57 protein-coding genes are annotated in these 55,963 nt (G+C 61.7%); 26 read left to right on the top strand and 31 right to left on the bottom strand.

Annotated elements, in window-relative coordinates; all coding sequences use genetic code 11:
• Positions 1-135: 135 nt before the first annotated feature.
• The 6 genes from AOA60_RS32240 (at position 136) to AOA60_RS11420 (ending at position 5,601) form a co-directional block, all read left to right on the top strand.
• The gene (locus AOA60_RS32240; protein ID WP_143522423.1) at positions 136-462 is read left to right on the top strand and encodes a hypothetical protein; all 327 of its coding nucleotides are present in this window, start codon (positions 136-138) and stop codon (positions 460-462) included.
• 126 nt (positions 463-588) lie between these two features.
• Entirely contained in the window at positions 589-1,047 is a 459-nt protein-coding gene (locus tag AOA60_RS11440; protein ID WP_099584532.1) for a (2Fe-2S)-binding protein, read from the top strand.
• Positions 1,047-3,272, top strand: a complete 2,226-nt coding sequence (locus AOA60_RS11435) for a molybdopterin cofactor-binding domain-containing protein (RefSeq protein WP_099584531.1) — start codon at positions 1,047-1,049, stop codon at positions 3,270-3,272. The genes AOA60_RS11440 and AOA60_RS11435 overlap by 1 nt, the downstream gene beginning before the upstream one ends.
• Positions 3,273-3,288: 16 nt before the next feature.
• Entirely contained in the window at positions 3,289-4,629 is a 1,341-nt protein-coding gene (locus tag AOA60_RS11430; protein ID WP_099584530.1) for a cytochrome c, read from the top strand.
• A gap of 336 nt (positions 4,630-4,965) precedes the next feature.
• A complete protein-coding gene (locus AOA60_RS11425; RefSeq protein ID WP_099584529.1) occupies positions 4,966-5,250 on the top strand; it encodes a BrnT family toxin in 285 nt (94 codons plus the stop codon).
• Positions 5,251-5,253: 3 nt separating this feature from the next.
• Complete coding sequence (locus tag AOA60_RS11420) at positions 5,254-5,601, top strand: BrnA antitoxin family protein (protein WP_099584528.1); 348 nt, start codon at positions 5,254-5,256, stop codon at positions 5,599-5,601.
• A gap of 40 nt (positions 5,602-5,641) precedes the next feature.
• On the opposite strand, the gene AOA60_RS11415 is transcribed toward AOA60_RS11420, so the two are convergent.
• From AOA60_RS11415 to AOA60_RS11340, 16 genes are all read right to left on the bottom strand, one after another.
• On the bottom strand, positions 5,642-6,265 hold the full coding sequence (locus AOA60_RS11415; protein WP_099584527.1) for a hypothetical protein: 624 nt from the start codon (positions 6,263-6,265) through the stop codon (positions 5,642-5,644).
• Entirely contained in the window at positions 6,265-6,963 is a 699-nt protein-coding gene (locus tag AOA60_RS11410) for a hypothetical protein (protein ID WP_099584526.1), read from the bottom strand. Before AOA60_RS11410 ends, AOA60_RS11415 begins: the two co-directional genes overlap by 1 nt.
• Positions 6,963-7,724, bottom strand: a complete 762-nt coding sequence (pstB, locus tag AOA60_RS11405; protein ID WP_217284518.1) for a phosphate ABC transporter ATP-binding protein PstB — start codon at positions 7,722-7,724, stop codon at positions 6,963-6,965. Before pstB ends, AOA60_RS11410 begins: the two co-directional genes overlap by 1 nt.
• Positions 7,725-7,800: 76 nt before the next feature.
• Positions 7,801-8,712 carry a phosphate ABC transporter permease PstA gene (pstA, locus tag AOA60_RS11400; protein ID WP_099584524.1) on the bottom strand — a complete coding sequence of 304 codons (912 nt, stop codon included), beginning with the start codon at positions 8,710-8,712 and terminating at the stop codon, positions 7,801-7,803.
• Complete coding sequence (gene pstC / locus AOA60_RS11395; RefSeq protein ID WP_099584523.1) at positions 8,712-9,677, bottom strand: phosphate ABC transporter permease subunit PstC; 966 nt, start codon at positions 9,675-9,677, stop codon at positions 8,712-8,714. Before pstC ends, pstA begins: the two co-directional genes overlap by 1 nt.
• A 74-nt stretch (positions 9,678-9,751) precedes the next feature.
• The gene (gene pstS, locus AOA60_RS11390) at positions 9,752-10,780 is read right to left on the bottom strand and encodes a phosphate ABC transporter substrate-binding protein PstS (RefSeq protein WP_099584522.1); all 1,029 of its coding nucleotides are present in this window, start codon (positions 10,778-10,780) and stop codon (positions 9,752-9,754) included.
• A 124-nt stretch (positions 10,781-10,904) separates the two neighbouring features.
• Entirely contained in the window at positions 10,905-11,237 is a 333-nt protein-coding gene (locus tag AOA60_RS33885) for a hypothetical protein (protein ID WP_099584521.1), read from the bottom strand.
• A gap of 236 nt (positions 11,238-11,473) precedes the next feature.
• Positions 11,474-13,261 carry a glycosyl hydrolase family 28 protein gene (locus AOA60_RS11380; RefSeq protein ID WP_099584597.1) on the bottom strand — a complete coding sequence of 596 codons (1,788 nt, stop codon included), beginning with the start codon at positions 13,259-13,261 and terminating at the stop codon, positions 11,474-11,476.
• Positions 13,262-13,501: 240 nt separating this feature from the next.
• Entirely contained in the window at positions 13,502-14,413 is a 912-nt protein-coding gene (kdgD, locus tag AOA60_RS11375) for a 5-dehydro-4-deoxyglucarate dehydratase (protein WP_099584520.1), read from the bottom strand.
• Between the two features lie 190 nt (positions 14,414-14,603).
• The gene (locus AOA60_RS11370) at positions 14,604-15,380 is read right to left on the bottom strand and encodes an ABC transporter ATP-binding protein (RefSeq protein ID WP_099584519.1); all 777 of its coding nucleotides are present in this window, start codon (positions 15,378-15,380) and stop codon (positions 14,604-14,606) included.
• Between the two features lie 11 nt (positions 15,381-15,391).
• Entirely contained in the window at positions 15,392-16,231 is an 840-nt protein-coding gene (locus tag AOA60_RS11365) for an ABC transporter ATP-binding protein (protein WP_099584518.1), read from the bottom strand.
• 15 nt (positions 16,232-16,246) lie between these two features.
• The gene (locus AOA60_RS11360) at positions 16,247-17,164 is read right to left on the bottom strand and encodes an ABC transporter permease (RefSeq protein ID WP_160385064.1); all 918 of its coding nucleotides are present in this window, start codon (positions 17,162-17,164) and stop codon (positions 16,247-16,249) included.
• 32 nt (positions 17,165-17,196) lie between these two features.
• Complete coding sequence (locus tag AOA60_RS11355) at positions 17,197-18,807, bottom strand: ABC transporter substrate-binding protein (RefSeq protein WP_099584517.1); 1,611 nt, start codon at positions 18,805-18,807, stop codon at positions 17,197-17,199.
• Positions 18,808-18,846: 39 nt separating this feature from the next.
• Positions 18,847-19,884, bottom strand: coding sequence for an ABC transporter permease (locus tag AOA60_RS11350; RefSeq protein WP_099584516.1), 1,038 nt, complete (start codon positions 19,882-19,884; stop codon positions 18,847-18,849).
• Between the two features lie 21 nt (positions 19,885-19,905).
• Positions 19,906-21,516 (bottom strand): ABC transporter substrate-binding protein, encoded by a 1,611-nt coding sequence (locus AOA60_RS11345; RefSeq protein ID WP_099584515.1) that lies wholly within the window; start codon positions 21,514-21,516, stop codon positions 19,906-19,908.
• A 72-nt stretch (positions 21,517-21,588) separates the two neighbouring features.
• Positions 21,589-22,743 (bottom strand): mandelate racemase family protein, encoded by a 1,155-nt coding sequence (locus tag AOA60_RS11340; protein ID WP_099584514.1) that lies wholly within the window; start codon positions 22,741-22,743, stop codon positions 21,589-21,591.
• 360 nt (positions 22,744-23,103) lie between these two features.
• Between AOA60_RS11340 and AOA60_RS11335 the strand changes: the two genes are divergently transcribed.
• Positions 23,104-23,829, top strand: a complete 726-nt coding sequence (locus tag AOA60_RS11335) for an oligogalacturonate-specific porin KdgM family protein (protein WP_099584513.1) — start codon at positions 23,104-23,106, stop codon at positions 23,827-23,829.
• A gap of 86 nt (positions 23,830-23,915) precedes the next feature.
• Entirely contained in the window at positions 23,916-24,749 is an 834-nt protein-coding gene (locus tag AOA60_RS11330) for an NAD(P)-dependent oxidoreductase (protein WP_099584512.1), read from the top strand.
• On the opposite strand, the gene AOA60_RS11325 is transcribed toward AOA60_RS11330, so the two are convergent.
• From AOA60_RS11325 to AOA60_RS11315, 3 genes are read right to left on the bottom strand one after another with little or no spacing between them, the layout of a single operon-like run.
• Positions 24,689-25,468 (bottom strand): FadR/GntR family transcriptional regulator, encoded by a 780-nt coding sequence (locus tag AOA60_RS11325; RefSeq protein WP_099584511.1) that lies wholly within the window; start codon positions 25,466-25,468, stop codon positions 24,689-24,691. The two genes, AOA60_RS11330 and AOA60_RS11325, sit on opposite strands and share 61 nt — an antisense overlap.
• Before the next feature lie 36 nt (positions 25,469-25,504).
• Positions 25,505-26,506 (bottom strand): NADP-dependent oxidoreductase, encoded by a 1,002-nt coding sequence (locus AOA60_RS11320; protein WP_099584510.1) that lies wholly within the window; start codon positions 26,504-26,506, stop codon positions 25,505-25,507.
• A gap of 45 nt (positions 26,507-26,551) precedes the next feature.
• A complete protein-coding gene (locus tag AOA60_RS11315; protein WP_099584509.1) occupies positions 26,552-27,337 on the bottom strand; it encodes an SDR family oxidoreductase in 786 nt (261 codons plus the stop codon).
• A gap of 145 nt (positions 27,338-27,482) precedes the next feature.
• On the opposite strand from AOA60_RS11315, the gene AOA60_RS11310 reads away from it, so the two are divergent.
• The gene (locus AOA60_RS11310) at positions 27,483-28,049 is read left to right on the top strand and encodes a TetR/AcrR family transcriptional regulator (RefSeq protein ID WP_099584595.1); all 567 of its coding nucleotides are present in this window, start codon (positions 27,483-27,485) and stop codon (positions 28,047-28,049) included.
• Here AOA60_RS11310 and hpaR (AOA60_RS11305) read toward each other — a convergent pair.
• Together hpaR (AOA60_RS11305) and hpaA are read right to left on the bottom strand one after the other, a co-directional pair.
• Positions 28,039-28,461, bottom strand: coding sequence for a homoprotocatechuate degradation operon regulator HpaR (gene hpaR / locus AOA60_RS11305; RefSeq protein WP_099584508.1), 423 nt, complete (start codon positions 28,459-28,461; stop codon positions 28,039-28,041). The two genes, AOA60_RS11310 and hpaR (AOA60_RS11305), sit on opposite strands and share 11 nt — an antisense overlap.
• Positions 28,462-28,633: 172 nt before the next feature.
• Positions 28,634-29,539 carry a 4-hydroxyphenylacetate catabolism regulatory protein HpaA gene (gene hpaA / locus AOA60_RS11300; RefSeq protein WP_099584507.1) on the bottom strand — a complete coding sequence of 302 codons (906 nt, stop codon included), beginning with the start codon at positions 29,537-29,539 and terminating at the stop codon, positions 28,634-28,636.
• A 178-nt stretch (positions 29,540-29,717) separates the two neighbouring features.
• Between hpaA and AOA60_RS11295 the strand changes: the two genes are divergently transcribed.
• The 8 genes from AOA60_RS11295 to hpaI all read left to right on the top strand — a co-directional run bounded on the left by AOA60_RS11295 (position 29,718) and on the right by hpaI (position 36,989).
• Positions 29,718-30,377, top strand: coding sequence for a fumarylacetoacetate hydrolase family protein (locus tag AOA60_RS11295; protein WP_099584506.1), 660 nt, complete (start codon positions 29,718-29,720; stop codon positions 30,375-30,377).
• Between the two features lie 12 nt (positions 30,378-30,389).
• On the top strand, positions 30,390-31,160 hold the full coding sequence (locus AOA60_RS11290) for a fumarylacetoacetate hydrolase family protein (RefSeq protein ID WP_099584505.1): 771 nt from the start codon (positions 30,390-30,392) through the stop codon (positions 31,158-31,160).
• A 5-nt stretch (positions 31,161-31,165) separates the two neighbouring features.
• Positions 31,166-32,626: a 5-carboxymethyl-2-hydroxymuconate semialdehyde dehydrogenase gene (hpaE, locus tag AOA60_RS11285; protein ID WP_099584504.1), complete on the top strand. Its 1,461-nt coding sequence runs from the start codon at positions 31,166-31,168 to the stop codon at positions 32,624-32,626.
• Between the two features lie 76 nt (positions 32,627-32,702).
• Positions 32,703-33,560, top strand: coding sequence for a 3,4-dihydroxyphenylacetate 2,3-dioxygenase (gene hpaD, locus AOA60_RS11280; RefSeq protein ID WP_099584503.1), 858 nt, complete (start codon positions 32,703-32,705; stop codon positions 33,558-33,560).
• Between the two features lie 45 nt (positions 33,561-33,605).
• Complete coding sequence (locus tag AOA60_RS11275; protein WP_099584502.1) at positions 33,606-33,998, top strand: 5-carboxymethyl-2-hydroxymuconate Delta-isomerase; 393 nt, start codon at positions 33,606-33,608, stop codon at positions 33,996-33,998.
• A 52-nt stretch (positions 33,999-34,050) separates the two neighbouring features.
• The gene (locus AOA60_RS11270) at positions 34,051-35,355 is read left to right on the top strand and encodes an MFS transporter (protein WP_099584501.1); all 1,305 of its coding nucleotides are present in this window, start codon (positions 34,051-34,053) and stop codon (positions 35,353-35,355) included.
• A 12-nt stretch (positions 35,356-35,367) separates the two neighbouring features.
• Positions 35,368-36,171, top strand: a complete 804-nt coding sequence (gene hpaH / locus AOA60_RS11265; protein ID WP_099584500.1) for a 2-oxo-hept-4-ene-1,7-dioate hydratase — start codon at positions 35,368-35,370, stop codon at positions 36,169-36,171.
• Between the two features lie 14 nt (positions 36,172-36,185).
• Positions 36,186-36,989 carry a 4-hydroxy-2-oxoheptanedioate aldolase gene (gene hpaI, locus AOA60_RS11260; RefSeq protein ID WP_099584499.1) on the top strand — a complete coding sequence of 268 codons (804 nt, stop codon included), beginning with the start codon at positions 36,186-36,188 and terminating at the stop codon, positions 36,987-36,989.
• A gap of 87 nt (positions 36,990-37,076) precedes the next feature.
• On the opposite strand, the gene hpaR (AOA60_RS11255) is transcribed toward hpaI, so the two are convergent.
• Positions 37,077-37,499 carry a homoprotocatechuate degradation operon regulator HpaR gene (hpaR, locus tag AOA60_RS11255; protein WP_099584498.1) on the bottom strand — a complete coding sequence of 141 codons (423 nt, stop codon included), beginning with the start codon at positions 37,497-37,499 and terminating at the stop codon, positions 37,077-37,079.
• A 238-nt stretch (positions 37,500-37,737) separates the two neighbouring features.
• On the opposite strand from hpaR (AOA60_RS11255), the gene AOA60_RS11250 reads away from it, so the two are divergent.
• The 6 genes from AOA60_RS11250 (at position 37,738) to AOA60_RS11225 (ending at position 42,611) form a co-directional block, all read left to right on the top strand.
• Entirely contained in the window at positions 37,738-39,036 is a 1,299-nt protein-coding gene (locus AOA60_RS11250; RefSeq protein ID WP_099584497.1) for an FAD-binding oxidoreductase, read from the top strand.
• Between the two features lie 31 nt (positions 39,037-39,067).
• Entirely contained in the window at positions 39,068-39,433 is a 366-nt protein-coding gene (locus tag AOA60_RS11245; RefSeq protein ID WP_099584496.1) for a cupin domain-containing protein, read from the top strand.
• A 56-nt stretch (positions 39,434-39,489) separates the two neighbouring features.
• Positions 39,490-40,149 (top strand): LuxR C-terminal-related transcriptional regulator, encoded by a 660-nt coding sequence (locus tag AOA60_RS11240; RefSeq protein ID WP_099584495.1) that lies wholly within the window; start codon positions 39,490-39,492, stop codon positions 40,147-40,149.
• An 84-nt stretch (positions 40,150-40,233) separates the two neighbouring features.
• The gene (locus tag AOA60_RS11235) at positions 40,234-41,055 is read left to right on the top strand and encodes a molybdenum cofactor biosynthesis F family protein (RefSeq protein WP_099584494.1); all 822 of its coding nucleotides are present in this window, start codon (positions 40,234-40,236) and stop codon (positions 41,053-41,055) included.
• A complete protein-coding gene (locus tag AOA60_RS11230; protein WP_099584493.1) occupies positions 41,048-41,848 on the top strand; it encodes an SDR family NAD(P)-dependent oxidoreductase in 801 nt (266 codons plus the stop codon). Before AOA60_RS11235 ends, AOA60_RS11230 begins: the two co-directional genes overlap by 8 nt.
• The gene (locus tag AOA60_RS11225; RefSeq protein WP_099584492.1) at positions 41,841-42,611 is read left to right on the top strand and encodes an SDR family oxidoreductase; all 771 of its coding nucleotides are present in this window, start codon (positions 41,841-41,843) and stop codon (positions 42,609-42,611) included. The genes AOA60_RS11230 and AOA60_RS11225 overlap by 8 nt, the downstream gene beginning before the upstream one ends.
• 50 nt (positions 42,612-42,661) lie before the next feature.
• On the opposite strand, the gene AOA60_RS11220 is transcribed toward AOA60_RS11225, so the two are convergent.
• The 7 genes from AOA60_RS11220 to AOA60_RS11190 all read right to left on the bottom strand — a co-directional run bounded on the left by AOA60_RS11220 (position 42,662) and on the right by AOA60_RS11190 (position 49,922).
• Positions 42,662-43,279 (bottom strand): TetR/AcrR family transcriptional regulator, encoded by a 618-nt coding sequence (locus AOA60_RS11220; protein ID WP_099584491.1) that lies wholly within the window; start codon positions 43,277-43,279, stop codon positions 42,662-42,664.
• A gap of 15 nt (positions 43,280-43,294) precedes the next feature.
• Positions 43,295-44,257, bottom strand: a complete 963-nt coding sequence (gene feaR / locus AOA60_RS11215) for a transcriptional regulator FeaR (protein WP_099584490.1) — start codon at positions 44,255-44,257, stop codon at positions 43,295-43,297.
• 118 nt (positions 44,258-44,375) lie between these two features.
• Positions 44,376-44,960 carry a DUF3156 family protein gene (locus AOA60_RS11210; RefSeq protein WP_099584489.1) on the bottom strand — a complete coding sequence of 195 codons (585 nt, stop codon included), beginning with the start codon at positions 44,958-44,960 and terminating at the stop codon, positions 44,376-44,378.
• A complete protein-coding gene (locus AOA60_RS11205; RefSeq protein WP_099584488.1) occupies positions 44,941-46,440 on the bottom strand; it encodes an APC family permease in 1,500 nt (499 codons plus the stop codon). The genes AOA60_RS11210 and AOA60_RS11205 overlap by 20 nt, the downstream gene beginning before the upstream one ends.
• A gap of 241 nt (positions 46,441-46,681) precedes the next feature.
• A complete protein-coding gene (locus tag AOA60_RS34160) occupies positions 46,682-47,584 on the bottom strand; it encodes a methyl-accepting chemotaxis protein (RefSeq protein ID WP_099584487.1) in 903 nt (300 codons plus the stop codon).
• A 179-nt stretch (positions 47,585-47,763) separates the two neighbouring features.
• Positions 47,764-48,696 carry a p-hydroxyphenylacetate 3-hydroxylase reductase component gene (locus AOA60_RS11195; RefSeq protein WP_099584486.1) on the bottom strand — a complete coding sequence of 311 codons (933 nt, stop codon included), beginning with the start codon at positions 48,694-48,696 and terminating at the stop codon, positions 47,764-47,766.
• 56 nt (positions 48,697-48,752) lie between these two features.
• Positions 48,753-49,922 (bottom strand): p-hydroxyphenylacetate 3-hydroxylase oxygenase component, encoded by a 1,170-nt coding sequence (locus AOA60_RS11190; protein ID WP_099584485.1) that lies wholly within the window; start codon positions 49,920-49,922, stop codon positions 48,753-48,755.
• Positions 49,923-50,158: 236 nt separating this feature from the next.
• On the opposite strand from AOA60_RS11190, the gene AOA60_RS11185 reads away from it, so the two are divergent.
• From AOA60_RS11185 to AOA60_RS11175, 3 genes are all read left to right on the top strand, one after another.
• Complete coding sequence (locus AOA60_RS11185; RefSeq protein ID WP_099584484.1) at positions 50,159-51,646, top strand: aldehyde dehydrogenase family protein; 1,488 nt, start codon at positions 50,159-50,161, stop codon at positions 51,644-51,646.
• 238 nt (positions 51,647-51,884) lie between these two features.
• Entirely contained in the window at positions 51,885-52,748 is an 864-nt protein-coding gene (locus AOA60_RS11180; RefSeq protein WP_099584594.1) for a sensor domain-containing diguanylate cyclase, read from the top strand.
• A 238-nt stretch (positions 52,749-52,986) separates the two neighbouring features.
• Complete coding sequence (locus tag AOA60_RS11175; protein ID WP_099584483.1) at positions 52,987-54,129, top strand: polysaccharide lyase family 1 protein; 1,143 nt, start codon at positions 52,987-52,989, stop codon at positions 54,127-54,129.
• Between the two features lie 62 nt (positions 54,130-54,191).
• Here the strand turns inward: AOA60_RS11175 and gspF are convergent, their stop codons facing one another.
• Together gspF and AOA60_RS11165 are read right to left on the bottom strand one after the other, a co-directional pair.
• Positions 54,192-55,397, bottom strand: coding sequence for a type II secretion system inner membrane protein GspF (gene gspF, locus AOA60_RS11170; protein WP_099584482.1), 1,206 nt, complete (start codon positions 55,395-55,397; stop codon positions 54,192-54,194).
• Positions 55,397-55,963, bottom strand: a 567-nt coding sequence (locus AOA60_RS11165; protein ID WP_178075351.1) for an ATPase, T2SS/T4P/T4SS family, incomplete at its 5' end; no start/stop codon positions are given. The genes gspF and AOA60_RS11165, both read right to left, overlap by 1 nt.

The raw sequence follows: 55,963 nt of genomic DNA, 5'->3' as shown, positions 1-55,963 counted from the left end.
TTGCTCTGGATCTGGATCTGGCTCTTGCTCTGGCTTTGGCTCTTGCTCTGGCTCTGGCTCTGGCTCTGGCTCTGGCTCTGGCTCTGGCTTTGGCTTTGGCTTTGGCTCTTGCTCTGGCTCTTGTGGTGAGCGGGCTTGCCCCGCGCTGGGCTGCGCAGCAGCCCCATCAAGAACACCGCATTTCTTCCGGTAAATCTCGGTGGCAGGTTTTGGGGCTGCTGCGCAGCCCAGCGCGGGGCAAGCCCGCTCACCACAGAAAGCCCGCTCACCACAGAAAGCCTGTTGACCATAGAAAGCCTGTTGACCACAGACAATCGGTTCACCACAGAAAGCCTGTCGACCACAGACAATCGGTTCACCACAGAAAGCCTGTCGACCACAGACAATCGGTTCACCACAGAAAAGCCGGCCTCCATCCCCCTCAGCCACCCAATCCTGTTGAATCCTTGCCTGATCCTCTGAACATCACAGCTATGGCATAGATCCGCCCCGCGCAGTGGTCTAGAGTTCGACGATGGGCGACTTGCAGTCGCACCACTCCTATAAGAAATCAGCACCACCAACCGATGATCAGCAGGTGAGCCAGCCATGGAATTACGTATCAACCAAAAGGCCTATCAGGTCGATGCCGAAGCCGACACGCCCCTGCTGTGGGTGATCCGCGACAATCTGGGCATGACCGGCACCAAATACGGCTGCGGCCTGGCCCAGTGCGGCGCCTGTTCGGTGCTGGTGGACGGCAATGTGGTGCGTTCGTGCGTCACCCCGGTGGCCGGGGTCGTTGGTCGCGAAATCACTACCATCGAGGCCATCGAAGCCGATGACGTGGGCAAGCGCGTGGTCAGCGCCTGGGTCGAGCACCAGGTCGCGCAATGCGGTTATTGCCAGTCCGGGCAAGTGATGGCCGCCACCGCGCTGCTCAAGCACACGCCCGCACCCACCAAGGAGCAGATCGACGCGGCGATGGTCAACCTGTGCCGGTGCGGCACCTACAACGCCATCCATGCCGCCATGGATCACTTGGCCACCGGGAAGGAGACTGCCTGATGAATACGCCAGCATTCATCCCGGGTGAGCCTGTCAACCTGTCGCGTCGGCGCTTCCTGGCGAGTACCGCCGTGGGTGCGTTGGTCATCGGTTTCGGCCTGCCACTCGGCTCGGGCCGGGTGCAGGCGGCCACCGGCGCCGCAGCCGAACGCGGTACGCAGGTGCCGGCATTCCTGGAGATCCGCCCGGACGGCACTGTGCGTTTGCTCAGCCCCTTTATGGAAGGCGGTCAAGGCACCCACACCGCCATGGCGCAGATTGTCGGCGAAGAACTCGACGCCGACCCGGCCACCTTCATCGTCGAAGCCGCGCCACCCGGCGAAGCCTATGTGGTGATGGACAACGGCATGCGCATCACCGGCGGCAGCATGTCGGTGCGCATGAGCTACCCGACCATGCGCCGCCTCGGTGCCCTCGCCCGCGCCATGTTGCTGCAGGCCGGTGCCGAGCAACTCGGTGTGCCCGTGAGTGAGCTGACCACCCAACCCGGCCGCGTGATTCACGCTGCATCCGGCCGTTCCCTGGGCTACGGCGAGTTGGCCAGCCGCGCCCTGGACATGCCAGTGCCTGACGCCGCAAGCATCACCCTGCGCGACCCGAGCCAATTCCGCTGGATCGGTAAACCGGTCAAGCGTGTAGACGCCTACGACAAATCCACCGGCAAAGCGCTGTACAGCATCGACCTGAAAGTCGACGACATGCTCCACGCCGCCGTGCAGCACGCGCCGCGCCTGGGCATGACCGTGGGCAGCCTGCGCAACCAGGCGCAGGTCGAAGCCATGCCCGGCGTGCACTCGGTGCATCAACTGCCCGGCGCCGTGGCGGTCGTCGCCGAACGCTGGTGGCATGCCAAGCGTGCGGTGGAAGCCATCCAGGTCGACTGGCTGGAACCGACTGCCGACTCCAAAGTCCGCGCCATGCCCGCTGACTTTTCCAGCGATGGTTTTCGCGACTTCCTCGCGGCCCAGCAAGGCCCGGCCCGTGACGAGGAAAACGAAGGCGATGTGGCCGGCGCACTGAAAAACGCCAAGACCCAGGTCGAGGCCACCTACCACAACCAGTACGTCAACCACGCCCAGTTGGAGCCGCCTTCAGCACTGGCGCGTTTCAACCCCGACGGCACCCTGGACATCTGGCTGCCTAACCAGGCGCCGGACATGTTCCGTGCCGACATCGCCAAGCGCACCGGCCTGGCGCCCGAGCAGATCAACCTGCATTCGCCGCTGCTGGGCGGTTTTTTCGGTCGGCACTTCCTGTATGACTCGGCCAGCCCTTACCCGCAGGCCATTGCCCTGGCCAAGGCGGTGGGCCGTCCGGTCAAGCTGATCTGGAGCCGTGAAGAAGAATTCCTGCGCGATGTGCTGCGCCCGGTTGCGGTGGTCAAGTTCCGCGCCGCGCTGGATGCCGACGGCCTGCCCGTCGCCATCGAAGCAGTCAGCGCCACCGAAGGCCCCAGCGAAGCCATCGCCGGCAAACAGGGCGAAAAACTCGACCCCACCGCCCTCGAAGGTTTGTCGGGCAAGAGCTACGCCATCCCCAACAAACGCATCGCGCAGATTTACGTCAAAGGCCCGGCCATGCTCGGCTACTGGCGCTCGGTGGGTAACTCGCTGAATGACTTCTTCTACGAAGCGTTCCTCGATGAACTGGCGGACCAGGGCAAGCGCGACCCCTATGAGTTGCGCCTGCATCTGCTGCGTGACAACCCCCGGCTGACCACCTTGCTCAAGGCCGTGGGCGAGTTGTCCGGCGGCTGGAAACGCGGCCCCTACACCGCCGAAGACGGCACACGACGGGCGCGTGGCGTGGCCATGGCCTCGCCGTTCGGCTCCCACGCTGCGGTGATTGCCGAGGTGTCGATTGAACACGGCCAGGTAAAAGTGCACCACATCTGGGAAGCCATCGACCCTGGCAGCATCGTCAACCCGGCGATTGTCCAGGCGCAGGTCAACGGCGCGGTGGCCCTGGGCCTGTCGCAAACCTTACTGGAGGAGGCGGTGTACGTGGACGGCAAGCCACGGGCGCGCAATTACGACCTTTACCCGATCCTGCCGCCGTCCCGCATGGCGCAGGTGCATGTAAAGATCATCGAGAGTGGTGAAAAGATGGGCGGCATCGGTGAGCCTCCGCTCCCCGCTGTGGCGCCGGCCGTGGTCAACGCGGTGGCGCAATTGACCGGCCAGCGCGTGCGCAGCCTGCCATTAAGCCGACACACCTTCAGCTAACCGAGCGAGACCGCCCATGAACAACCGTCGATTCGCAAGAACCGTAGGCTGGCTCGCGCTGCCCTGCGTCGTCGCCGCCGGCCTGCTGGCCTGGTATGTCAGCCGCCAACCCGCTACACCGTTCGAAACGCCACAGGCAGCCAGTGCCGACCCGGCCCTGGTCAGTCGTGGCGAGTACGTCGCCCGCCTCAGCGACTGCGTGGCCTGCCACAGCCTGGCCGGCAAGGCACCGTTCGCCGGTGGCCTGGAAATGGCCACGCCGTTGGGAGCGATTCACGCCACCAACATCACCCCGGACCGCACCCACGGGATCGGCACTTACAGCCTGGCCGATTTTGATCGCGCAGTGCGTCACGGCGTGGCACCGGGCGGCCGCCGGCTCTATCCGGCCATGCCCTATCCGTCGTATGCCAAGCTCAGCGACGACGATATCCAGGCGCTGTACGCGTTTTTCATGAAAGGCGTGCAACCGGCCAACCAGCCGAATATCCCCAGCGATATTCCCTGGCCGCTGAACATGCGCTGGCCCATCGCCCTGTGGAACGGCGTATTTGCACCGACCGCCACCTACGCCGCCAACCCCAACCAGGATGCGCTGTGGAATCGCGGCGCCTATATCGTCCAAGGCCCAGGCCACTGCGGCAGTTGCCACACACCGCGTGGCCTGGCGTTCAACGAAAAGGCTTTGGATGAATCCGGCAAGCCGTTCCTCGCCGGCGCCCTGCTCGATGGCTGGTACGCACCCAGCCTGCGCCAGGACCCCAACAGCGGTTTGGGTCGCTGGAGCGAGCCGCAGATCGTGCAGTTCCTCAAGACCGGCCGCAACCAGCACGCGGTGGTCTATGGCTCGATGACCGAAGCGTTCAACAACTCCACGCAGTTCATGGCCGACGACGACCTGGCCGCCATCGCCCGCTACCTCAAGTCGCTGCCCGGCGACCCGCAGCGCGACGGCACGCCTTGGCAGTACGTAACCGCCGCCGTGCGCCAGGACGTCCCCGGCGCCCACACCTACGCCACCCGCTGCGCCTCGTGCCATGGCGCAGACGGCAAAGGCCAGCCCGAGTGGATGCCACCTCTCGCGGGCGCCACTTCGGCCTTGGTCAAGGAGACGGCGTCAGCGATCAATATCACCCTCAATGGCGCACAACGCGTGGTCGCCGCTGGCGTGCCGGATGCCTATCGCATGCCGGCGTTTCGCGAGCAATTGTCCGACCAGGAAATCGCCGAGGTGCTGACGTATGTGCGCGGCACGTGGGGCAACCAGGGCGGCGCGGTGGACGCCAAGGCGGTGGGCAAACTACGCGGGCATACAGACCCGGCAAGCAGCAGCCCGATTATTTTGCATATGCGTTGAAGGTCGCTCTTGCGACCCTTTCCACGGCGTGGTCATTAACCTGAGCATGCCGCGGAATAAAGGGCAATGTGCACAAACTTGGCATTGACCCGGCCCCGTGCACGCTGACCTATCTGACTACTCGCCGGTTCAAGTTCGCCTCTTCTGACAATCAAAACAGAATCCTTCTACGTAACGGATTGGCCATTACGCCCGCAAATATGTTGGCAATTTCAGCAAGATCGAGACCCAACTGACCGAGCGGAACATGGCAAATTCACACTACCGCTATTTATAGCTGGCCATCTTCCTGACTGACGGTTTCTTCAACTGCTTTTTAATACATATAAAGTATGCATAACGAAGAGATTCAGGATTCAATACGATGAGGCAAAAAACATCGCAAATCAGCAAAAGCACAAGGGCATAACCCTGGCCGACGCAGAACCGGTGTTCAACGATGAGATGGCCCTGACCATACAAGACCCCGATCACGATGAAGAGCGCTGGGTGACCATGGGCAGCGACGCGAGGGGACGAATTCTGGTAGTGACGTACACTTATCGCGATCCAAATTTCGTACGCGTTATCAGCGCCAGGCTCGCATCAAGAAATGAACGGCGTCGTTATCTGGAGGCTTGAACAATGAAAGACGAATACGATTTCACCCACGGCAAACGTGGTGCTGTCGCCAGCAACAAGGGCAAGACCCGCATCACCATCATGCTTGACGACGCGGTAATCGAAGCCGCCCGTGAACGCGCCGAAAGCGCCGGTACGGGCTATCAGACCGTGATCAACAATCTGTTGCGTCAGGCGTTGATTTCGCAACAAGCACACAATCTGGCTCCCGCCCCCAAGAAGCGGGCTAAAACCCTGCACGTTATCAACAATGGCATCAGCCTCTCTGAGGTTGAAGCGCTTGAACAGCAGCTCATCGCTGTCGCTGGCGAGCTGAATCGAGTGCTGGGAACATCCAGATCGGTCGATTAACCAAGGCTTATACCGAGGTCGACCAGGGCATACCTGGCGGTCAAAGCGCCTCAGGCAGAAAAAGCCCGCGTGCGCTCTGCGGGGTTGGTGTGTGCCGGTGCGGTTGCTGACGGGCAAGCTGTGCCTGAAGCTGTGCGACGGCATCCAATACCCGCTGCGCCCACTGCTCATCCTGGGGGTCTACCACGACTACGCGAAAACCGTGGTCCTGGCCTTCACTGTGCACGCCTTCGGAGTCATCCACGTGCAGGTCGATGTCGAAGGCCGGTGGGAATTTCGACGGTGCGTTCGACAGCCCGTGCGCCGTCAGCGCCTGGTTGTGCAGCACGCTGTTGACCACGCCGTCGACGCGAATGCCGTACAGCATCAGCCAGCGCCGGATATAGGACGGCGTACGCCCGGACGAGGTGTAGACCCAGACGCTGCAACCCTGGCGGCGCAGTTCGCGGGTCAGGGAGCGTGTGCCGATGCGCAGCGGCTCACCCAGCCAGCGGTGCACGCAGGCTGGCAGCCGGCTCGGCTCGACGTCGCAGTGGTGGAGCTGGCAGGCCAGGGTGTCGTCTATGTCGAATGAAATACGGATGCGCGGGCGCTTGAGCAACTGCGTCGGGAGGAGGCGCTGCATGGCCTGCCCTGCCCTGGCGAACAGGCGAGAACCGCTCATCAATGGCCCCCTTGATAGGCGGGCACGGGCGTGTCCTGGAGAAAAAACCTCATTGGATCCGGTGCCTGTTCTTCCAGGAAGGCGGCGTATTTTTTCTTGATCTTGGGCAATTCGTACAACGCCTTGACTCCATGTTTGGCTGAGTTGCGGATGACCGACGAAGGGTTGAAGTAACCCTCGGCGTTCTCCAGCGACAGCACGAACGGCGGCAAACCCGCACGCATCAGCAGATAGCTGACGATCAGCGAGCCGCTGCGGTGGTTGCCTTCAATAAACAACTGCGGCTTGCTGAGGATGCGCACATACACCCCGGCTGCGCGCTTCCACACCGATTCACTGCGATACGCGCAGTACCAGTTGTACAAGTCCTTGATGCCGCCCTCGACGTTGTTGAAGAAGTGTTCTTCGGTCGCCGCCAGGTGCTGGGCGTATTCCAGGCGACGGCTCGGGTCGCTGCCACAGAGTACGGTGGCGTTGATCTCCAGCATCAGGTTCAGTTGCTGAAGGTCAAACAGGTCGACGCCCCGCGCCACATAATCGTCAATCAGCGCATAGCCTTCAAGCACGTTGTGCAGCACTTCGTCCGTCAGTGGGTCGCGTGGCTCGGTGAAGTCCTGGCTGAGCGCGGCAAAGCGCTGCTGCACCTCACGCAGTGCGCGTTCAATCGCAGGCAGATCAAGGCGTCGCGTTGCAGGCATCAGCTGAACTTACCCGTGATGTAGTCCCCGGTCATTTGCTCGCGCGGGTTCTCGAAAATCTGCGCCGTTGGGCCCATCTCAACCAGATAGCCGGTGCGCGTGCCCTGAGAAATATCCACCGAGAAAAACGCCGTGGTGTCGGCCACACGGATGGCCTGCTGCATGTTGTGGGTCACCAGGGCGATGGTGTAGTCCTTTTTCAGCTCGACCATCAACTCTTCGACCCGGCGCGTGGCAATCGGATCAAGCGCCGAGCACGGTTCGTCGAGCAACAGCACTTCCGGCTCGGTGGCGATGGCGCGGGCAATGCACAAGCGCTGCTGCTGGCCACCGGACAGCGACAGGCCGCTGACCTTGAGCTTGTCCTTGACCTCATCCCACAGCGCGGCGCCTTGCAGGGCATGCTTGACGCGGTCGCCCAGGTCGCCTTTGTAGCGGTTCAGGCGCAGGCCAAAGGCCACGTTATCGAAGATGCTCATGGAGAACGGGTTTGGCTGCTGGAACACCATGCCGATATAGCGGCGCACCACCACCGGGTCCACGCCCTTGCCGTAGACGTCCTGCCCGAGGAAGTGCACATGGCCCTCGAAGCGGAAGCCTTTGACCAGGTCGTTCATGCGGTTGAGGCTGCGCAGCACGGTACTTTTACCGCAGCCGGACGGCCCGATGAAGCCGGTGATCTTGTTCTTTTCGATCGGCACATGGCTGTCACGCACGGCCATGAAGTTGCCGTAGAAGATCTTGTCCAGCTTGCAGTCCATGACCACAGGCGCCTGGGTGACAAACGGAGCGGCTATTTGCGCAGTTGATACGTTCAAGATTCAGGTGCTCCCGTTTTCAATACTTTGGCTTGCCGAAAATACGGCTCACGATGTTCACGACCAGCACGATCATTACCAGTACCAGCGACGCCGCCCAGGCGAGTTCAAGCTGGTTGTCGAAGGGCATGCCGGAGAAGTTGTAGATCAGCACGGCCAGCGAAGCTGTCGGGTTCATCACCGCCAGGCTGCCGTCGTGGTAGATCCAGTAGTTGCTGAACAGCGCGGTAAACAACAGCGGCGCGGTTTCGCCTGCGGCGCGGGCCACGGCGAGCATCACGCCGGTGAGGATGGCCGGCAGGCCGGTGGGCAAGACGATTTTCCAGATCACCTGGGAGCGGGTGCAGCCCATGCCGTAGGCGGCGTCCTTCATGATCTTGGGCACCATGCGCATCGACTCTTCAGCGGTCAGCACCACGATGGGCAGCATCAGCACCGCCAGCGCCACGCCACCGGCCGGAGCCGAGTAGGTGCCGGTGGTCATCACCACCAAAGCGTAGGCAAACACACCGGCCAGGATCGAAGGCAGGCCGGTGAGCATCTTCGCGGCGAAGCGCGCGGCGTTCGCCAGTTTGCTCTCCGGGCCCAGTTCGGCGAGGAAGATCGCCGCCATGATGCCAACCGGCACCGCAATGGCTGCGGCGATGCCAACCATCACGAAGGTACCGGCCATGGCGTTGCCGAAACCGCCGCCGGTCTCGAAACCGGTGGGCGGCAGTTCGGTGAATACTTCAAGGCTCAGGCGCGCCCCGCCGCGCATGATCAGCATGTAGAGCACGGAAATCAGCGGCACGCTGGCCAGCAGCGCGCCGGTCCACACCAGGGTCGTCAACACCAGGCTGCGCAGAGCACGGCCTTCGAACCGGCGTTGCAGGCTGGGCAGCGCACCGGCGGGAGACGTCAGGTCGGTTGCAGCAGAAAGATCAGTCATCACTTATTACCCCGTTGGGCGTACATCATGATCATGGAGCCGAAGATGTTGACGATCAGCGTGATCAACATCAGCACCAGTGCGGCGTACATCAGCACCTCGATCTCGTTCGGCCCGGCTTCGGGGAAGTTCAGCGCCAGCAACGCCGCCAGGGTGTTGGCCGGCGCGAACAGCGAAAGCGAGATGTTGTTGGCGTTGCCCACCAGCATGGCCAGCGCCATGGTTTCACCGAGGGCGCGGCCCAGGCCCAACACCAGGGAACCGAAGATGCCGGTAGCGGCGGACGGCACCATCACTTTGAGAATCGCTTCCCAGTGGGTGGTGCCCATGCCGTAGGCGGCCTGCTTGGTTTTCATGGGGACGGCGGTGAGGGCGTCCTGGGACACGGCCGCGATGGTCGGCAGAATCATGATCGCCAGCACCAGCGCGGCTGGGAGCAGCCCCGGCCCGCTCAACGAGGTGCCGAAAAAAGGGATCCAGCCCAGTTCGCTGTTCAACCATGCGGTCAGCGGCCGAATCGCCGGGATGACCACGTAAATGCCCCACAGGCCGTAAACGACGCTGGGGATGGCCGCGAGCAGTTCGACGATGGTACGAAACACCGCCGCCAGCTTCGCCGGCAAGAAATCCTGAGTGAGAAAAATCGCCATGCTGACGCCAAAAACACCGGCGATCAGCAACGCGATAAAGGCACTGTAGAGCGTGCCCCAGATGGCCGGCAGAATGCCGTACTTGCCTTGATTGACATCCCAGACGCTGCCGAACAGCACGTCAAAGCCGTGCTTCTCCATGCCTGGGAGGGCCTTGCGCCCCACTTCAAACACCAGCGCAAACACCAGCGCCAGCACCAGCACCACGCCTATCCGCGCAAGCGCACGGAAGGTGCGATCAACCAGGAAATCCTTCGTCGAAGGTGGCTGGCAGGCAGAGTCCGGGTTACCCGGTACGACAAACGGTGTGTTCATTGGCTGATTCCGGAACAAGGGGGTAACTCTCCCGGCGGGGCTCACAGCGCCCGCCAAGAGAGGCCACACGAGCGTTACTGAATGTTGGCGGACGCTTTGCGAACCTGATCAACCACCGATTGCGGCAGCGGGATATAGCCCATCGAGTCGGCGATTTTCTGCCCTTCGGTCAGGCTGTATTCGACCATGTCACGCATGGCTTTGGCCTTGGCCGGGTTGCCGTTGTCCTTGCGGAAGATCATCCAGGTGTAGGACGTGATCGGGTAGGACTTGGCACCGTCCGGATCCGGCAGCCAGGCCACCAGGCTTTCCGGCATCTTCACTGCGGCCAGCGCTTCGGCACCGCTTTCGGCGTTAGGGACCACGTACTTGCCGGCCTTGTTCTGCAGCTGGGCAAAGTTAACCTTGGCCAGTTTGGCGAAGCCGTATTCGATGTAGCCAATCGCGCCCGGAGTCTGGCGTACGGTGGCGGTCACACCGTCGTTCTTCGGCGATTTGATGAATTTGTCGCTGGCGGGCCAGTTAACGGTGTTGCCTTCACCCAGGTCCTTCTGGAACTGCGGATTGATGGCCGCCAAGTGCTTGGTGAATACCGCAGTGGTGCCGCTGGAGTCTGCACGCACGACCACGGTGATCGGCATATCCGGCATCTTCAGGTCAGGGTTGGCGGCGACGATCTGCGGATCGTTCCACTTGGTGATCTTGCCCAGGAAGATGTTGGAGTACACATCGCGGGGCAACTTCAGCTCTTTGGGATTGCCTGGCAGGTTGAACGCCAGCACGATCTCGCCCGCGGTCATCGGCAGAAGCTGCACGCCTTCGGCGACCTTGGCGATGTCTTCATCTTTCATGGCCGAGTCACTGGCGGCGAAGTCCACGGTTTTGTTCAGGAAGTCCTGGACACCCGCCCCGCTCCCCTTGGATTGGTAGTCAACCGTGACACCAGCGGTCTTCTTGCTGAAATCCTTGAACCAGGTGAGGTAGATCGGCGCAGGGAAGCTGGCGCCAGAACCTGTCAGACGGACGTTTTCGGCAGCAAATACCGAGGTGGCACTGAGAGAAACCGCAACGGCGAGTGCAGCAGACTTCATCAGACGTTTCATTCAGGGAAATCCTTGTGATTACGGGCTCCCGGAACTTTGCAGCAGCATTGTTACGCTTTTATGAAAATTGAATGGCAAACCGCTATTTCGTCCCTCATTTCCGCCACAGCCAACTATTTAGCGGTCAGTGGCGCCGATAACTTTTCTGTCCGGAGGGCGTGAGGCAGAACACCCCGCCCCGTGGCCCGGTGCAGTACGTACCGCTACCGCAGCTGCAGCTCTCTGAACGACCTTGCAGCGGTTGCACAGCGGGGCGTGCCAAGCGGTTGCCGGTATAGGCGGTGCAACTTCTTTTCGAGGCGCTGATGGAACCGTCGTTGCAGAGGAAGACATCGCCATCACACCCGGCAATGCCCCCCTTACGACCGGAGCAAGGGGTATTGGCCGCCAGGGCGGACAGGCTAGACAGCATCAACACGAGGCCCAGGACAAGTACGCGGATATGGCCAGGAAGCATAAGGAATACTCGAGATAAGTGGCCCAATGCTATCAATCTTTATACGTAACTGCTGGCTAATGTCACACAACCCTGTAGTGAGCGGGCTTGCCCCGCGCTGGGCTGCGCAGCAGCCCCAACAAGGCCACCGCAGAGTGCCAGAATTAAGCGAGGTGAAGGTTTTGGGGCTGCTACGCAGCCCAGCGCGGGGCAAGCCCGCTCACCACAAAAGCCGCTCACCACAAGAATATGGTGGTTCAGGGCGTCGGTTGCACGTCCTTGAAGACCAGCCCTTGGCTACCGCTCACTTGCCACGGATTGGCGCCGCCGGTCTGGCTGAACACCACGTGCTCGAAGCGTGAGTCTTTCAACCCATCGATACGCGCCTTGGCCGCGCCGCTGAAACGCACGCGCTCAAACACCAAGCCCTCATGGTAGGCGCTGTGCGCAGCATCGCCCTTGACTTCGATCGCCGCGCCTTGGGCGTTTTCCACGCTGACATCGCTCACGCGGATGTCCTTGAACTGCCCGGCAATTGTTGAGCGCTCGTAGTCGAGTTTGGCGTTGGGGTCGTTGTAGTCAAGGGTGAAGATGAAGGCCTGCTTGACCGTGTTGCGAATCGCCGAATCACGGAAGGTGACGTTGCGCGCACCACCGCCCATGAAGTTGGTACTTTTCATGCGCAGCCCGGCGTCGGTGCCGTCGGAGACGTTGTCTTCAGCCAGGATGTTCTGGATCCATGCGCCTGTATGACTGCCAGCCACCACCATGCCGTGGCCCTTGCGGAAGTAGTTGTTGAAAATCCACGCATCTTCCTGAGGCGGCTGGTGCACGGCATTCGCACCGGTGCCGGCGGCGAAGTTGACGCAGTCGTCGCCGGTGTCGAAGAAGTTGTTGAAGACCATCGCGCCCTTGCTGTTGGCGAATTCGATGCCGTCGCCGTTGTTGGCGTCGTAGGTCTTGTGGGTGGTGTTGGCCAGCACCACGTTTTCAGTCTCCAGGTTCATGATGCCGTGGAACGCCGGGTTGAGTACGGTGAAGCCGCCGTAGAACACGTTCTTGACGTTGCGCAGGGTGATCAACGAGGAACGCATCTGCCCATAGGCGTCCTTGACGTTCATGCCCCGTGCCACGGCTTGCTCGACCTGGGCCTTGGCGAGGATGCCGTCCTGGGCATAGCGGGTGTTGTCGCTGGGCAGGTAGAACGGCAGCGCCTGGCCGCGCTCGTCGATGACGTCGGCGTTGCGCTTCCAGCCATTGCCGTCGAGGGTGCCCTTGCCGACGATGCGGATGTTTTCGAACGTTTGATGCTGGCGCGGATCGCGGGGCAACGCGTTGATCAGCGAGGCTGGGCGCACGGTGGTGGAATACGGGTACTGGATATAACCGGCCAATGGGTAATCTTCAGCGCGTTCGGAACCGAGCAGGGTCGCGCCTTCGGCGATCTCCAGGGTCATGTTGCTCTTGAGGTAGAGCGCGCCGCTTTTATAGGTACCTTTGGGCAGCAGGACTTTGCAGCCTGGGGTGCAGGCATCGACGGCGTTCTGGATCGCCAGGGTATCAAGGTGGCTACCGTCGCCTTTGGCGCCGTATTTCTTCACGTCAAACAGCGCCGCAACCTGGGTGGTACGTTGCTGTACGGGGGCGCTGTCTGCCGACTCCTTGCCGTTTGCGTCCACCGAACGCACGGTGAAACGGTAGGCCGTGTCGGGCTTCAAGCCTTGGGCGGTGTAGCTGTGGATGCCGATGCGATGGTGGAAGTTGGCCGTGTCCTGGCGGTAGAACTGGTCGATATAGGGCTTGGCCGGTGACACCTGATCGTTGTTGGCGTTGGCACTGCCCAACAACACGCCGTTGGCGTACACGTGGTAATCCTGGATGCCGCCATGATCGGCAGGCTTCTCCCAGACCAGGATGATCTGCTGATCGTCATAGGCCAGGGTGGGTACTTGCAGTTTTGACGGTGCTTGCAGCGCCCAGGACAGCGGGCTGCAACCGAGGGCGATAAGGGCAAGCGCGCAATGCGCTGAGGGTTTATACGGCATGTTGTTCTCCTTGTTTTTGCCGGTATTCACGTTGAAGGGCTGCATCTGTTGCGTGGAAGCTTCGAGGTATTGGCTGCGATTGAGGAAGGTTGAATCTATTCCCCCAGCAATCCCCGTAGGAGCTGTCGAGCTTTAGCGAGGCTGCGATGCAGGCGACTCGGTTTTGCCGACACACCGCAGCGATCCCATCGCAGCCTCGCTGGGGCTCGACAGCTCCTACATTGGAGGTTCGTACTCGCCTTACTGGGCGCCGAGGGCCTCGATCAGCACCGCCAGTTGCTCCACTTCATCGGGCAGCAAGTCGGTCAGCGGCGCACGTACCGGGCCGGCGTCATGGCCAACCAAACGCGCACCGGCCTTGACGATGCTCACGCCATAACCTTCACAGCGGTTGCGAATCGCCAGGTACGGCAGGAAGAAATCATCAATCAAACGGCCCACGGTCGCGTGGTCGTCGGCAGCCACGGCGCGGTAGAAGTCCATCGCGGTTTTCGGGATGAAGTTGAACACCGCCGAGGAATAGACCGGCACGCCGAGGGCTTTGTAGGCAGCGGCGTAGACTTCGGCAGTCGGCAGGCCGCCGAGGTAGGTCAGGCGGTCGCCCAGGCGACGGCGGATGCTGACCATGGATTCGACCTCACCAATGCCATCCTTGAAGCCGATCAGGTTCGGGCAGCGCTCGGCCAGCTGTTCCAGGCTGTCGGCGTTGAGGCGGCACAGGTTGCGGTTGTACACCACCACGCCGAAATCCACCGAGTTGCACACTTGCTCAACGTGCGCCACCAAGCCCTTCTGGCTGGCTTCGGTGAGGTAATGGGGCATCAGCAAAATACCCGCGGCGCCCAGGCGCTCGGCTTCCTGGGCGTAAGCGATGGCTTGGCGCGTCGGGCCACCGGCACCGGCGAGGATCGGCACCTGACCTTTGCAGGTGTCCACGGCAGTCTTGATGATCTGCGTGTATTCCTTGGACTCCAGGGAGAAGAATTCCCCGGTGCCCCCTGCCGCGAACAACGCACTGGCGCCATAAGGCGCCAGCCATTCCAGGCGGCGAGCGTAGGTGTCGGCGCGGAAGTCGCCGGCGGCATCAAAGTCGGTGACCGGGAACGAGAGCAAGCCGGAAGACAGGACTGTTTTTAGTTCTTGTGGCGTCATGTTCGCAAACCTTTATTCGAAATTTGAATGGAATACCTTAAGAGGTACGTCATCGTACAACTACAAAAATAGTAATGCCACCCTCTAAACGCCTTTCATGGTTAAAATGCGATTAACCACAATGAAATAAGCGTTTATTCACATCAATAAACAAATCAACCAAAGCACAGTCATACGATGACTAGCGCTTTTAGCCTACACGTCGCCGCTCGGACTCCTGACTGAAGTCACGGCTGGCCTGCACCAGCATGCGCGTGTAATCGTGCTCCGCCTGGTCCTGGCTCAGGCCCTGACAGTCGAGCAGTTCGACGATCTTGCCGTGCTGCATCACCGCCACCCGGTCGCACAAGTGAGTCACCACGCCCAGGTCATGGGTCACCAGCAAGTAGGTGAGTTTCTCGCGCTGACGCAGGTCCGCCAGGAGGTTGAGAATCTCGGCCTGGACCGACACATCCAGCGCCGAGGTCGGTTCATCCAGCAACAGCACCCGTGGCTCCAGGATCAAGGCCCGCGCAATTGCCACGCGCTGGCGCTGCCCGCCGGACAGTTGGTGCGGGTAGCGAAAGCGGAAACTGTCGTTCAGGCCAACCTTGAGCAGGATCTCGTTGATGCGGTCGTCCTTGTCCCCTACCCCGTGGATAATCAGCGGCTCGCGCAATGCGGTGTCGATGGTGTGCCGAGGGTGCAGGGAGCCGTAAGGATCCTGGAAGACCATTTGCACCTTGCGAAAGTGCTCCTTGGTAATTTTGTGGTGCAACGGCGCGCCGGCAATGCTCAGCTCGCCGTTCCAGTGCCGGTATTGCCCGGCCAGGCAGCGCAGCACGGTGGTCTTGCCCGAGCCGGACTCCCCCACCAGGCCGAACGATTCTCCGTCGGCGACACTCAGGCTCACATCGTGCAGCACTTGGTTGATGGCAGCGCCTGTGCCGAAGCTCAGGTTCAAGGCGTGCGCTTGGATCATGGGCATGGTCGGGTTCCTTATTGGGTCAGCCAGAGAGGATCGCGCTTGAGCACCGGCAAGTGCGCACGGCGGTTATCCATGCTCGGCAGCGCGGCCAGCAGGCCACGGGTGTAGGGGTGCTCGGCGTAGTGCAGGTCGCAGGCGGCCAGGGATTCGACGACGCGCCCGGCATACATCACCAGCACGCGGTCGCAGTAGTTGCGCACCAGGTTGAGGTCGTGGCTGACGAAGATCAGCCCCATCTGCTGCTGGTCCACCAACTCTTCCAGCACGTTGAGCACTTGCTGGCGCACCGAGACATCCAGGGCCGAGGTGGGCTCGTCGGCGATGATCACTTCCGGACGGGTGATCACCATCATCGCGATCATGATGCGCTGCCCCATGCCGCCGGAGACTTCGTGGGGGTACAGGTTATAGACGCGCTGCGGGTCGCGGATGTGCACCTGCTCCAGCATCTGCAGCACGCGCTCGCGGGCATCGCTGCGGCTGGCCTTGTGGTGGGCCAGGTAGGCTTCGGCGATCTGGTCGCCGACCTTGACCACTGGGTTCAGCGAATACTTGGGGTCCTGCATGATCATCGAGATGCGCTGGCCGCGAATCTTCTGCATGGCTTTTTCACTGGCCGACAGCAGGTCGACCTCGCCAAACGCCATGGCCTTGGCGGTGATCCTGGCGCTGGGCGGATGCAGCTTGAGCAGGCTGCGGCCCACAGTGGATTTACCGGAGCCGGACTCACCGACAATCGCCAGTTTTTCACGGCCCAAGGTGAAGGACACATCGCGCACGGCGTGGGTTTCTTTCTGGCCACTGACGAAGCGCACGTTAAGCCCTTCGACATTCAGTTTGATGGCGGACATCAGGTGTTCCTCCGATTATTCGCTGCGCGGATCAAGGATGTCCCGCAGGCCATCGCCCAACAGGTTGAAAGCCAGGCTGACCAGCATGATCGCCGCCCCTGGCACCGCCACCAGCCACCAGCATTCGAGCATGTAGCGGCGGCCAGTGGAGATCATTGCGCCCCACTCCGGCAGCGGCGCCTGGGCGCCCAGGCCTAGAAAGCCCAGTGCCGCAGCGGTGAGGATGATCCCCGCCATGTTCATGGTCAGGCGGATGATCACCGAGGACAGGCACATCGGCACGATATGGCGCAGGATAATCCGCGCCGGCGAGGCGCCTTGCAGTTCCACCGCGACGACGAAATCAGCGTTACGCAAAGACAGGGTTTCAGCCCGCGCCAGCCGCGCAATCGGCGGCCAGGAGGTCAAGGCTATCGCCACCACCGCATGTTCCAGGCCAGGGCCGAGCGCCGCGATAAAGGCCAGGGCCAGGACCAGGCTGGGGAAGGAGATGAAGATGTCGGTCAGGCGCATGAACACGGTGTCGACCGCGCCACCGAAGTAGCCCGATACGGTGCCGATAAACAACCCGATCGGCCCCACAATCACCGTCACCAGACCAATGATGTACAGCGTGATCCGCGAGCCGTAGACCAGCCGGCTGAAGATGTCCCGGCCATATTCATCGGTGCCGAACCAATGCGCCGAGCCCGGTGCCTGCAAGGCATTGGCAAGATTCTGCGCCACCGGATCGTGGGTGGCGATCCACGGCGCAAAGGCCGCGACGACCACCAACAGCAGCGCCACCAGCAGGCCTGCCAGGGTCATGGGATTGCGCAACAGGTGACGCAACACCCGCAGGCCGCTCTTGCAAAAAGCATCGAAGCTGGAGCCTGGCGAGCGATCCACCGGGCGCTTCGTCGCCGATTCGATGGAAGACAGATTGGCATTCATAAGCATCTTCTCTGTGTGAATTCTGGAAGCACTCAACGCTGCTTGTAGACACCCAGGTAACGGGTGGCCTCGGCATCGTCACCGGTGAAGCCCTTGACGTCGGCAGCGCTGACCACGGTGTCGGTCATCTGCGAAATCATCAGGATCGGCCCCACTTGCTGGTCGTAAAGGTTCTGCGCCTGGTGGTACAGGCTGACCCGCTGCGCCGAATCACGCGTCACGCCGGCCTGGTCGATCAGGCTATTGATCTGCGGATTGAAAAACGAAGCGCGCCAGCCCTGGAAGTTCGGCAGGCCGGCGTCATCGCTATTGTTGGGGTTGTAGGCAAAGGTGCGCAGGCTGAAATACGGGTGCGGGTAACGCTCGGCGCCACGGGCCACGATGATCTCGAAATTGCGCGCGCGCATCGCGCCGTACACCTGGTTGCCGGTACCGGTGACGATACTGGCCTTGATCCCGCCTTCGGCCAGCGTGGCTTGCAAGCGCGCAGCGATATCAATGAACGGCGGCTCCGACAGCGTGCGAATGGTGGTGCTGAAGCCCTCGGGGTAACCGGCCTCTGCCAGCAGGGCTTTCGCCTTGGCCACGTCCATGTGATAGCCGGGATCCGGCAGCCGCGCTTCCAGGCCCAACTGCATCGGCTGCTGGTTGAGCTTGCCGTAATACGGCATCACTTGTTGGTCCAGGCCTTTGTAGTCGATCAGGTTGCGCACCGCTTCGCGCACCTTGGGCTTGGCGAATTCCGGCTGCTTCATGCTCATGGCGACGTAGTACATGGTGCCGCGTGGCAGCGACTGCACCTGGATCTTGTCCGAGCCGTCGATGGCGCGAATGTCCGGTGCGGCCATGCCGTAGGCCAGATCCAGGTCGCCGCGTTCGAGCATCAGGCGCAGGGACTGGGATTCGGTCATGTGCCGCACCACCACGCGCTTGAGCTTGGCCGCGCCGCCCCAGTAGCCATCGAAACGGGTCAGCAGCAGCGAGTCGTTGGCGCTCCATTTGGTCAGCACGAAGGGGCCACTGCCCGCCTCGTTCGTCACCAGCCAACCGGCGCCGAGGTCACCGTTTTTTTCATGGGCCAGGGCGGTCTTGCGGTCCACGATCACGGCGCTGGGCGAGATCGCCAGGGAGTCCACCAACAACAAGGGGTCCATGGTCTGCGGCAGGTCGACCACCAGGGTGTGGGCATCCGTGGCGCGGATCAGCGCCTGAATGTTGTCGACGCTGTAGCCGTAGGCTTTCCAGGTGGTCGCCAGGCCGAAGTTGAGCTTCATCACGCGGTACAGCGACCACGCCACATCTTCGGCGGTAAGCGGGTTGCCCGAATGGAATTTCACGTCCTGGCGCAGATGAAACGTCACCTGCTTGCCGTCCTCGCTGATGTCCCAGCGTTCGGCCAGTTGCGGCAGGTGTTTTTCCGGGTTGCCCTGGTCACGCTTGATCAGCGTGTCGTAAAGGTTGGCATTGACGCCGGACGCATCCAGGCCGGGCGCGTTGGCCGGGTCGATGGAGAACAGGTTGACCATGCTCATGCCGACAATCAGTTGATCGGCCGGGGTCTTGGCGCTGGCCAGGGTCATCGGGCCGAGGGCGAGGATGGCGGTCAGCAGGCCGAGGTGCAGTTTCGAAAATACAGTCGTCATTAAAGAATCCTTCTTTTTATAGTTTTTTTGCGTAGCGCCTTAACGAGTGCGCGGATCGAACACCTTGTACAAGGCATCGCTGATCAGGTTGAGCGCGACGAAAATCAGGCCGATCACCAGCACGCAGCCCATCACCGCGTTCATGTCACCGAGCATCAGGCTGCTGGTGAGGTATTGGCCGAACCCCGGCCAGGCGAACACGGTTTCGATCAGCACCGCACCTTCGAGCAGCGAGCCGTAGGCCAGCGCAACCACGGTGAGCAACTGCACGAGGATGTTGCGAAACGCATGCCCCCACACCACTTGGCGCCGGGACAAACCCTTGACCCGTGCCGTGATGATGTACTCCTGGGACAACTGCTCCAGCATGAAACTGCGGGTCATGCGGCTGATGTACGCCACCGAGTTCAGGCCCAGGATCAGCGCCGGCAACACGATATGCCGCAGAGCGCTGGCGAAGGCATCCCAGTCGCGGGCGAGTGAGGTGTCGATCAGCAACAGGCCGGTAACCTCGGGCACCATGCCGTCGTAGGCCAGGTCGATGCGCCCCGCGCCGCCAGCCCAGCCGAGCCAGGCGTAGAACACCAGCAGGCCCATCATGCCCAGCCAGAAAATCGGCGTGGAATAACCGAACAGGGTGATCACCCGCGCCACGTGGTCGCCGAGCCGACCTTGATTGCTCGCCGCACATACGCCCAGCGGCAAGCCGATCAGCACGCCGAACAGGATCGCCAACGTGGCCAGTTCGATGGTCGCCGGGAACACGCGCAGGATGTCATCCAGCACCGGGTGGCCGGTGAGCAGCGCATTGCCGAAATCACCGTGGAGCAGGTCATTGAGGTAAAGGCCGAACTGGGTCCAGATCGGCTTGTCGAGGCCCATCGACCGGTACACCTGGTCGTAGGTGGAGCTGTCGGCGTCCGGCCCGACTACCGCCAGCACGGGGTCAAGCGGCATGACCCGGCCGATGATAAAGGTCAGCGCCAACAGGCCGAGCAGCGTCACCAGCACGGTGCTGGCGCGCCGTAGGGTATTGGAAGCGCGAGCGCCCATGACAGAGGCAGTCATAACAAACATAGTGAGCTCCTGGTAAATCGATCAGCGCTTTTTGTAGACGTCTTTGTAGCGCGTGGTCGCAGCGGTATGGCCCTGGAAGTCGGCCACGTCGGTGTACACCACCACGGTGTCGGTCATCTGCGAGACCGGCAAAATGGCCCCGACCTGCTGATCGACCTGCGCCTGGATCTCGCGGTACTGCGTCAGTTGTTTGTCGGCATCCGGTTCGACTTCTGCATGCTCAATCAACTGGTTCAGTTCAGGACTGTAGAACGAGGTGCGCCAGCCCTGGAAGTTGGTCAGTTTGGCTTCATCGCGGTTATCCGGGTTGTACACCAGGGTGCGCAGGCTGGAATGGGGATGACGCTCCGCCCCGCCACCGCCGCGACCGACGATGATGTCGAAGGTGCGCTCGCGCATGGCGCCGTAGATCTGGTTACCGGTGCCGGTAATGATGCTGGCTTCGATACCGGCCTGGGCCAGGGTCGATTGCAGGTTGGAGGCAATGTTGATGAAGGGCGGTTCGGCCAGCACGCGAATGGTGGTCTTGAAGCCGTTCGGGTAACCGGCTTCAGCCAGCCAGGCCTTGGCCTGCTCGACGTTGAGTTTGTAGCCGGGATCCGGCAGGCGCGCCGCCAGACCCAACGGCATCGGCCGCTGGTTGATCACGCCGTAATGAGGCATGACCGTCTGGTTGATGCCCTGGTAGTCGATCAGCGAACGCACGGCCTTGCGCACACGCGCATCGGCGAACATCGGCTGCTTCACACTCAGGGCCACGTAATACAAGGTGCCACGTTGCAGGGTCTGGGTGCGCACCTTGTCACTTTTTTGCAGGGCTTCGATGTCCGGCGCCGACATACCTTTGGCAATGTCCAGGTCGCCGCGCTCGATCATCAGGCGCAACGACTGCGACTCGGTCATGTTGCGCATCACGATGCGCTTGAGCTTGGCCGGGCCGCCCCAGTAACCGTCGAAGCGGGTCATCAGGATGACATCGTTGGCGCGCCAGTCATTGAGCACAAATGCACCGCTGCCGGCGGCGTGGGTCACCAGCCAGGCGGCGCCCATGTCGCTGCCTTTCTGGTGTTCGAGGACTTTTTTGCGGTCGAGGATGAACGCACTCGGCGAGGTCGCCAGGGTGTTGAGCACCAGCAGCGGATCGGTCGGCCGTGGCAGTTCGATCACGAACGTATTGGCATCCGTGGCGCGCATGTAGCGCTCGACGTTTTCGGCGGTGAACCCGTAGGCCTTCCAGGTGGAGGCCAGCGCGAGGTTGAGCTTGAGCACCCGGTGCAGCGACCAGGCGACGTCTTCGGCGCTCAAGTCATTGCCGGACTGGAACTTCACCCCACTGCGCAGGTTGAAGGTCAGGGTCTTGCGGTCTTCACTGACCTGCCAGCGCTCGGCCAGCGCCGGTACCAGGCGATCTGGCTGGGCGACGTCCTGCACCAGCAACATGTCATACAGGTTGGCGTTGATTTCCGACACGTCCAGGCCGGTGGCGGCCGCCGGGTCGAGGGACAGCAGATTGATCATGCTCATGCCGACGATCAGTTGATCGGCCGGGGTTTTGGCAAAGCTTGCAGGTACGGCGGTAACGGCCAGGGCGGCAACGAATACCCGCGCCCACAGCGAAGGGAATATGTTCATAGCGAGAGTGCCTTTTTTATATTTATAGGGCTCTCGGCCAGCTCAACCTATGCCGAACTGACCGTTTACACGTCAGAAGCTCTTGAGCGTATTGGTCTCGATGTAGTTGAAATTGATGTCTTCGCCCAGGCCCGGCGCGTCGGACAGGTGCACAAACCCATCGTTGTCCATCGGGTCCACCAGGCGGTTGAGGTAGGCCGGTACTTCGTCGTAGTCCAGGTACGGGTGCAACAGGCCACGCTCATACCAGGTGCAGTTCTTGATCGCGCCGACCACCGCCAGGTTGGCAGCGCCGTTGCCGTGAATTTCGCAGTCCATGCCAAACGATTCGGCCAGGTGCGCGACCTTCAGGCACGGCGCAATGCCGCCGACGCCCGCAACACCGGCACGCAAGATATCGCACACATCGTGCTTGACCCAACTGGCGCGAGCGAGGTGTTTGCCGGACAGGGTTTCCGGGCCAAGCACCGGAATATCCAGCTGCCCTGCGAGCCAGGCATAGGACTCGGCGGACTCTTCCATCATCGGTTCTTCGAACCAGGCGAAGTCGAGTTTCTCCAGCTCGCGACCGATGTACAGCGCCTCGGTGCGGCTGTACCAGTGGTAACCGTCGAGCATCAGCGCGATGTCCGGGCCAACCGCTTCACGCACGGCCGCGCAGGCTTTGACGTCGATGCGCGGGCTCGGCGCGAAGGACACCGGCGGCATCCAGGTGTGCAGCTTGATGGCCTTGTAGCCGCGCTGCACCAGGGTCTCGGCGAAGCGCCCGTAATCTTCGGGGGTAGCGAGGCCGCCGGGCAGTTCGTCGCCACACATGGTCGAGCCGTAGGCCGGCACCTTGTCGCGGAAACCACCAATCAACTTGTGCACCGGCACGCCGAGTTTGCGCCCCGCCCAATCCCACAGCGCCTGCTCAACCAGAGCCAAGGCGCGGTCGGTCAGTTGGCTGGCACTGCCACGCTGCCAATGGGCGAGGTCCTGCCAGATCTTTTCGCGATCAAAGGCGTTCTGCCCCACCAGCACTTTGCGCACGAACCCATCCAGCACGTACGGGCGGATCAATTCAGGGGCGCCGAACGCAAAACCTTCCTGGCCGTCTTCAGTCTGGATGCGCAGCAAAGCCATCTGCGCCTGGGTGACATCACCGGGGTGGGCATGGCCGGCGCTGTCGACTGCGCGGCGGGTCGGGTAGGAAAACACCTGGACGTTGACTGCTGTGATTCTCATGGACGTCTTAAGCCTTCTTATTGGATTTGAGACAGGAATGTCGTCTGTTGCGACCGATCATAGGTCATCGTACAACACTTGAAAAGACCCAATAACCTGCCCCACCTTAACGTGATTTTCCCGCAAACCCCCGTAAAACCCCTATTTTTAAAGACAACCAAGGAATAACAGCGGTTGCTGTAAAGCCCTATTCATAGGGGACATATGTTTCAAAGTGTTTCAAATCTACCGATAACCGCTAGACGAGTCGTCTTGTCGTACGATAACGTATATCGGCACCTTAGATGAGAGCCACACGCAACAACGCATCGCCGTAGCAACCGTCAAACGACCCTAACAAAAACAAAAAAAGAAGACCGTATGAACACCACCCTACGCACGCTCGTTACTGCCCTGGCCCTCGGCCTGCCGCTGTATGTCAGCGCTGACTCTGCCAGCATCAACTACCGCCACCAGTTCACTGAGGAAGACAGCGCCCACGCTGACCGAATCAAGCTCAACTACCGCCTGGACAGTGGCCTGGGTTTTGAAGCGGAAATGAAATACCGCACGGCCGGGGACCGTGAAGATGTGGCCTACGACAACATGGTCAACAACGGGCATGAGTTCACTGTGAGCTACAACTACAAGCTCAGCCCGCAATCGACGTTGACCCCGGCGTTCCAGATGGACAGCTCGAAGGACTCGACCACCTACAAGCTGGGTCTCAAGTACAACTACAAGATCAACGATGCCTTCTACGCCGCCACGCGCTATCGCCTGGACACCAAGAAACTGGACCGCGACCAGGTCAATGAAGACCTGCCTGACCACATCAAGGATGACCAGACCACCCATCGTTTCGAAGGCTGGCTGGGCTACACGCCGGCCAGTAAGTGGGCGTACGAATATCAGTTCATCTACTTCAAGACTGACTACATCCGCTACGACAACAAGAAGAGCGACTACGAACAGAACCTGATCGTCAAATACAAGCTCACCAAGGAATGGGCCCCGTTCATGGAGATTGGTGATGTGAAGGTCAATTCCACCACTGAGGACCGCCAGGCGCGGTGGCGCCTGGGCATCCAATACAACTTCATGTAACGCCCCCTCCCCGCGACTTGCCTGGCGAACGCGCATCGCTCGCCAGGCAACGCCTATGCCTTCAGCGCTCAAAGGAAGACCTGACCATGACCACACAGCCCAAACCCTTCACCCGCATTCTGCTCACCGGCGCCGCCGGCGGCCTGGGGCAGATCCTGCGCGAAACCCTGCAGGCCCACGCCCCCATCGTGCGCGCCTCGGACATCAGCGCCATGGCGCCCAGCGCGGGCGCACACGACGAAGTGATCCAGTGCAACCTGGCCGACAAGGCTGCCGTGGCGGCGCTGGTCGATGGCGTTGACGCGATCGTGCACCTGGGCGGGATTTCAGTGGAGCGGCCGTTCGAGGAGATTCTCGACGCCAATATTCGCGGCACCTTCCATATTTACGAGGCGGCGCGGCAACAGGGGGTCCAGCGGATTGTGTTCGCCAGCTCCAACCACGTCACCGGTTTTTACCCCCAGGACGTGGAACTGGATGTGCACGCACAGCGCCGCCCGGATGGCTACTACGCGCTCTCCAAGGCTTACGGCGAAGACCTGGCGGCGTTCTATTTCCATCGCTACGGGATTGAAACCGTGAGCTTGCGCATCGGCTCGTCGTTCCCCGAACCGCGTAACCGACGGATGCTGCACACCTGGCTGAGCTATGCGGACCTCGATCATCTGGTAGCGCGCGCCCTGCTGGCCAAGGACGTAGGGCACAGTGTGGTGTATGGCGTTTCAGCCAATAAGGAGCGCTGGTGGAGCAATCGGCATGCCGAGCACCTGGGCTTTGCGCCGCAGGACAGCTCGGAGCAGTTTCGCGCCAAGGTCGAGCAGCAACCGCAACCGGCGGCGGATGAACCCGGCGCCGGGCTTCAAGGCGGCGCGTTCACCGCAGCGGGGCCGTTCGACAATTCGGCGGCCGCCGCTTCATAGGCCCGGCGCATACGTTCGCGACTGTTGGACAGATGCAGGCGCATAGCGGCGCGAGCGGCGTCTGCGTCGCGGCGCAAAATGGCTTTGTAGATGTCCTCGTGCTCGCGGCTCAGACGCTCCAGGTAGGGCTCTTTATTGGCGTTGGCCAAGCGCTTTGAGTGCAAGCGTGTACGCGGCAGGATGTTGACCCCGAGGTGCAACATGATGTCGGTGAAATAGCGATTGCCGGTGGCCAACGCGATCTGCTGGTGAAACTGGAAATCTGCCGTCACCGCGTAATCGGCACTCACCGCCCGCGAATTCAGCGCATCCAGTGAGTCGCGCATCACCTGCAATTGCTGTTCGGTGCGGCCCACACAGGCCAGGCCGGCCGCTTCCACTTCCAGGCAGATGCGCAGCTCCAGCACCGCCAGCACGTCCTGCAGGGTGACGATGGTGTCCGGGTCGATCCGAAACCCGCTGGGGCTGGGAATATCCTTCACAAACGTGCCGACGCCGTGCCGGGTTTCCACCAGGCCAGAAGCTTGCAGACGCGAGATGGCCTCACGCACCACGGTGCGACTCACGCCGTGTTCGGCCATCACTTCGGATTCGGTAGGCAGTTTGGTTGCGCGCGCAAGTTCCCCGGTGCAGATGCGCCGGGAAAGCTCAGTGACCAGTTCTTCAGCCAGGCTGCGGTGCCGGCGGCGAACGGTGGGCTGGACGTTCGGGTTGTCCATCAAGAACGGGTATCTCGGTTGGCGAATGAATGCCCATCATAGCGCATTCAGTTGTACGACAACCTTCCCTTTAGCCCGCCCCGTCTCCACATAGGCCAACGCCTCTGCTGTCGACTCAAACGCGAAGGTGCGGTCCACCACCGGCTTGATCGCACCCGACTCCACCAGTGCGGTGATCTCACGCAGTTGCTCGCCATTGGCCCGCATGAACACGAATGAGTAGCTGACCCCGCATTGACGCGCTTTGCGTCGAATGCCGTAGCTCAATAGACCCATGACGCGCTTCAAGACCCAGGACAAGCCTTGCTCCTGGGCAAACTGCGGTGTCGGCGGGCCAGCGATGGAAATGAGCCGTCCGCCGGGCTTGAGAACTTTGAGCGATTTCGCCAGTACGTCTGCGCCCAGGCTGTTGAGGACCACGTCATAGCCTTGCAGGACACTATCGAATGCCTGCTTCTGGTAATCGATGACCAGGTCCGCCCCCAAAGCCTTGACCCATTCGACATTGCGCGTACTGGTGGTCGTCGCCACAAACGCGCCCAAGTGCTTGGCCAGTTGAATCGCGATCGTGCCCACACCACCCGAGCCTGCATGAATCAGCACCTTCTGGCCTTTTTTGAGCTGGGCGGTTTCCACCAGCACCTGCCACGCCGTCAAGCTGACCAGCGGCAGCGCTGCCGCCTGCGTCATGTCGAGGTTGCCGGGCTTGAATGCCAACGCATCTTCCCTCACGCAGACCCGCTCGGCGAAGGTGCCGATGCGCTCGTCATGAGGCCGCGCATAGACCTCGTCGCCCGGCTTGAAGCGCTTGACCTTGGCCCCTGTCCGCACGACCACACCCGCCAAGTCATTGCCCAGCACCAGCGGGAACCGATACGGCAGGATCAGCTTGAACTCGCCCTTTCTGATCTTGGCATCCAACAGGTTGATGCTGGCGGCATGCACCTGCACCAGCACCTCGTTATCCCGCACTTCAGGCTCGGGCAACTGGCCGATCCGACCAGGGTCTTTGTAGCGTTCGATGAAAAATGCCTTCATGGGATCAGCTCTGTACGGAGTAAGTCGGCGGTACGCGATTGCACATTATTGAGGACGATAGCGCTCGGCGGCGTGGGCCTGACGCAGTTCCGACAGCAACCCCTGACGCGCAGACTGGAGGCTGTCCCAGCGCGCCGCGTCATGCAGCGGCGGTATGGTCACGAGTTCGCGGCGGTCGAAGCCGATCAGTGCGGCATCCACCAGCTCGCCCACCTCCATGACCTCCGGCAGCGTGTTGATGTCGATGCCCGAGCGTTCCCAGATTTCCGTGCGAGTGGCTGCCGGCAGTACTGCCTGTACATAAACGCCCTTGCCGGAAAGTTCCAGACTCATGCCCTGGGACAGGAATTGCACGAACGCCTTGGTCGCGCCATACAGCGTCATTCCCAACTCCGGTGCCAGGCCGACCACCGAGCCGATATTCACGATGGCGCCTTCGCCGGCCTCTGCCAATCTCGGGGCAATTGCCCGGGCGAGCCGCGTCAGCGAGGTGACGTTCAGCGCGATCAGTTGCTCGATGCTTTCGCCTGTCTGTGCCATGAAATCTCCCGTTTGGGCGGCGCCTGCGTTGTTGATCAGCACGCCGATGCGCGTGTCATCGCGCAGGCGTGCTTCAACAACGGCCAGGTCCGCTTGCTGAGTGAGATCGGCCTGCAGCACATCCACCGCCACGCCATGTTCCTGACGCAAGCGCGCAGCCAGGGTGTCCAGCCGCGCCTTGTCGCGGGCAACCAGCACCAGGTCGTGGCCGCGCTGGGCAAAGCGCTCGGCGTAGGTGGCGCCAATACCGCTGGACGCGCCGGTGATCAGGATAGAAGAAGCGTTCGTCATGGCTGTGCTCTCTAGGTTAACAACGATTAGGTGGGACGGCCTTTATGATGTCGATCATAATCTTATTCGTCAATGGTTTTGATGCTGATCGGCATCAATGTATAGTAAGGCGCAGAAAACAGTGGTCAGCAGCGAGGGTCAGGGTATGAGGGTCAGCAAAGCACAAGTGCAGTTAAACCGGGCGCACATCGTCGAAACGGCCTCCCGGTTGTTCCGCGAGCGCGGTTATGACGGCGTCGGCGTGGCCGACCTGATGGCCGAAGCCGGATTCACCCATGGCGGGTTCTACAAGCACTTCGGGTCAAAGGCCGACTTGATGGCTGAAGCTGCCGCCAGCGGGCTGTGCCAATCGCTGACCGACAGCGCGGGGCTTGGCGCCGATGAGTTCTTCAATCGTTACGTGTCCAGGGAGCACCGTGATGCGCCCGGCCAGGGTTGCACGATGTCGGCCCTGTGCGGGGATGCCGCGCGCCAGTCAGAAACGGTCAAGGCGACGTTCGCCGAAGGCATCGACAACGCGCTGGCCGCCCTTCAACAGGACGCTGGCGGGCAGGATGAGGACGTTCGGGCACAGATGATCAACCGGTTCGCCCATGCCATCGGCGCCATTGTGTTATCCCGCGCCTGCCCTGACGACTCGCCATTGGCGGATGAAATCCTGGAGGTTTGCCGCAGGGCGTTGCTCGCTGACGAATCAGCCCTCAAGGCTTGATATTTTTCAGCTCATTGAGCAAGCCCAGCAATTGCTCCATTTTCTCCGCGCCAAACTGCGCCTCGATTTTCTGGTAGTTGCTTTCCATGCCCGCGCTCATGGAGACGAAGCACTGCTGGCCGCGTTCGGTCAGGTCGACAAACACACGGCGCTGATCCTGGCTGGACTTCTGCCGACGCACCAGGCCATCACGTTCCAGGCGGCTGAGCACGCCGGTCATGCTCGGCTTGAGAATGCACGCCTGCTGGGCCAGTTGATGGCTTTCGAGTTCACCCTGCTGGTGCAGTATGCGAATGACTCGCCACTGTTGTTCGGTCAGTTCGTGCTGGTTCAGCGCGGGTCGGAAAAAAGCCATTGCGGCTTCACGCGCTTGCAGCAGGGTAAGGGTCAGCGACGGACGGGGGTTGGCCATATCGGCACCAGTTGGAGGGGCGAGTCGGCAGCTTAGTGTCGCGGGCCAGCAGGTGCAAGCCTGTGAAAAGTGCAATCGGTTCCGTGTAAAAGCCATTCTGTCGCACCGCTGAGCTGGTCATGCTGATCCGTACAAGATCAACAAGACCAAGGCGCACTCCCCCATGCCTGGCTCAACGCAAACCCAATTGCCGCTGGCGGTACTCCCCCGGAGTGAGCTCTGCGTAGCGCTGGAAAAACCGACTGAAATAGGCCGGGTCCTTGAAGCCGAGCTGGTAGCAGATTTCATTGGCGGAGCTGCCCGTGAACATCAGCAGCCGCTTGGCCTCCTGCATGAGCCGCTCCAGGATCAGGCGCTTGGACGGCAGGTCGGCGATACGCCGGCACACATCGTTGAGCCGTGCCTCGGTCACCCCGATGCCTTGCGCATACCGCGACAACGGCCAGTGCTGCTGGTAGTGCGCTTCAATCAACTCGTTGAAACGGTGGAAAATCCTCAAGTCTTCATGCCGCGCCGGCGTGGCTTTGAGCGAGTGGGAGCACAGCCGCAACAGGCTGATCATGATCAAGCGCGTCAGGCTGTCCAGGGCCGCACTGTGCCCTGGACGCAGGGCCTCGACCTCTTCGCTGAGTGCCTCGAACAAAAAATCCAGGCGGCGGATTTCACTCGTGTAGTGCGGCCCCAACTGCGCCAGCGCCACACACGCGGCCGGCAGTTGCGCGCCCGCTGGCGCGAGGCTGGGGTCGGCATCAATCAGTTGCCAGACCAGTTGCTGACGCACCGTCAACACATGCCCGTCGCTGTCGGCCTCAGTCACAAAGGCGTGCGGCACGGTAGGCGGCGTGAGAAAGAACATCGGCCCCGACTCGACGTACTGCTGGTCATCCAGATAGACGCGCACCGTGCCGCTTTTCACGTAGTGCACCTGGAAGAACCGGTCGTGGCGGTGGACCGGCATATTGCGCCCGAAAAACCCCGCCAGGTTGGCCAGCCGGTCGTAATGGACCTGCGCGTCGCTGTAGCGCTGGTCGTACACCTGGCCAATGTTGATGTTCGGGATGGGTTGCCGATCGGTCATCGCACGCTACTCGTTTTTATTCTGATTGGCGGGGTGCTGCCACGCTCATCCTGCATCGATTCGGGCCGCACAACCACCGCATCGAGAGTGTGCCACGCTTGACGATAGTTAACATCTTAATTATAACTGTTAACACATTAACGAAATACAGGGCCCCATGGCTCTGCCAGGAGAACGCATGAGCCGCGCCTTGCATGACGTCGCGACGGGCACCCTTTTTGGGGTCGCGCTGAACTACCAGGGGTTGCTGAAACAGCACCTCGCCGAATTCGAACAACCGCCGTACCAGAAGCCTCCGGTCAAGCCGGTGCTGTTTATCAAGACGCCCAATACGCGCAACCAGCACGGCGCCAACGTTGTGCACCCAGGCCAGGGCGAACGCTTGCAACCCGGCCCGGCCTTGGGGGTGGTGATGGCCAAGAGTGTCAGCCGCGTCAGCCAGGCCGACGCGCTCGATTACGTCGCCGGATTCACCATCATCAATGAATTCAGCCTGCCGGAAGACAGCTACTACCGCCCCGCCGTCAAAGCCAAATGCCGGGATGGTTTCTGCGCCATCGGGCCAGAGTTGGTACCCACCGCCCAGGTCGCCGACCCGCACAGCCTGGCAATCACGCTGTACGTCAACGGCGAGATTCGCCAGCACAACACCACGGCCAACTTCGTGCGCAGCATTGCGTTGCTGATCGCCGAAATCAGCGAGTTCATGACCCTGCACGCCGGCGACGTGCTGATCACCGGCACACCGGAAGGTCGCGTCGATGTGCAGCCGGGTGACACCGTCGAAGTCGAAATCAGCGGTTTGGGCCGCCTCGTCAACCACGTCGTGGCCGAGTAAACAGGAGCTTCCATGAAACACGCCCGTATCCAGTTTGAAGGCCAGATCCACCTCGCCCACGTCGAAGACCACAACGCCGTGCGCCTGGCCGATGGTCGCCTGCTGGCCGAAGATCAAGTGCAATGGCTGCCACCGGCCACCGGCAGCATGTTTGCCCTGGGCTTGAACTACGCCGATCACGCCGCCGAGTTGGCGTTCAAGCCACCGACCGAGCCGCTGGCTTTCATCAAGTCGCCAGGCACCTACACCGGCCACAACCAGGTGACCTGGCGCCCGGACAACGTCGCCTACATGCACTACGAGTGCGAACTGGTGGCCGTCATCGGCAAACCGGCACGCAACGTCAAACGCGCAGACGCGCTGGACTACGTGGCGGGCTACACGGTGTGCAACGACTACGCGATCCGCGACTACCTGGAAAACTACTACCGCCCCAACCTGCGCGTGAAAAACCGCGACGCCACCACGCCGCTCGGTCCGTGGATCGTCGACGTGGCCGACGTGCCAGACCCGAGCAACCTGACCCTGCGCACCTGGATCAACGGTGAACTGCGCCAGGAAGGCAGCACCAAGGACATGATTTTCGACATCCCTTACCTGATCGAATACCTGTCCAGCTTCATGACCTTGCAGCCCGGCGACATGATCGCCACCGGCACGCCGGAAGGCCTGGCAGACGTGGTGCCCGGTGATGAAGTGGTGGTGGAAGTCGAAGGCGTCGGCCGCCTGGTCAATCGAATTGTCAGCGAAGCGGCGTTCTTCAGCGCCCGTAAAGAGGCTTGAGCAGCATGATCAAACACTGGATCAACGGCCGTGAGGTCGAAAGCAAAGACGTGTTCGTCAACTACAACCCGGCCACCGGCGACGCCATCGGTGAAGTCGCCAGCGGCGGCGCCGAAGAAGTGGCCCAGGCCGTAGCCGCCGCCAAGGAAGCCTTTCCGAAGTGGGCAGGCACGCCGGCCAAAGAACGTGCGCGCCTGATGCGCAAGCTGGGTGAACTGATCGAACAGAACGTGCCGCACCTGGCCGAGCTGGAAACCCTCGACACCGGCCTGCCAATCCACCAGACCAAAAACGTGTTGATCCCCCGCGCTTCGCACAACTTCGATTTCTTCGCCGAAGTCTGCACGCGCATGGACGGCCACAGCTACCCGGTCGACGACCAGATGCTCAACTACACCCTGTACCAACCGGTGGGTGTCTGCGCGCTGGTGTCGCCGTGGAATGTGCCGTTCATGACGGCCACCTGGAAGACCGCGCCATGCCTGGCGCTGGGCAATACCGCCGTGCTGAAAATGTCCGAACTGTCGCCATTGACCGCCAACGAACTGGGGCGCCTGGCTGTGGAAGCCGGCATTCCCAACGGCGTGCTGAACGTGATCCAGGGCTACGGCGCCACGGCCGGTGATGCGTTGGTGCGTCACCCGGATGTGCGTGCGATTTCCTTCACCGGCGGCACCGCCACCGGCAAGAAGATCATGCAGACCGCCGGCCTGAAAAAGTACTCCATGGAACTGGGCGGCAAGTCGCCGGTGCTGATCTTTGAAGACGCCGACCTGGAACGCGCACTCGACGCGGCACTGTTCACGATCTTCTCGCTCAATGGCGAACGCTGCACCGCCGGCAGCCGGATCTTTATCCAGGAAAGCGTGTACCCGCAGTTCGTCGCCGAGTTTGCCGCCCGCGCCAAACGCTTGATCGTCGGCGACCCGCAAGACCCGAAAACCCAAGTCGGCTCGATGATCACCCAAGCCCACTACGACAAGGTCACCGGCTACATCAAGATCGGCCTTGAAGAAGGCGCCACCCTCCTCGCCGGCGGCCTGGAACGCCCGGCCAACTTGCCGGCGCACTTGAGCAAAGGCCAGTTTATCCAGCCGACGGTGTTCGCTGACGTAAACAACAGCATGCGCATTGCCCAGGAAGAAATCTTCGGCCCGGTGGTGTGCCTGATTCCCTTCAAGGACGAAGCCGAAGCCCTCAAGCTGGCCAACGAAACCGAGTATGGCCTGGCGTCGTATATCTGGACCCAGGACATCGGCAAGGCGCATCGTCTGGCGTATGGCATCGAAGCCGGCATGGTGTTCATCAACAGCCAGAACGTACGCGACCTGCGCCAGCCGTTCGGTGGCGTGAAAGGCTCCGGCACCGGCCGTGAAGGCGGCCAATACAGCTTCGAGGTGTTCGCCGAGATCAAGAACGTGTGCATCTCGATGGGCAGCCATCACATTCCACGCTGGGGCGTCTGATTTAGACCGGCGAGGGAGCTTGCTCCCTCATCACCCGAAGCCCCCAAGACAAGAATAATTATTCAGGAGAATCATCATGGGCGAAGTCGTCCTGGCTGCGAAAATCTGCCACGTACCCTCGATGTATTTGTCGGAGCTGCCCGGCAAGCACCACGGCTGCCGTGAAGCGGCGATTGCCGGCCACAAGGAAATCGGGCGCCGCGCCCGCGAACTGGGCGCCGATACCGCCGTGGTGTTCGATGTGCACTGGCTGGTCAATAGCGCCTATCACGTCAACAGCGGCGAGCACTTCAAGGGCACCTACACCAGCAACGAGCTGCCGCACTTCATCAAAAACATGGACTACGAATACCCAGGCTGCCCGGAGCTGGGCGAACTGATCGCCGCCGAAGCCAACGCCGCCGACGTGCGCACCCTGGCCCACAACATCCCCAGCCTGGAGCTGGAATACGGCACGCTGGTGCCGATGCGCTACATGCACATGGGCGTGCCTGAAGATCAGAAACTCAATGTCGTGTCGATCGCCGCCTGGTGCGCCTGGCATCGCCTGCAAGACAGCTTCACCTTTGGCGCCGCCGTGCGCCGGGCCATCGAAAAGAGCGACCGCAAAGTCGTGGTGCTGGCCTCGGGTTCGCTGTCGCACCGGTTCTCCGACGACCGCAATGCCGAAGCCAATATCCATAACTGGACGCGGGAATTCGACAAACAGGTCGACCTGCATGTGGTGGAACTCTGGCGCCAGGGCCGCTGGAAAGAGTTCTGCGCCATGCTGCCGGACTATGCCGAACACTGCTTTGGCGAAGGCAAGATGCACGACACCGCAATGCTCCTCGGGCTGCTTGGCGGGCCGGATTATGACAAGCCTGCCGAGATCATCACCGCGCCGTTTGGCAGCTCGGGCACCGGGCAGATCAACGCTGTTTTCCCTGTTTGACCGTATGGCCGCACGGTGTCGCCGTGTGGCCTGAAGGAGCCATTCATGCCCCATTTCATCGCTGAATACACCGACAACATCGAACAGCAGGCGGACTTGCCCGGCCTGTTTGAAAAAGTCCACGCCACCCTGGGCGACAGCGGCGTATTCCCGCTGGGCGGCATCCGCAGCCGTGGCGTGCGTCTGGACACCTGGCGCATGGCCGATGGCAAGCACGACTACGCCTTCGTGCACATGACTCTCAAGGTCGGCCACGGTCGCGACCTGGCAACCCGGCAGAAGGTCGCCGAACAGCTCTTCGAGGTGATCACCGGGCACTTTGCCGCGCTTCAGGCCCAACGCCTGCTGGCCTTGTCGTTTGAAATGATCGAACTGCACGAGCAGCTCAACTTCAAGCAGAACAACGTGCACGCCTTCCTCAAGGCGCAGGTGGGCTAGCACGCCCCGCCTGCTCACGCCATCGGCCTTCTCAGACAAAAAGTATAAAACCATGAGCACAGCCAATACCGCCGACAGCCTCGGCAGCGTCGCCCGCGACCGCACCCACGGCACCATCACCTGGCGGCTGATGCCGCTGTTGCTGATCTGCTACCTCTTCGCCCACCTCGACCGCATCAATATCGGCTTTGCCAAGATGCAAATGAGCGCCGACCTGAATTTCAGCGACACGGTCTACGGCTTCGGCGCCGGTCTGTTTTTCGTCGCCTACGCGCTGTTCGGCGTGCCGAGCAACATGGCCTTGGACCGTGTCGGCCCGAGGCGCTGGATCGCCACACTGATGGTGGTGTGGGGCGCATTGTCGACCTGCATGTTCATGGTCGACAGCGCCACGGGCTTCTATGTGCTGCGCTTCTTGCTCGGGGTGGCCGAGGCGGGTTTCTTCCCTGGCATTCTGGTGTTCTTGAACCGCTGGTATCCCGCCGGTCGACGTGCGCAAGTCACCGCGCTGTTTGCGATTGCCGTGCCCATGGCCGGGGTGATTGGCGGGCCGCTGTCGGGCGGCATCCTTGAGCATTTTCATGACCTGGGCGGCGTGCGCGGCTGGCAGTGGATGTTTGTCATCGAGGGCGCGCCGGTCATCCTGCTCGGGCTGGTGGTACTCAAGTGCCTGCCGGACAGTTTCGAAACCGTCACCTGGCTGACGCCTGGGCAAAAACAACAATTGCGCGAGCAACTGCACACCGAGGAACAGCGCAAATCCATCACCTCGTTTTCCGCGATTCTGCGCAACCCGCAAGTGTGGCTGCTGGTGGCGGTGTATTTCGCGGTGATGTTGGCGGTCAACACCCTGGCGTTCTGGATGCCGACGCTGATCCACGGCGCCGGCGTCGGCAGCGACGGCAAGGTCGGGCTGCTCAGCGCGGTGCCCTACCTGGCGGGCTGCTTTTTCATGATCGGTTGCGGGCGTTCGTCGGATCGCCAGCGTGAACGCCGCTGGCACCTGTGCGTGCCCTTGCTGATGGCGGCCGCCGGCATTGCCATCGCCGGGCTCGCCCCCGCCAATCCGGTCCTGGTGCTGGGCGGCCTGATCCTCGCCGGCATGGGCGCCAGCGCGGCGTTGCCGATGTTCTGGCAGTTGCCGCCGGCGTTCCTGTCCAACACCACCCAGGCCGCCGGCATTGCCTTGATCAGCTCCTTCGGCAGCATCGCGTCCTTTTTCGCGCCCTACCTGATCGGCTGGATGCGCGACACCACCCACAGCGCCAGCCTGGCCCTTTACGCCCTGGCGCTGCTGATTGCACTCGGTGGTTTGCTGGTGCTGCGCACCCAGGCCGCCATCGTCAACCCTCACTGAGAGACCCTTGTCATGCTTGATCAACAGCTTATCCAGCTAGCCGCCGCCCGCCTCGACCAGGCCGAACGGACACGGGAGCAGGTGCGCCAGTTTTCCCTGGAGCACCCGGCGATTACCCTCGAAGACGCCTACGCGATCCAGCGCGCCTGGGTCGCCCAGAAGATCAAGGACGGGCGCAAGCTGGTCGGCCACAAGATCGGCCTGACTTCCCGCGCCATGCAGGTGTCATCCAACATCACCGAGCCGGATTACGGCGCGCTACTCGATGACATGTTCTTCGATGAGGGCACCGATATTCCCTTCGAGCGTTTTATCGTGCCGCGGGTCGAAGTGGAATTGGCGTTCATCCTGGGCAAACCGCTCAAAGGGCCGAACGTGACGGTGTTTGATGTACTGGACGCCACCGAGTGGGTGATCCCGGCGCTGGAAATCATCGACGCCCGCATCCAGCAGATCGACCCGCATACCAATGCCACGCGCAAGGTGTTCGACACCATCTCCGACAACGCCGCCAACGCTGGCGTGGTCATGGGCGGACGCGCCGTGCGCCCCACCGAAATCGACCTGCGCAAAGTGCCCGCAGTGCTCTACCGCAATGGCGTGATCGAAGAGTCCGGCGTGTCGGCCGCTGTGCTCAATCACCCCGCCAAAGGCGTGGCCTGGCTCGCCAATAAACTCGCCGCCTATGACGTGACCCTGCAACCTGGGCAAATCATCCTCGGCGGCTCCTTCACCCGGCCGGTGGCGGCCAACCCTGGCGATACCTTCCATGTCGACTACGACATGCTGGGCTCGATCGCCTGCCGTTTCGTTTAACCGGAGATTGCTCGATGGATATGCCTATCAACACCTTCAAGCAACGCCTGCACAGCGGCGAACCGCAGATTGGCCTGTGGCTGGGATTGTCCGATGCCTACTGCGCGGAACTGGCCGCCAACGCCGGCTTCGACTGGCTGTTGATCGACGGCGAACACGCCCCCAACGACCTGCGCGGCATGCTCGGTCAGCTCCAGGCCGTGGCACCCTACCCCAGCCATCCGGTGATTCGCCCGGTCATCGGCGACACCGCGCTGATCAAGCAAGTGCTCGACATCGGCGTACAGACGTTGCTGGTGCCGATGGTGGAAAGTGCCACGCAGGCCCGGGAACTGGTCAAAGCGATCCACTACCCGCCCAACGGCGTGCGCGGCGTCGGCAGCGCTCTGGCCAGGGCTTCACGCTGGAACAGCATCGCCGGTTACCTCGAAAAAGCCGACGAGCAGATGTGCCTGCTGGTGCAGATCGAAAGCCGCGAAGGCCTGGCCAACCTGGATGCGATTGCGGCGGTAGAGGGCGTGGATGGGGTGTTTATTGGCCCTGCTGACCTCAGCGCCTCAATGGGTTATCGCGGCAACCCCGGTCACCCTGAAGTGCAGGCGGCGATTGAAGATGCCATCGCGCGCATCCGCCAAGCGGGGAAAGCCGCCGGTATTCTCAGCGCCGATCAGGCATTGGCCCGGCATTACATCGAACTGGGTGCGGCGTTCGTGGCGGTGGGCGTGGACACCACGGTGCTGATGCGTGGGCTGCAAAGCCTGGCGGCGGCGTTCAAAGATGCACCGGCGCCCGCAAGCACCGCCGGTGCTATCTATTGACGATGCGAAGGTCACCGAGGCCTTAGAGCCGAATATCAGTCCAAATGTGGGAGGGGCTTGCCCCCTCCCACATAGGGAGATCGGTTATCAGCGCTTCAGGGTTTTGAGCTCATTGAGCAACGTCAGCAGCGTCTGCAACTTCTCCTCGCCGAACCCGGCCTGCAAACGCTGATAATTGGCCTCCATACATTGGCTCATCGAAGCGAAACAGGCCTGCCCCTTCTCGGCCAACCGCACCAGCACCCGCCGCTGATCCTGCTGCGCTTTGCGCCGCTCAACCATCCCTGCCGCCTCCATGCGCACCAGCACACCCGTCATGCTTGGTTTGAGGATGCACGCCAGCTCTGCCAGGCGATTGATCTCCAGCTCATCGTGCTGGCTCAGGATGCGAATGACCCGCCATTGCTGCTCGGTCAACCCGTGCTGGTTAAGGGACGGACGAAAAAAACCCATGGCGGCTTCACGCGCATGGAGCAAAGTAAGGGTCAAGGATTGGCGCGGTTTGGGCATGGGCACTGGCGTCGCAATTAGTTAACAGATTAACAACATTCTAGCATTGGCCATCAGTCGCCGTGTGCAGCTTTACCGCCGTGCGGGATCCATGGGTGACATTGGCAGCCACGGTCAAGACCGGCGGCACACAGAATCAAGACACCTACCGCTCGGAAGGCAGTTAATACACCCCAACAGGCACAGAGCTGTTTATCGGCTCTGCAGTGAGTTTCCCTTCACTTTTCCAGGCTGCGCCATGATCAATATCGAAACGCCGACCTACTACTCGGCAACCAAGAAATACAACCTCAGCTTCCCGACCCTTGAACAGGACGTGGAAGCCGACGTGGTAGTGATTGGTGGCGGTTTCTCCGGCATCAACACCGCCCTGGAACTTGCTGAAAAAGGCATCACCAACATTGTGGTGCTCGAAGCGCGCTACCTGGGCTTTGGCGGCACGGGCCGCAACGGCGGGCAGATCATGGCGGGGATCGGCCATGACCTGGAAAAGATCAAGCAACAAGTGGGCGACGAAGGCCTGCGCCAGATCTTTGAAATCAGCGAGCTGGGCGCCGGCATCATCAAGGACCGCATCGCCAAATACGCGATCGACGCCGACTTCTGCCACGGCTACGGCTACATGGGCTTCAACGCCCGCCAGGAAAAAACCCTGCGCGCCTGGGAGAAAGACTTCAAGTCGATCAATACCCAGGATGAAATCCGCTTTCTGGGCGGCTCCGAGGTCAAGCAGATCATAGGTTCCGACGCCTATACCAGTGCGTTGCTGCACATGGGCGGCGGGCATGTGCACTCGCTCAACCTGCTGCTGGGCGAAGCCAAGGCGCTGGCCGGCCATGGCGTGCGCATCTATGAGCACAGCCCGGCGCTGGAAGTGAGTTATGGCGAGCGCATCACCGTGCGCACCGGGCGCGGCTCGGTCAAGGCGTCCAAATTGCTGTGGGCCTGTGACAGTTTCCTCAACAAACTCGAACCCGAGCTGCACAAGACCACCGTCAACACCTACGCCTTCCAGTTGATGACCGAACCGCTGTCGGACGAGATGATCCAGCGCATCAGCCCGATACGCGGCGCCTACAGCGACATTCGCCCGGTGATCGACTACTACCGCGTCACCAACGAAAACCGCCTGCTGTTCGGCGCCGCCACGCCGTTTGTCGAGCACATCCCGCTGGACCTCAAGGCCTGGAACCGTAACCTGATGCTGAAGATTTTCCCGTACCTCAAGGACGTGAAGATCGACCTGGCCTGGGGCGGCCCGATGGCGACCGGAGCCAACCTGTTTCCGCAGATCGGCACCCTCAGCGGCCGCCCGAATGCCTTTTACGTGCAGGGTTACGCCGGCTTTGGCGTCACGCCCAGCCACATCATCTGCAAGGTCCTGGCCGAAGGCATGAGCGAAGGCTCATCGCGCTACGACCTCATCAGTTCGGTCAAGCATGCGCAGATCCTCGGCAAGGACCATATCCGCCCACTGCTGCTGACCGCCGGCAAAAGCCTTCATCAACTGTCGGGTTACTTCAACGGTCGTCGTTGATGCCCACCGTTTCATTCTCAGGAGAACTGCCATGCCCATTACCACGCTCAAGAAAGACATCCAATTATCCGACCTCGATGCCTGGGGCACTGTTGCCGACCTCGGTTCCGAAATCCTTGAAGGCGAAGTCAACGCCTTCGGCAAAATGACCTTTGGCGCACCGACCGACCCGGTCAGCAGTGCCTATTTCGGCACCACCCAAGGCAAGTTCCGCATGGTCTACCCATTCGCGGAACAGGCCACCGTGGTCACCGGCGAAGTGGTGTTGACCGATGAAGGCACCGGCCAGAGCACCCGCTACAAGGCCGGCGACAGCTGGTTCGTGACCAAGGGCACGGCGGTGCTGTGGGAGGTTGTGAGCGAGAGTTTTGTGAAGCATTATTTCGCAGTTGTCTGATGGTTCTGGCTGCCGGCTTCGGTCGGCAGCGTTTTCTCCGGCGCAGGTGACCGACCATGCACGCCATCCCCGCTCAGGAAGTCGCCGGCCATTGCCTGCAGGCGTTCACCCAGCTCGTGCCCGCCAGCCAGGCGGCGTTCTATTGTGTCGACCGTCAGCTCCAAGCCCGCGACTTCCGGCTGCACGGCATGAGTGGCGAGATGCACCGCGACTACCTGGACAACTACCGACAGTTCGACCCGTTGCAACCGCGCAATTGCCTGTCCACCGGGCTGGCCGTGGTCCCGCTGGGTCTGGCCATGGCCCGGCAACCCCTGCGTGACAGCCGCCGCTATCGGGACTTTCTGGCGCGTTACGGAGTGGTCGACGTGGTGGAAATTGTCGCCCATCGCGCCGACCAGCCTCAGGCCGCCATCTCGTTACTGCGCACCGCCGCACAAGGCGCCTTTACCCCCGACCAATTGGCGCAACTCAATGCCTTGCAGGCCTTGCTGCAAATGGCGGTGGCCAACATGCAGCCCTGTGACGATGCATTGGCTGCCTTCACCCCCAAAGAACGCCAGATCGCGTGGTTGTTGCGGCAAGGCGCAAGCAACAAGCAACTGGCGCTGGAGCTGGACATCGGCCTGCCCACCATCAAGACCCACCTGATCCATCTGTTCCGCAAGGCGGGCGTGAGCAACCGCACCGAACTGGTGACGGCACTGTTTCTGTAGCGGGCTCAACCATTCGGTTGATAGGCGGGCGCGCGGCTCCAGCCCATGCTCCGGGTTGTCCATCCAACCCACCGGAGCCATGCTATGACCACCCCATCCGACTGGATCACCGTAGGCGCGCTCGCCGACGGTTTCGCGCCTGACGCGTTCATCCTGCCCAACCTCGCCGACCTCAACGGCAAGACCTTCACCCTGCACTTCGCCAATGGCTGGCAGATCGAGCACCGCTTCGAGACCGAAGCGCTGCACTGGCATGCCGCCGATGGACATTCCAGCGGTTCGGCGGCCTACCGCGCCACGTCGGTGCGGCCGGGGCTGTACCTGGTCGACTTCATCAAGCACGAAGCCGGCCAGGCGTGGTCGATCAGCCTGGTGCTGGACACCGCCACAGCGTCGTTCACCGCCGTGATCGGCCGCATGCCGCGCCGCGAGCAGACTGAAGAAGGCCTCTACAGCCGCGCCCTGGCCGGCAAGGCATTGACCTCGGTTGAGGTGGACTTCCTGCACGGCAGCCTGGATCAACCCTGGCAGCCCGGGATGTGCCCTCACGCGCCAACCCAGGAACTGACCGGTTTGCGCAATCTGTATCGCTACAGCCCCAGCGAAGTGTACGAGCACATCTACTTGAACGATCAGTTCTACGCCTGGCAATGCATCAAGGGCGTTGAGCAAGGCCTGTGCGATACCGACCGCTGCCACTACTACAAAATCGCCGAGGAGCTGTACCTGTTTGTCTGGCGCGAAAAAATCATCCCGACCCTGGGCCTGGTCTTGATCGACCTGCAACAGCACCGCAGCGACGGCAAGATCTTCGGTTATGCCGATGCGTCCTTCGCTGAGCTGTCGAACTTTCCGGTCAGTTCCTATTGCCAGGTGCTCAACCGCACGGAGTATCCCGATGCCTGACCCACGCACCGTCGTCATCACCGGCGCAGGCACCGGCATCGGCGCCGCCTGCGCCCGGTTGTACGCCGCCGAGGGGGCCAACCTGGTCCTGATCGGCCGGCGCCGCGAGCCGTTGGAACAGGTGGCCGGGGAAACCGGTGGCCTGGTCCTGGTCGGCGATGCGGCCTGCCCCGATACCTGGGAAGGGTTTATCGCGCACATTCGCACGCGCTATGGCCGACTCGACGTGCTGCTGGCGTGTGCCGGTGGGCACGGCGTCGGCAGCGCCAGTCAAACCAGCCCGTCCACCTGGGAAGCCGCCTTGCGCAGCAACCTGGACAGCGCGTTCTACAGCGCCCGCGCCTGCCTGCCGCTGCTGATCGAAAACGCCGGCAATATCGTGCTGCTCGGCTCCATCGCCGCCCTGGCCGCCGGGCCTGAAGTCTGCGGCTACACCACCGCCAAGCATGCGCTGCTCGGGCTTAACCGCTCGTTGGCACGGGACTATGGGCCGCGTGGAGTCAGGGTGAACGCAGTGTGCCCAGGCTGGGTGACCACGCCGATGGCCGATCAGGAGATGCAGCCGTTGATGGACTTTTACGGTGACACCTTGCCGCAAGCCTATGCCCGCGTCTGCGCCGACGTGCCGTTGCGCCGCCCCGCCAGCGCTGACGAAATCGCCAAGGTGTGCCGCTTCCTCGCCAGCCCCGATGCCTCGATCATCACCGGCGCAAGCGTGGTCGCGGACGGCGGTTCGAGCATCGTCGACGTACCGACGCTGGCCTATGCCCATCTGGAGACCGCCCATGGCTGAAGACTTGAATTTCAGCGGCAAAACCGTGCTGGTCACCGGCGGCGCCCAAGGCATCGGCCAGGCTATCGTCGAGGCATTCGCATGGCGCGGCGCGCGCGTGATGATCGCCGACCTGCGCCTGGCGCAAGCCCAGGCACTGGCCGAAGACTTGTGCGTGCGGGGCTGCCGGGTCGAAGCCATGGCACTTGATCTGGCGAATACCACCGCCGTGTTCGACGCCGTCAAGGCCATAGACCAGGACTGGGGCCGCCTGGATATCCTGGTGCACAACGCCGGCTACTTCCCCTTGACCCCCTTCGCCCAGATCACCCCCGCCGTGCTGGAACGCACACTTGCGGTCAACCTCTCGGCGCTGTTCTGGCTGACCCAGGCCGCCTTGCCGATGTTCCAGCGTCAAGGCGGCGGCTGCGTGCTGGTCACCTCATCGGTCACCGGGCCGCGGGTGGCCTATCCGGGCCTCAGTCACTACGCGGCGTCAAAGGCCGGGGTCAACGGGTTTATCCGCAGCGCGGCGCTGGAACTGGCCGGCGATGGGGTACGAGTCAACGGCGTGGAACCTGGGATGATTGCCACACCGGCCATGGGCAACCTGGGCGATGGCCAAGTCAACGCCGACATCGCCAGCCGCGTGCCACTCGGAAGTCTCGGCGCGCCGGAGGATATTGCCGGGGCAATGCTGTTCCTGGCATCCGACCTGGCGGCTTACATCACCGGGCAGACTATTGTGGTAGATGGCGGGTCGACGTTGCCTGAGGTGAAATAACCGCTGCCGGAGCAACTACGGGAGGGGGCTTGCTCCCTCCTACATTTTGATCAGGGTGTGTTCGTGGAATAACGCCCGGCCCTTTCCAGCATTGACAGTGAATCACCGAACACCCGCGACAACGCCGCCAACCGCTTTACGTAACCCTGTGGCGTCGAATAGATCAACTCCACATGCAAGCTGTCGACGATGCCCAGGTAGGCATCGCAAAACACCTGCAGCGCCTCGGGCTCTACCCTGCTGTACCGACCTCGTGCTGCACGCTGGAAGTCTTCACGGATGCAGCCCAGATACCCCTCGAATCCTGCGGTAATCACACCGCGAATCTGCGCTGGCGGAAAGTACGCCGTGCGCAGCAGAAAGCGCAGGTGCGCCGAGCCTTCATAGCGGCCAATCAAGCGCTCAAGGTGCAAGTGCCCTGGCATCCCCGTGCCCCCGGACTCGTCCTGGAAGCACCCCGCGATGTAGTGATGTTCGTGGTCCAGGGCAATCTGAAAGACCGTCTGAAACAGCGCATCCTTGCTCACAAAATGCGCGTACAGCGACGCCTTGCGCATGCCCGCACCGGTCGCGATGTCGTTCAGCGACGAGGCGTCGTATCCATGATCGGCAAAGTGGTCGACCGCCACCGCACAAATCTTACTGGCCGACAGGCTGAGCGCTTTCATTGATCGACCGATAACCTATGCTGCGCCGACCGCTTGTTGCAGGTGGGTCGACCGAAAGTCCTTGGGCGACAGCTCGAATTGCTTCTTGAACGAGCGGCTGAAGTGCGCCGAATCGGTGAAGCCCCACTTATAGGCAATCGAGGTGATCGACTCGCTCTTGAGGAATGGGTTGGTCAAGTCATCCGCGCTGCGCTTGAGCCGCGCCCGCTGGATGTAGCGGCAAACGCTGTCGTCCTGCTCTTCAAACAGGCGGTACAAGTGTCGCACCGAGATGTTCAGCCGATTGGCCAGGCCCACGGGGCTCAAGCCCGGTTGAGTCAAGGACTCATCGATGACTTTCTGCACATAGATGCGCAGGTTGCTGCCTTGCAATGAAGCGGCGCTGTCACCCTGGGTGTTATCCACGTCAAACGCCGAACCCAGTAACGACACAAACGCCGCCTGCAGTGCCTGGGCCTCTTCCATCGAATCCTGCCCCTGCAGCCCTTCCCGGCACAGTTGGTCCATCAGCACATGGAGCATCCGTCCACAGGCCTTGCTCGATGAGATCTTGCCGAAGGTTTTCGAGGCGTTGCCCAGTTGCTTGCAGACTTCGTTGCGCGAGAGGGACAGCGACGCGTGTTCGATCAGGCCAAACGGGCTGATCTCGATTGAGCCGGTGGAATCCATCAGCAGCATGTCACCTGGCGCCAACTGGATAACCTCGTCGTTCTGGGTGATCTGGCAATAGCCGCTGCGCTGGCTGACGAGGAAGCAATGCTGGTCGTTGTCGTGATCGGGGTTGGCCCGTACGCGCTTGATCAGGCCGGCATTGGTACGCAGGGAAGCCAGTGACAGGCAGCCCCGTGAGAGCGTCGAGACCTCGCCGATGAACAGCGAACGGTTGAAGGCCAGTTCAGTGTCGAAATGGCCGCAGGCCGCTCGCAAATCCTGAGTCCAGGTGTCCAATCCAGGGTGCGCAGATTGATAGGTGCTCATGGCAACTCCACAGTGGCTTCTTGTTTTTGTCGGCCAATAGTTAACATGTTATCTATATAGGCGCAACAACTACGTAATGCCGTGTGTAGAAGCAGTAATGATGCCAAGTAACCAAAAATCAGAACGCGCCCAGCGCCCGCTTCAATCCCGTCAGGACATCGAACAAAGCCTCTCGCTGCGCACCGCTCAAGGCGATATAGCGACGAAACGCGGGCATGCGGTTGACCACCTCGCTGCCTCCCATGTGTTCAAGCCGTACCTGCCACTGCTGAGCGTCCAGTTCGATGCGCAGGCGCTTGAAATCCAGCACCATCAACGCGTGATGCAGTGCCTGATCCTGCGTCAACGCAACTTCAAGCCTGGGCAGCAAAGTGGGCGCGCCCGCCCGTTGCCGAAACCCCAGCCCCGTGCGCCGAATCGACCCGCGGTGGTGCAGCTCAAAGCGTGCATTGCCCTGCTCTGAGGCGGGCACCTTGATCACGAATTCAGTCATGACCAGGTGCATCAGCAACTGCGATTCAGTGCGCTCGCCAACTGCCACTTGCAGGCCGCTATCACCCAGGCCGAACACCGCGCCTGTCGGTCCCGTCGAGGTGAAACCCGCCAGGCCAAGGTTGCGGCGCAGGTACTCAAGCGTGACGCCGGGGCGGTAGCCGGCCGGGGCGCGCTGGGCACTGAACAGCTCAGACAGCTTTTGCAGCATGCTCGATATACCCGTGGTGAGGGTTGCCAGGCTCATGGGAAAACTCCTTGGCCAGCACGTCTTCTACCGACGCCGGCTTGAATGGATTGACCTTCTGCACCACCAATGTCCAGAACAGCGCATAGGTCGCGGTGATCCCGAGCATCACGCCAAACGGCACATAGATGTCGGCGGGATTCATGCCCGGTGGGGTGATGAACCACATGCCCAGCAAGATGCCGACGCTGGACAAGATCTGCGGCAACGGGAAGAACGGCGAACGATAGGCCCGTGGCAGATCAGGACGACGAATGCGCAGGATCACCACCGACAGCGTCACCAGCAGGTAAGAGAAACTCCACGCACACACCGCCGCCAGCACCAGGTGCATGATGTTGTCGGTATTGCCGCCCAGCCACAGCGCATACAGGCACGGGATCAGCATCGCCACCAGGATGCACACCAGCGGTGTCTTGAAGCGCGGGTGCAGGTAGGTGAACACCTTGGGCAATGCACCGTCCACGGCCATGCCGTAGAGAATCCGCGGCACACCGGCCATCAGCGTGTTGATAGTGGCGGCACCGGCAAACAGAAAACCGATCCCCAGCCACAGCGGCCCGACCTGCCCCATGACCTGCTCGGCAAATCGGGGGATCGCCATCGGCGTGTCGAGCAGGTGCACGCCCGAGGCGGCGTCCAGCAACACGTTTTCGACTTGGCGCTTCATCGCCGCGCCATAGATGAACATGCAGGTGGCCACGCTCAGCAAGCCCAGGATCATCGCCTTGGGCATGACCTTGGCCGAGTTGCGCAAGTCCGGGGCCAGCGGCGTGACAAACTCACAGCCGACAAACATGAACATCGCCATGCCCACCAGCGACAGAATGGTGATCAGGTCAGTGCCCACCAGCGACACGCCGAACCAGCCATCCAGTTGCACCGCCGGTGCCGCAATCAGGCCCATCACGCCAAACACCATCAGCGTGGTCCACATGCCGAAGGTCAGGATGATCTCGGCCCGGCCAAAGGCGCTGACACCGAAGGCATTGAGGATGCCGAACACCACGACGAACCCGACGCCCAGCAACCAGGAACCGCCGGCCGATTCCGCGAGGGTATTGAGGTGCTCGAAGTTCACCAGGGCCATGACGCCGGACAGAATGGTCTCGGCGGTGCCGGCGAACACATGCACGATCAAGTAGGCCGACAAGGTGCCGGTGATCGCAAAGAAACGCCCCATGCCGCAATTGATGTAGTCGTAGACCGAACCGGTGGTCGGCAGGATCGAGGCGGCTTCGGCAAAGGTGGTCGCCTGGGCCAGCATCATCACCACCGCGATCAACATCGCCACCGCAAAGGCGCTGCCGCCGATCCCGAACCCCATGGTCGCGGTAAGAATCACCGGGCTGGCCATGATCAGGCCAATGGTGCTGGCCAGCGCGGTCGGAAAGCCGACGCTGCCTCGTTTCAAATGCTGTGTGAGCCGGTCATTGATCGACATGGTGCGGATCCTCGAAAGCGGATTTCTTAGTGGATGCATCGAGCCGTACAAGGAGCCGGCGATAACGCCCTCCCCAGCCAGTCCCTGATCGAAACGGCATCGAGCCAAATCACTGTGCGCCCAGGACATACCGAGCGTCTTGCCCATGTCTGCCGCCGCTTTTGTTGCTGCCTGCCAACGCATGCGGGCTGGGCTGCCTCAAGGCGACGCTGCTGGAAAGCCTCACGGTCGTGCCCGCTTTCTAATGTTTGTGCTGATGCAACATCGTCTGAATCTGATGGGTCGCCTGGCGGGTGTTTTCCGCCAGCTTGCGTACCTCATCGGCCACCACTGAAAACCCACGGCCGACCTCACCCGCCCGTGCCGCTTCAATAGCAGCGTTCAAGGCCAACAGGTTGGTCTGGTCGGCGATGCCCTTGATCACACTCACCACGGTGGCGATCTGGCCGTAGGTTGCCTGATTGTGCTCCAGCAACTGCTGATGGGTGGTCTTGGCCGACTGTTCATCACTGATGTCGCGCACCGCGCCGATTACCCGCGTCAACTGCCGCTGGGCATCACGCACTGCCCGCCCGCGCTCGCGACACCAGATGTAGCCACGGCTCTTGTGGCGCATCCGGTATTCGAATACATACTCGCCGCTGCCATGGGACGCGAGGATTTCCCGGTCGAAGATCGCCATGATCTTGGGTAAATCATCGGGATGGGTGACGCTCACCTGAGCATCCCAACCATCGGGCAGCTCATGGGGAGCATAGCCCAGCAGCAGGCGAAACTGATTGAAAATCCGCATCTGGCTGCCGGGGTTCTGCACGTCGCCGTTGACCACGGTGATGTCCCAGCAGCCTTCAGTCATGGTGGAGAGCAGCAGCTCCCAGATCTGCGTTTCCTGTTGATGCTGATCGCAAAGCTGCCGGTATTGGTGCACCTCAGCGTCCAGTGCCCCCTCACGCTGGCGGGCCTGCTCCAGTTGTTGTCGAAGGGTTTGAAGCGCCTGTTCGCTGATTGCCTGCTGGGTAGCCTGGTCCCTGGCGGCGGCCTCGGCGAGAAGCCGTTGGTGATCTGCCTGTGCAAGCTGTTGAGCGAGCTGTTGCCTGAGAGACTCCGCGAGGTCCTGCATCGGCTTTTTTTTCTTGAAGAACATCGGTCTGTCCTTTGCGCATCGAGTCTAAACCCTGGATCTGATCGCAAACCGACAGTGATTGCTTGTACGAGCCTGCAAGGGACTTGCGCCTGGCTGCCACACACGATGTGGGAGGGGCTTGCCCCCTCCCACATTTGACCGGCTGTGTCTGCAGGACCGGTGAACTGCTCACCCGCTCATCAGCACTGGCTGATCAACTGCTTGAGCACCGTCTTGAAGGTTTCGATCTGGTCCTGGCTGAACTCGGCAAACACCTTCTCCTGCTGCTCCCGCGCAATCGCCCACAGGTCTTCGGTCTGCTCGACGCCGGCAGCGGTGAGGCGTACGCCGTGTTCATCGTCGTCCACCAGGCCCTTGCGCTTGAGGTTCGCCACCGCATCTTCAATTTCCCGCACTGGCATCGCCACTTCCCGCAACAGCTCGCTGGGGCTTAGCCGGGCATCATTCTCCAGCACCATCAGCATCCGCGCCTCGTTGGTGCGCAGGCCGGTGGACAGTTGCCGGGGCTGGTAGCTGGATTGGTAGGCGCGTACCGCCTGGGTCATCAGGTAGTACAGGTTGTGGCGCAGTCGCCCTTGGAAATGGCTGCTCGGCGGTTGGCTTTCATCACGTTTGGTCATGCGCGTATGGGGCAGGACCATGGAGTACGCGCCCTGATGGTAGAGCAGCGGCGCGCGGCCGAAATCGTCGAAGGCCACCACCTTGCCGATCATGATCCAGTGGTCGCCGCCATCCACTTGCTGGTAGTTCTCGCAGTGAAACCGCGCCGAACAATCGGCGAACACCGGTGCACCGCCCGCCCCGGGTTCGTACGCGATCTCGGCGAAACGGTCGTCCCTGGGCCGCGCAAAATTGTTCGACAGGTCAATCTGGTCTGCCGCCAGCACGTTGACCGCAAAATGGCTGGCCTGCTCGAACACCTCATGGCTGTTGGAGCGTTTGTCGAGGCTCCACAGCACCAGCGGCGGGTCGAGAGACACCGAGTTGAAACTGTTGGCGGTAACACCCACCTGGCGCCCGGTAGAGTCGGCGGCGGTGACCACGGTGACGCCCGTGGCGAAGTTGCCCAGGGCGCGGCGAAAGGCCCGTGGGTCGAAGGTCGATTCAGACATGCAAGACTCCCGGGCTGCGTCAGGCGCAGCCCTGATTGTTGTTTTCAAAAGCACCTTCAGATCATGCTTGGATCGGGCTCCAGGCCCATCAGCTCGCGGCCGAGGATCTGCGCGCAGACGTCGTAGTCGGTGTAGGCATGGGCGCCGGTCATGTGCGAATCGCGGAACAGGCGCTGCATCTCGTTGTGTTCGAACCAGGCATTGCCGCCGGCGGCTTCGAACAGGCGATCCACCGCCTGGATGCACATCTTGGTGGCATACGCCTGGTTGGTGCGCCAGAACGCCAGGGTTTCGCGATCGGGGTAGCGCTGCTGTTCACTGTGCTCGGCATGTTCGGCCCAGGTCTTTTCCAGAAACGCCCGCGCAGCGCCGACCTGGTGCGTCGACTCGGCCAGCCGCATTAACGCCGGAGTCGCCGCACCGACCGCAGCGCCGGTGTAGGCACGCACCCGCGTCCTGGTCTTTTCGCGGAACACCTCCAGCATCCGCTCGGCGACGCCCAGGCTCACCGTGGAAAAACCGCTGGCGAAATACGGACGGTAAGGCGAGTAAAACACCTTGCTGTCCGGGTACAAGCCGAAGCCTGCGGACTTGCCCTCCATCATGTCCTTGGCCTTCTGGATGCGGTGCTCCGGTACGAAGGCCTTGTCGATGATCAAGGTCTTGGTGCCGCTGCCTTTCATGCCCGCCGCAAACCAGTCGTCGCGGATCTGATAGTCGCTGCGCGGCAGTACCGCAAAGCAGTAATCCTGAGTGCCCTCGGCAGTGGGCCGACGGAACCCGACAATCGCCCATTCCGCGTGGTCGCAGCCGCTGCTCCAGCCCATCTCACCGCTGAACAACACACCGCCCTCGACCGCCTCGGTGCGACCGAACGGCGCGATACTGCTGCTGGCCGTGGCATTCGGGTCGTCGCCCCAGACTTCCTGCTGCAACCGGGCCGAAAACAGGGCCAATTGATGACTGTGGGTACACAGCAAGCTCATGGCCCAAGCCGTGCTGGCGCAGGCACCGGCGAGCAACGCAATACAGTCGGCAAACTGTGGCAGCGACAACTCCATGCCACCGAACGCCTTGGGCTGGAATGCACGGTGCAGGCCGATGCCTTTGAGCAGCGCAATGTTCTCGGCAGGCACCTTGCGGTCCTGCTCGGCCTGGAAGGCATTGGCGGCGATGGTCGGCAATACGGACTTGAGGTCTTCGAGGAGCGGGTTTGGCTTTTTCATGGATGGCCCTGCTTATTATTGGATGTCCGGGCAACCCCATGAAGCGAGGCGTGGCGCCGGATGCAGGGCCAGTATGGAGCGCGGCTTGCCGGCCGAACATGCACCTTCCAGAGTCAAGATTGTACTTTTCACAGGGCTGGCAGCCACAGACATAGCGCTCGGCAGGCACAGTCAAGCCGGGCACTCCCGTGAGGATTAACCTCGGGGCTTTCTTTGTTCGCGATCAGGAAAACCCCATGAGCGATATTTCACTGCTGCCTCAGGTCGACGCCTTCCTCGCTCGACACCACGCGCTGTTTATCGACGGTGGCTCTGTGCAAAGCCACTCCAGCCGCACGCTGGACGTGATCAACCCGGCCACCGGCCAAGTCATCGCCCAGGTCGCCGACGCCGACCCGGCCGATGTCGATGCGGCTGTAGATTCGGCCCGGCGTGGCTTCAAGCAGTGGTCCCAGGTGGCACCGGCCGTGCGCGGCAATGTGCTGCTCAAACTGGCCGACCTGCTGGAGCAACACCGCGAAGAACTGGCGCAGATCGAAACCTGCCAATCGGGCAAGATCATCCAGATTTCCCGCGCATTCGAAGTCGATCAGGCCGCGCATTTTTTGCGTTACTACGCCGGCTGGGCCACCAAGATCAGCGGCCAGACCATCACCCCGTCGCTGCCCTCCTTCGCTGGTGAACGCTACACCGCATTCACCCTGCGTGAGCCGGTCGGGGTGGTGGTCGGCATCGTGCCGTGGAATTTTTCGACCATGATCGCCATCTGGAAGCTCGCCTCGGCGCTTGTGACCGGTTGCAGCATCATCATCAAGCCCAGCGAGTTCACGCCGCTGACCATCCTGCGCATTGCCGAACTGGCGATTGACGCCGGCCTGCCTGCCGGTGTGCTGAACGTACTGACCGGTGGCGGCCTGGTGGGCAAAGCCCTGATCGAACACCCTGACACCAACAAAGTGTCATTCACCGGCTCCGTACCGACCGGAATCGCCGTGGGCCAGAGCGCCATGGGCGCCGGACTGACGCGCACCACCCTGGAACTGGGCGGAAAAAACTCGGCCGGGTTCCTGCGCGATGTGGATCTGGACAAGGCCGTCAACGGCATCATCGAGGCGGGTTTCCTGCATTCCGGGCAGATCTGCGCCGCCGCCGAGCGCTTCTTTGTGCATCGCTCGCAGATCGAAGCCGTCATGGGCACGCTGGCCCAACGCCTAAGCAGCCTGAACATCGGTTCGCCCCTGGATGAGCGCACCGAATTCGGTCCGGTCACCAACCGCCAACATCAACTCAAACTCGGTGAGTTCTTTGCCAAGGCCCGCGCCGAAAACAACACCATCATTCACGGCGGCCACCTGATCGACCGTCCGGGCTGCTACGTCGAGCCGACGATCATCCTCGCCAACACCGTCAACGACACCTTGCTCAACGAGGAGACCTTCGGCCCGATCGCCACATTCTTCCCCTACGACACCGAAGAAGAGCTGCTGGCCTTGATGAACAACACGCCCTACGGCTTGAGCGCCAGCCTCTGGACCAATGACCTGGGCAAGGCCCTGCGCATGGTGCCCGCCATCGAAGCCGGCACGGTGTGGGTAAACATGCACACCATGCTGGACCCGGCGGTGCCGTTTGGCGGCAATAAATCCTCGGGGATAGGCCGGGAGTTCGGCAGCGCATTCATTGAGGATTACACCGAGCTGAAATCGGTGATGATTCGCTACTGAACCCAACCGCGAGATTTTTCGGTTTCCTTGTGACGGCCTTTACGGTTCTGGCTATCAAACAACGCGCGCCTGGAAAAAGGCATACAAGGTGTCCCATGGGACAGAGTCAAGCATGTCTGAACCTGACTCCACCTGCCTCGACCACTGCACCGGCCATCAAAAATGTGCAGAATTGCTCGTCGCGCCCCGCCATGATCGGGCTATGATCGGCCGATATGAACCGGATGCCCGATGCCCCATGCCCGTAGACCTGCAAGCGCTGTACCCCAAACTGATCCACCTGATGCTGGATACGGTGTTTGTCGTCGACAGTGATAACCAGATTGTCTTCGTGAGCGACGCCTGCGAAGCCCTGCTCGGCTACCGTGCCGAAGAGCTGACGGGCACGCTGATCACCCGGTACATGCACCCGGAAGACCTGGCACGTACACGGGCCTCGATTGTCCGGGTCATGAATGGCAAACCCCATGTCGACTTTCGCAACCGCTATATCCGCAAGGATGGCAGTGTCGTGCACATCCTGTGGGCGGCGTTCTGGTCCCAGGAAGTCGGCGCGCGGATCGGGGTCGCACGGGACGTGACGGCGCTTACCCAGGCTGAAGAAGAATTACGCTTCCTTGCCCATCATGATCCGCTGACGGCGCTGACCAACCGGTCGCTGTTCAATGATCGACTGGACGGCGCCCTGCTCGCTGCACGGTCTCACAACAGTGCCCTGGCACTGCTGTTTCTGGACATCAATGACTTCAAGGGCATCAATGACGTGCATGGCCATGCCATGGGCGACCGGGTGCTGTGTGTGATTGCCCGCCGGTTGGAACGCTGCGTGCGCGAGAGCGACCTGGTGGCCCGGATGGGCGGGGATGAATTCACCGTGCTGTTGGCGGATGCGCCGTCGCGGGACGCGATTGGCGCAAAGGTGGCGCAGATCCTCGCGGTCATGGCCGAGCCGCTGGGCGCCGAATTTGGTGGGGTAAAGATGCCGTCCTGCAGTATCGGCGTGGCGATCTATCCGGCGGACGGAGAAGACGCCGATACCCTCCTCAGCAATGCCGACAGTGATATGTACCGGATCAAAAGACACCGGTCTGCCGCTGAGTGACAAGGGGCATTGAGGCGGCTGGGCCTTGTAAACGACCCATCGCCAACCGCACCTCGCCATTTGCGAAAGAAAACACATCATTACGCAATCAGTGGTACGACAACATTCAAATCACATGATAGTATTTCTCATGCAGCGGACGTTCGATTCGCTGCACCAGTGGCAAGGACGTCCGCTCGAGAAACGCGCATGCCTGTGCGCGTTCAACTACTCAAGTTAATCAAGGATCTGATTACTCATGACAAAACCCTCAACTTTCACTGCCTGCAAACTGGCCAGCGCTGTTGTCGGCGCCCTGCTGTTTTCCAGCGTTCCAGCCCACGCAGCGGACATTTGGCTGGATTCGGCCACGACTGGCTGGGCCACTCAGAACGGCGGGACCAAGGGTGGTTCCCGTGCAGCAGCGAATAACATCTACACGGCAAAAAACGCCGCCGAACTGAAAACCGCACTGAAGGCTTCGGTCGGCGCCAACGGCCGCATCATCAAAATCACCGGCATCATCGACATCAGCGAAGGCAAAGCTTATACGACGACTGCCGATATGAAAGTACGTGGTCGCCTGGATATTCCCGGTAAAACCACCATCGTCGGCACCACCAGCAATGCCGAAATCCGCGAGGGTTTCTTCTATGCCAAGGAAAACGACGTCATCATCCGCAACATCACCATCGAAAACCCTTGGGACCCTGAGCCGATCTGGGACAAGGACGATGGCAGCGCGGGCAACTGGAACTCCGAGTACGACGGCCTGACCATCGAAGGCGCCAACAACGTGTGGGTCGATCACGTGACCTTCACCGACGGCCGCCGCACCGATGACCAGAATGGCAGCGCCAATGGCCGTCCGAAGCAGCATCACGACGGTGCGCTGGACGTCAAGAACGGCGCCAACTACGTGACCATTTCGTATTCGGCGTTCAAGTCCCACGAGAAGAACAACCTGATCGGTTCCAGCGATTCACGCACCACCGATGACGGCAAGCTCAAGGTCACCATCCACAACACGCTGTTCGAAAACATCTCGGCCCGTGCGCCACGCGTGCGTTTCGGCCAGGTGCATCTGTACAACAACTACCACGTGGGCAGCACCAGCCATAAGGTCTACCCGTTCTCGTACGCCCATGGCGTGGGCAAGAACTCGAAGATCTTCTCCGAGCGTAACGCCTTCGAAATCACCGGCATCAGCGGTTGCGACAAGATCGCCGGCGATTACGGTGGCAGTGTCTACCGCGACAGCGGCTCGACCCTCAACGGCAGTGCCCTGAGCTGCTCATGGAGTTCGAGCATCGGCTGGACCCCGCCTTACAGCTACACCCCACTGGCTGCCGACAAGGTCGCCGCCGACGTCAAGGCCAAGGCCGGCGCCGGTAAGCTCTAAGTGACGGTGCAACATCAGTGAAAGGAAAGCCCTCGGTGACGAGGGCTTTTTTGTGCGCGCGCCTACTGCACCAATTGGTTGATCTCGATGATCGGCAACAACACCGCCAGCACGATCACCAGCACCACCGCGCCCATCACCACGATCATCAGGGGTTCAAGCAGTGCGGTCATGCCCATCGCCCGGCGCTCGATATCGCGAGACAGCGTTTGCGCTGCACGATCCAGCATCGGCGGCAGCGAGCCGGTTTTTTCGCCGCTGGCGATCAGGTGGATCAGCAGTGGCGGGAACACTTTCTCCACCGCCAGCGCCGTGGCCAGGCTGACGCCTTCACGCACTTTGGCAGTGGCTTCGTTGACACTTTGGCTCAGGCAATCGTTGGACAGGGTCTGGCGCGCAGCTTCCAACGCACGCAGCAACGGCACCCCGGCGCCGCCGAGAATCGCCAGGGTCGACGCAAACCGCGCGGTATTGAGCCCCAGCACAAAGCGCCCGATCAACGGCAGGCGCAATACCCGACGATGCCAGCGCAAACGCGCCACGGAGTTGCGCAGGTACACCCGCCAGCCCCATAACCCTGCCACCAGCGCGCTGAAACACAGCCACCCCCACCCGCGAATGAAATCACTGGCGTTGAGCATGGCCAAGGTCAATCCGGGCAAGTCCTGGCGCGCCTGGGAGAACGCACTGACCACCTGCGGCACCACGTAGCTGAGCAGGAAGATCACGATAGCAATCGACACCAGCCCGACGACCCCCGGATAGATGAACGCGGTGAGGATTTTACTGCGCAGGTTGTTACGCTCTTCGATGTAATCGGCCAGCCGCTCCATGACCTGGGCGAGGTCACCGGACTCTTCCCCGGCCGCAATCAGCGCCCGGTAAATCTCTGGAAAGTCCCGTGGCCGTGCGGCCAAGGCATCGGCCAGGCGCATGCCACCGCGCACATCGGCACGCACCGCACTCAGGGCCTGGACGATGTGCTTGCGCTCGGCCTGTTCCACCGTGGCACTCAACGCTGCCTCCAACGGCAGGCTGGCGCTGAGCAGGCTGGCCAACTGTCGGGTGGCCCAGGCCAGGTCGTTGTCGGACAGCTTGGCGCTGAACATCCCCCCGCGCCCAGGCTCACTGTTCTCAAGCTGTACTTGCAAAGCGGTCAAACCGCGCCGGTGCAACAGGCTGAATGCCTCGCGCTGGCTGTCGGCCTCCAGGTGCCCGGTCTCAACCTTGCCCGTGGCGTCGGCGGCCTCAAAACGGTAGCGGTTCATCAGGCGTCCCGTGTCACGCGAAGCACTTCTTCAGGCGCGGTCACGCCACTGCTGACCCAACGCTCGCCGTCTTCACGCATGCTGAACATGCCGGCGTTGCGCGCTGCGGCTTTAATTGCCTGTTCGCCGGCGCCCTGATGGATCAGCGTGCGAATGTCATCGTCAATGCAGAACAACTCATGAATGCCGGTGCGGCCGCTGTAACCCGTGTGATTACATGCAACACACCCCAGCGGGCGCCAGGTGCCTGGACTGGCGGAATCTTCTTCCTTGCAGTGCGGACATAGCCGGCGTACCAGGCGCTGCGCCAGAACGCCGAGCATTGACGACGCCAGCAAGAACGGCTCGACCCCCATATCGATCAAGCGATTGACCGCCGACACCGCGTCGTTGGTGTGCAAGGTGGCCAGCACCAAGTGCCCGGTAAGTGAGGCCTGCACGGCGATCTGCGCGGTTTCCAGGTCGCGGATTTCACCGATCATGATGATATCCGGGTCCTGGCGCAGGATCGCCCGCAATGCCAGCGCGAAGGTCATGTCGATCTTGGCGTTGACCTGGATCTGGCT

It is taken from the genome of Pseudomonas sp. 2822-17 (assembly GCF_002742485.1).
GTDB lineage: Bacteria > Pseudomonadota > Gammaproteobacteria > Pseudomonadales > Pseudomonadaceae > Aquipseudomonas > Aquipseudomonas cyclaminis.
The sequence above is the reverse complement of the archived record's forward strand: the minus strand, read 5'-3'. Positions and strand labels throughout refer to the sequence as shown.

Bases quoted from the DNA above. Each gene is read 5' to 3' on its own strand.
- AOA60_RS11340 (WP_099584514.1), bottom strand. From the start codon at position 22,743: ATGAGAATCACAGCAGTCAACGTCCAGGTGTTTTCCTACCCGACCCGC.
- AOA60_RS11245 (WP_099584496.1), top strand. From the start codon at position 39,068: ATGCCCATTACCACGCTCAAGAAAGACATCCAATTATCCGACCTCGAT.
- AOA60_RS11415 (WP_099584527.1), bottom strand. From the start codon at position 6,265: ATGAGCGGTTCTCGCCTGTTCGCCAGGGCAGGGCAGGCCATGCAGCGC.
- AOA60_RS11180 (WP_099584594.1), top strand. From the start codon at position 51,885: ATGCCCGTAGACCTGCAAGCGCTGTACCCCAAACTGATCCACCTGATG.
- AOA60_RS33885 (WP_099584521.1), bottom strand. From the start codon at position 11,237: ATGCTTCCTGGCCATATCCGCGTACTTGTCCTGGGCCTCGTGTTGATG.
- AOA60_RS11235 (WP_099584494.1), top strand. From the start codon at position 40,234: ATGACCACCCCATCCGACTGGATCACCGTAGGCGCGCTCGCCGACGGT.
- feaR (WP_099584490.1), bottom strand. From the start codon at position 44,257: ATGAGCACCTATCAATCTGCGCACCCTGGATTGGACACCTGGACTCAG.
- AOA60_RS11310 (WP_099584595.1), top strand. From the start codon at position 27,483: ATGAGGGTCAGCAAAGCACAAGTGCAGTTAAACCGGGCGCACATCGTC.
- pstS (WP_099584522.1), bottom strand. From the start codon at position 10,780: ATGAAACGTCTGATGAAGTCTGCTGCACTCGCCGTTGCGGTTTCTCTC.
- AOA60_RS11335 (WP_099584513.1), top strand. From the start codon at position 23,104: ATGAACACCACCCTACGCACGCTCGTTACTGCCCTGGCCCTCGGCCTG.
- AOA60_RS11315 (WP_099584509.1), bottom strand. From the start codon at position 27,337: ATGACGAACGCTTCTTCTATCCTGATCACCGGCGCGTCCAGCGGTATT.
- hpaA (WP_099584507.1), bottom strand. From the start codon at position 29,539: ATGACCGATCGGCAACCCATCCCGAACATCAACATTGGCCAGGTGTAC.
- AOA60_RS11350 (WP_099584516.1), bottom strand. From the start codon at position 19,884: ATGTTTGTTATGACTGCCTCTGTCATGGGCGCTCGCGCTTCCAATACC.
- AOA60_RS11240 (WP_099584495.1), top strand. From the start codon at position 39,490: ATGCACGCCATCCCCGCTCAGGAAGTCGCCGGCCATTGCCTGCAGGCG.
- pstB (WP_217284518.1), bottom strand. From the start codon at position 7,724: ATGGACTGCAAGCTGGACAAGATCTTCTACGGCAACTTCATGGCCGTG.
- AOA60_RS11440 (WP_099584532.1), top strand. From the start codon at position 589: ATGGAATTACGTATCAACCAAAAGGCCTATCAGGTCGATGCCGAAGCC.
- pstC (WP_099584523.1), bottom strand. From the start codon at position 9,677: ATGAACACACCGTTTGTCGTACCGGGTAACCCGGACTCTGCCTGCCAG.
- kdgD (WP_099584520.1), bottom strand. From the start codon at position 14,413: ATGACGCCACAAGAACTAAAAACAGTCCTGTCTTCCGGCTTGCTCTCG.
- AOA60_RS11185 (WP_099584484.1), top strand. From the start codon at position 50,159: ATGAGCGATATTTCACTGCTGCCTCAGGTCGACGCCTTCCTCGCTCGA.
- AOA60_RS11345 (WP_099584515.1), bottom strand. From the start codon at position 21,516: ATGAACATATTCCCTTCGCTGTGGGCGCGGGTATTCGTTGCCGCCCTG.
- hpaH (WP_099584500.1), top strand. From the start codon at position 35,368: ATGCTTGATCAACAGCTTATCCAGCTAGCCGCCGCCCGCCTCGACCAG.
- AOA60_RS11330 (WP_099584512.1), top strand. From the start codon at position 23,916: ATGACCACACAGCCCAAACCCTTCACCCGCATTCTGCTCACCGGCGCC.
- AOA60_RS11175 (WP_099584483.1), top strand. From the start codon at position 52,987: ATGACAAAACCCTCAACTTTCACTGCCTGCAAACTGGCCAGCGCTGTT.
- AOA60_RS11360 (WP_160385064.1), bottom strand. From the start codon at position 17,164: ATGAATGCCAATCTGTCTTCCATCGAATCGGCGACGAAGCGCCCGGTG.
- AOA60_RS11410 (WP_099584526.1), bottom strand. From the start codon at position 6,963: ATGCCTGCAACGCGACGCCTTGATCTGCCTGCGATTGAACGCGCACTG.
- hpaI (WP_099584499.1), top strand. From the start codon at position 36,186: ATGGATATGCCTATCAACACCTTCAAGCAACGCCTGCACAGCGGCGAA.
- AOA60_RS11220 (WP_099584491.1), bottom strand. From the start codon at position 43,279: ATGAAAGCGCTCAGCCTGTCGGCCAGTAAGATTTGTGCGGTGGCGGTC.
- AOA60_RS11210 (WP_099584489.1), bottom strand. From the start codon at position 44,960: ATGCTGCAAAAGCTGTCTGAGCTGTTCAGTGCCCAGCGCGCCCCGGCC.
- pstA (WP_099584524.1), bottom strand. From the start codon at position 8,712: ATGACTGATCTTTCTGCTGCAACCGACCTGACGTCTCCCGCCGGTGCG.
- hpaE (WP_099584504.1), top strand. From the start codon at position 31,166: ATGATCAAACACTGGATCAACGGCCGTGAGGTCGAAAGCAAAGACGTG.
- gspF (WP_099584482.1), bottom strand. From the start codon at position 55,397: ATGAACCGCTACCGTTTTGAGGCCGCCGACGCCACGGGCAAGGTTGAG.
- AOA60_RS11365 (WP_099584518.1), bottom strand. From the start codon at position 16,231: ATGTCCGCCATCAAACTGAATGTCGAAGGGCTTAACGTGCGCTTCGTC.
- AOA60_RS11420 (WP_099584528.1), top strand. From the start codon at position 5,254: ATGAAAGACGAATACGATTTCACCCACGGCAAACGTGGTGCTGTCGCC.
- AOA60_RS11325 (WP_099584511.1), bottom strand. From the start codon at position 25,468: ATGGACAACCCGAACGTCCAGCCCACCGTTCGCCGCCGGCACCGCAGC.
- AOA60_RS11290 (WP_099584505.1), top strand. From the start codon at position 30,390: ATGAAACACGCCCGTATCCAGTTTGAAGGCCAGATCCACCTCGCCCAC.
- AOA60_RS11320 (WP_099584510.1), bottom strand. From the start codon at position 26,506: ATGAAGGCATTTTTCATCGAACGCTACAAAGACCCTGGTCGGATCGGC.
- AOA60_RS11435 (WP_099584531.1), top strand. From the start codon at position 1,047: ATGAATACGCCAGCATTCATCCCGGGTGAGCCTGTCAACCTGTCGCGT.
- AOA60_RS11430 (WP_099584530.1), top strand. From the start codon at position 3,289: ATGAACAACCGTCGATTCGCAAGAACCGTAGGCTGGCTCGCGCTGCCC.
- hpaD (WP_099584503.1), top strand. From the start codon at position 32,703: ATGGGCGAAGTCGTCCTGGCTGCGAAAATCTGCCACGTACCCTCGATG.
- AOA60_RS11380 (WP_099584597.1), bottom strand. From the start codon at position 13,261: ATGCCGTATAAACCCTCAGCGCATTGCGCGCTTGCCCTTATCGCCCTC.
- hpaR (WP_099584498.1), bottom strand. From the start codon at position 37,499: ATGCCCAAACCGCGCCAATCCTTGACCCTTACTTTGCTCCATGCGCGT.
- AOA60_RS11370 (WP_099584519.1), bottom strand. From the start codon at position 15,380: ATGCCCATGATCCAAGCGCACGCCTTGAACCTGAGCTTCGGCACAGGC.
- AOA60_RS11205 (WP_099584488.1), bottom strand. From the start codon at position 46,440: ATGTCGATCAATGACCGGCTCACACAGCATTTGAAACGAGGCAGCGTC.
- AOA60_RS11355 (WP_099584517.1), bottom strand. From the start codon at position 18,807: ATGACGACTGTATTTTCGAAACTGCACCTCGGCCTGCTGACCGCCATC.
- hpaR (WP_099584508.1), bottom strand. From the start codon at position 28,461: ATGGCCAACCCCCGTCCGTCGCTGACCCTTACCCTGCTGCAAGCGCGT.
- AOA60_RS11250 (WP_099584497.1), top strand. From the start codon at position 37,738: ATGATCAATATCGAAACGCCGACCTACTACTCGGCAACCAAGAAATAC.
- AOA60_RS11295 (WP_099584506.1), top strand. From the start codon at position 29,718: ATGAGCCGCGCCTTGCATGACGTCGCGACGGGCACCCTTTTTGGGGTC.
- AOA60_RS11225 (WP_099584492.1), top strand. From the start codon at position 41,841: ATGGCTGAAGACTTGAATTTCAGCGGCAAAACCGTGCTGGTCACCGGC.
- AOA60_RS11195 (WP_099584486.1), bottom strand. From the start codon at position 48,696: ATGTCTGAATCGACCTTCGACCCACGGGCCTTTCGCCGCGCCCTGGGC.
- AOA60_RS34160 (WP_099584487.1), bottom strand. From the start codon at position 47,584: ATGTTCTTCAAGAAAAAAAAGCCGATGCAGGACCTCGCGGAGTCTCTC.
- AOA60_RS11230 (WP_099584493.1), top strand. From the start codon at position 41,048: ATGCCTGACCCACGCACCGTCGTCATCACCGGCGCAGGCACCGGCATC.
- AOA60_RS11270 (WP_099584501.1), top strand. From the start codon at position 34,051: ATGAGCACAGCCAATACCGCCGACAGCCTCGGCAGCGTCGCCCGCGAC.
- AOA60_RS11190 (WP_099584485.1), bottom strand. From the start codon at position 49,922: ATGAAAAAGCCAAACCCGCTCCTCGAAGACCTCAAGTCCGTATTGCCG.
- AOA60_RS11275 (WP_099584502.1), top strand. From the start codon at position 33,606: ATGCCCCATTTCATCGCTGAATACACCGACAACATCGAACAGCAGGCG.